At 59.0% G+C, this 54,231-nt stretch carries 53 protein-coding genes; 29 read left to right on the top strand and 24 right to left on the bottom strand.

What is annotated here, in order from left to right:
• Positions 1-56: 56 nt before the first annotated feature.
• The gene (locus KORLAC_RS18590; RefSeq protein ID WP_068301467.1) at positions 57-692 is read right to left on the bottom strand and encodes a hypothetical protein; all 636 of its coding nucleotides are present in this window, start codon (positions 690-692) and stop codon (positions 57-59) included.
• A gap of 308 nt (positions 693-1,000) precedes the next feature.
• On the opposite strand from KORLAC_RS18590, the gene KORLAC_RS18585 reads away from it, so the two are divergent.
• From KORLAC_RS18585 to KORLAC_RS18570, 4 genes are all read left to right on the top strand, one after another.
• Positions 1,001-1,429: an acyl-CoA thioesterase gene (locus tag KORLAC_RS18585; protein ID WP_068309319.1), complete on the top strand. Its 429-nt coding sequence runs from the start codon at positions 1,001-1,003 to the stop codon at positions 1,427-1,429.
• Positions 1,426-1,827 carry a RidA family protein gene (locus KORLAC_RS18580; RefSeq protein WP_068309318.1) on the top strand — a complete coding sequence of 134 codons (402 nt, stop codon included), beginning with the start codon at positions 1,426-1,428 and terminating at the stop codon, positions 1,825-1,827. The genes KORLAC_RS18585 and KORLAC_RS18580 overlap by 4 nt, the downstream gene beginning before the upstream one ends.
• A gap of 3 nt (positions 1,828-1,830) precedes the next feature.
• Positions 1,831-4,170: an oxidoreductase gene (locus KORLAC_RS18575; protein ID WP_068309316.1), complete on the top strand. Its 2,340-nt coding sequence runs from the start codon at positions 1,831-1,833 to the stop codon at positions 4,168-4,170.
• Between the two features lie 98 nt (positions 4,171-4,268).
• Positions 4,269-5,282, top strand: coding sequence for an NAD-dependent epimerase (locus KORLAC_RS18570; protein WP_068309314.1), 1,014 nt, complete (start codon positions 4,269-4,271; stop codon positions 5,280-5,282).
• On the opposite strand, the gene KORLAC_RS18565 is transcribed toward KORLAC_RS18570, so the two are convergent.
• Entirely contained in the window at positions 5,251-6,360 is a 1,110-nt protein-coding gene (locus KORLAC_RS18565; protein WP_068309312.1) for a glycosyltransferase family 4 protein, read from the bottom strand. The genes KORLAC_RS18570 and KORLAC_RS18565 overlap by 32 nt on opposite strands.
• Before the next feature lie 3 nt (positions 6,361-6,363).
• Positions 6,364-7,341, bottom strand: coding sequence for a UDP-2,3-diacylglucosamine diphosphatase (locus tag KORLAC_RS18560; protein WP_068309433.1), 978 nt, complete (start codon positions 7,339-7,341; stop codon positions 6,364-6,366).
• A 205-nt stretch (positions 7,342-7,546) separates the two neighbouring features.
• On the opposite strand from KORLAC_RS18560, the gene KORLAC_RS18555 reads away from it, so the two are divergent.
• Positions 7,547-7,981, top strand: coding sequence for a hypothetical protein (locus tag KORLAC_RS18555; RefSeq protein WP_068309310.1), 435 nt, complete (start codon positions 7,547-7,549; stop codon positions 7,979-7,981).
• 99 nt (positions 7,982-8,080) lie between these two features.
• Here the strand turns inward: KORLAC_RS18555 and aceB are convergent, their stop codons facing one another.
• Positions 8,081-9,727 (bottom strand): malate synthase A, encoded by a 1,647-nt coding sequence (gene aceB / locus KORLAC_RS18550; RefSeq protein WP_068309308.1) that lies wholly within the window; start codon positions 9,725-9,727, stop codon positions 8,081-8,083.
• 181 nt (positions 9,728-9,908) lie between these two features.
• Between aceB and KORLAC_RS18545 the strand changes: the two genes are divergently transcribed.
• Positions 9,909-11,345: a helix-turn-helix domain-containing protein gene (locus KORLAC_RS18545; RefSeq protein WP_068309303.1), complete on the top strand. Its 1,437-nt coding sequence runs from the start codon at positions 9,909-9,911 to the stop codon at positions 11,343-11,345.
• Here KORLAC_RS18545 and KORLAC_RS18540 read toward each other — a convergent pair whose 3' ends face one another.
• On the bottom strand, positions 11,346-12,443 hold the full coding sequence (locus KORLAC_RS18540; RefSeq protein ID WP_068309302.1) for a CoA transferase: 1,098 nt from the start codon (positions 12,441-12,443) through the stop codon (positions 11,346-11,348). It lies immediately after the preceding gene.
• Positions 12,444-12,855: 412 nt separating this feature from the next.
• On the opposite strand from KORLAC_RS18540, the gene KORLAC_RS18535 reads away from it, so the two are divergent.
• The 8 genes from KORLAC_RS18535 (at position 12,856) to KORLAC_RS18500 (ending at position 21,667) form a co-directional block, all read left to right on the top strand.
• Positions 12,856-13,221, top strand: a complete 366-nt coding sequence (locus KORLAC_RS18535; protein WP_068309431.1) for a DUF4870 family protein — start codon at positions 12,856-12,858, stop codon at positions 13,219-13,221.
• 200 nt (positions 13,222-13,421) lie between these two features.
• On the top strand, positions 13,422-14,816 hold the full coding sequence (locus tag KORLAC_RS18530; RefSeq protein ID WP_068309300.1) for an L-serine ammonia-lyase: 1,395 nt from the start codon (positions 13,422-13,424) through the stop codon (positions 14,814-14,816).
• 54 nt (positions 14,817-14,870) lie between these two features.
• Complete coding sequence (locus KORLAC_RS18525; RefSeq protein ID WP_068309299.1) at positions 14,871-16,553, top strand: AMP-binding protein; 1,683 nt, start codon at positions 14,871-14,873, stop codon at positions 16,551-16,553.
• Positions 16,554-16,652: 99 nt separating this feature from the next.
• On the top strand, positions 16,653-19,010 hold the full coding sequence (locus tag KORLAC_RS18520; RefSeq protein ID WP_068309297.1) for a calcium-binding protein: 2,358 nt from the start codon (positions 16,653-16,655) through the stop codon (positions 19,008-19,010).
• A gap of 117 nt (positions 19,011-19,127) precedes the next feature.
• Positions 19,128-19,787 (top strand): hypothetical protein, encoded by a 660-nt coding sequence (locus tag KORLAC_RS18515; protein ID WP_068309295.1) that lies wholly within the window; start codon positions 19,128-19,130, stop codon positions 19,785-19,787.
• Positions 19,788-19,855: 68 nt separating this feature from the next.
• Positions 19,856-20,236, top strand: a complete 381-nt coding sequence (locus tag KORLAC_RS18510; RefSeq protein WP_068309293.1) for an MGMT family protein — start codon at positions 19,856-19,858, stop codon at positions 20,234-20,236.
• A gap of 81 nt (positions 20,237-20,317) precedes the next feature.
• Positions 20,318-20,686, top strand: coding sequence for a hypothetical protein (locus KORLAC_RS18505; protein ID WP_068309291.1), 369 nt, complete (start codon positions 20,318-20,320; stop codon positions 20,684-20,686).
• Between the two features lie 78 nt (positions 20,687-20,764).
• Positions 20,765-21,667: a transporter gene (locus tag KORLAC_RS18500; protein ID WP_068309289.1), complete on the top strand. Its 903-nt coding sequence runs from the start codon at positions 20,765-20,767 to the stop codon at positions 21,665-21,667.
• A 55-nt stretch (positions 21,668-21,722) separates the two neighbouring features.
• Here the strand turns inward: KORLAC_RS18500 and KORLAC_RS18495 are convergent, their stop codons facing one another.
• Positions 21,723-24,953, bottom strand: coding sequence for an efflux RND transporter permease subunit (locus tag KORLAC_RS18495; RefSeq protein ID WP_082714786.1), 3,231 nt, complete (start codon positions 24,951-24,953; stop codon positions 21,723-21,725).
• The gene (locus KORLAC_RS18490) at positions 24,950-26,131 is read right to left on the bottom strand and encodes an efflux RND transporter periplasmic adaptor subunit (protein WP_068309287.1); all 1,182 of its coding nucleotides are present in this window, start codon (positions 26,129-26,131) and stop codon (positions 24,950-24,952) included. Before KORLAC_RS18490 ends, KORLAC_RS18495 begins: the two co-directional genes overlap by 4 nt.
• 324 nt (positions 26,132-26,455) lie before the next feature.
• On the opposite strand from KORLAC_RS18490, the gene KORLAC_RS18485 reads away from it, so the two are divergent.
• The 4 genes from KORLAC_RS18485 to KORLAC_RS18470 all read left to right on the top strand — a co-directional run bounded on the left by KORLAC_RS18485 (position 26,456) and on the right by KORLAC_RS18470 (position 29,507).
• Positions 26,456-26,776, top strand: coding sequence for a 2Fe-2S iron-sulfur cluster-binding protein (locus KORLAC_RS18485; protein WP_068309285.1), 321 nt, complete (start codon positions 26,456-26,458; stop codon positions 26,774-26,776).
• Between the two features lie 58 nt (positions 26,777-26,834).
• Complete coding sequence (locus tag KORLAC_RS18480; RefSeq protein ID WP_068309283.1) at positions 26,835-28,217, top strand: leucyl aminopeptidase family protein; 1,383 nt, start codon at positions 26,835-26,837, stop codon at positions 28,215-28,217.
• Between the two features lie 95 nt (positions 28,218-28,312).
• Positions 28,313-28,654, top strand: a complete 342-nt coding sequence (locus KORLAC_RS18475) for a MarR family transcriptional regulator (RefSeq protein ID WP_068309429.1) — start codon at positions 28,313-28,315, stop codon at positions 28,652-28,654.
• Entirely contained in the window at positions 28,647-29,507 is an 861-nt protein-coding gene (locus tag KORLAC_RS18470; RefSeq protein ID WP_068309282.1) for a C40 family peptidase, read from the top strand. Before KORLAC_RS18475 ends, KORLAC_RS18470 begins: the two co-directional genes overlap by 8 nt.
• Positions 29,508-29,585: 78 nt before the next feature.
• On the opposite strand, the gene KORLAC_RS18465 is transcribed toward KORLAC_RS18470, so the two are convergent.
• Positions 29,586-30,176: a c-type cytochrome gene (locus KORLAC_RS18465; RefSeq protein ID WP_068309280.1), complete on the bottom strand. Its 591-nt coding sequence runs from the start codon at positions 30,174-30,176 to the stop codon at positions 29,586-29,588.
• A 320-nt stretch (positions 30,177-30,496) separates the two neighbouring features.
• On the opposite strand from KORLAC_RS18465, the gene KORLAC_RS18455 reads away from it, so the two are divergent.
• Positions 30,497-31,357, top strand: coding sequence for a prephenate dehydratase (locus tag KORLAC_RS18455; RefSeq protein WP_068309278.1), 861 nt, complete (start codon positions 30,497-30,499; stop codon positions 31,355-31,357).
• 16 nt (positions 31,358-31,373) lie between these two features.
• Here the strand turns inward: KORLAC_RS18455 and KORLAC_RS18450 are convergent, their stop codons facing one another.
• Complete coding sequence (locus tag KORLAC_RS18450; RefSeq protein ID WP_068309276.1) at positions 31,374-32,267, bottom strand: helix-turn-helix domain-containing protein; 894 nt, start codon at positions 32,265-32,267, stop codon at positions 31,374-31,376.
• A 57-nt stretch (positions 32,268-32,324) separates the two neighbouring features.
• Here KORLAC_RS18450 and KORLAC_RS18445 point away from each other — a divergent pair, with 57 nt between their 5' ends.
• Positions 32,325-33,017: an aspartate/glutamate racemase family protein gene (locus KORLAC_RS18445; RefSeq protein ID WP_068309275.1), complete on the top strand. Its 693-nt coding sequence runs from the start codon at positions 32,325-32,327 to the stop codon at positions 33,015-33,017.
• Here the strand turns inward: KORLAC_RS18445 and KORLAC_RS18440 are convergent.
• From KORLAC_RS18440 to ubiE, 14 genes are all read right to left on the bottom strand, one after another.
• Positions 33,014-33,403 (bottom strand): hypothetical protein, encoded by a 390-nt coding sequence (locus KORLAC_RS18440; RefSeq protein WP_068309273.1) that lies wholly within the window; start codon positions 33,401-33,403, stop codon positions 33,014-33,016. The two genes, KORLAC_RS18445 and KORLAC_RS18440, sit on opposite strands and share 4 nt — an antisense overlap.
• Positions 33,400-33,801, bottom strand: coding sequence for a hypothetical protein (locus KORLAC_RS18435; RefSeq protein ID WP_068309272.1), 402 nt, complete (start codon positions 33,799-33,801; stop codon positions 33,400-33,402). Before KORLAC_RS18435 ends, KORLAC_RS18440 begins: the two co-directional genes overlap by 4 nt.
• Positions 33,802-33,846: 45 nt before the next feature.
• On the bottom strand, positions 33,847-34,092 hold the full coding sequence (locus tag KORLAC_RS18430; RefSeq protein ID WP_139167679.1) for a hypothetical protein: 246 nt from the start codon (positions 34,090-34,092) through the stop codon (positions 33,847-33,849).
• 150 nt (positions 34,093-34,242) lie between these two features.
• A complete protein-coding gene (locus tag KORLAC_RS18425) occupies positions 34,243-34,665 on the bottom strand; it encodes a DsrE family protein (protein WP_068309266.1) in 423 nt (140 codons plus the stop codon).
• Positions 34,665-35,432 (bottom strand): HesA/MoeB/ThiF family protein, encoded by a 768-nt coding sequence (locus KORLAC_RS18420; protein ID WP_068309265.1) that lies wholly within the window; start codon positions 35,430-35,432, stop codon positions 34,665-34,667. The genes KORLAC_RS18425 and KORLAC_RS18420 overlap by 1 nt, the downstream gene beginning before the upstream one ends.
• Positions 35,433-35,438: 6 nt before the next feature.
• On the bottom strand, positions 35,439-35,906 hold the full coding sequence (locus tag KORLAC_RS18415) for a cytochrome c (RefSeq protein WP_068309263.1): 468 nt from the start codon (positions 35,904-35,906) through the stop codon (positions 35,439-35,441).
• Between the two features lie 96 nt (positions 35,907-36,002).
• Positions 36,003-36,473 (bottom strand): cytochrome c, encoded by a 471-nt coding sequence (locus tag KORLAC_RS18410; RefSeq protein WP_068309261.1) that lies wholly within the window; start codon positions 36,471-36,473, stop codon positions 36,003-36,005.
• Positions 36,474-36,496: 23 nt separating this feature from the next.
• Complete coding sequence (locus KORLAC_RS18405) at positions 36,497-36,925, bottom strand: phosphatase domain-containing protein (protein ID WP_068309259.1); 429 nt, start codon at positions 36,923-36,925, stop codon at positions 36,497-36,499.
• A 294-nt stretch (positions 36,926-37,219) separates the two neighbouring features.
• Complete coding sequence (gene dut / locus KORLAC_RS18395; RefSeq protein ID WP_068309256.1) at positions 37,220-37,684, bottom strand: dUTP diphosphatase; 465 nt, start codon at positions 37,682-37,684, stop codon at positions 37,220-37,222.
• A gap of 6 nt (positions 37,685-37,690) precedes the next feature.
• Positions 37,691-38,893 (bottom strand): bifunctional phosphopantothenoylcysteine decarboxylase/phosphopantothenate--cysteine ligase CoaBC, encoded by a 1,203-nt coding sequence (coaBC, locus tag KORLAC_RS18390; RefSeq protein ID WP_068309254.1) that lies wholly within the window; start codon positions 38,891-38,893, stop codon positions 37,691-37,693.
• 81 nt (positions 38,894-38,974) lie between these two features.
• Complete coding sequence (locus tag KORLAC_RS18385) at positions 38,975-39,742, bottom strand: substrate-binding periplasmic protein (protein ID WP_068309253.1); 768 nt, start codon at positions 39,740-39,742, stop codon at positions 38,975-38,977.
• Positions 39,743-39,839: 97 nt separating this feature from the next.
• Entirely contained in the window at positions 39,840-40,250 is a 411-nt protein-coding gene (locus tag KORLAC_RS18380) for a DoxX family protein (RefSeq protein WP_068309251.1), read from the bottom strand.
• A 472-nt stretch (positions 40,251-40,722) separates the two neighbouring features.
• Complete coding sequence (ubiB, locus tag KORLAC_RS18370) at positions 40,723-42,258, bottom strand: 2-polyprenylphenol 6-hydroxylase (protein WP_068309247.1); 1,536 nt, start codon at positions 42,256-42,258, stop codon at positions 40,723-40,725.
• Between the two features lie 22 nt (positions 42,259-42,280).
• Positions 42,281-43,078, bottom strand: a complete 798-nt coding sequence (ubiE, locus tag KORLAC_RS18365) for a bifunctional demethylmenaquinone methyltransferase/2-methoxy-6-polyprenyl-1,4-benzoquinol methylase UbiE (RefSeq protein ID WP_241493452.1) — start codon at positions 43,076-43,078, stop codon at positions 42,281-42,283.
• A gap of 145 nt (positions 43,079-43,223) precedes the next feature.
• Here ubiE and KORLAC_RS18360 point away from each other — a divergent pair, with 145 nt between their 5' ends.
• The 9 genes from KORLAC_RS18360 (at position 43,224) to gyrB (ending at position 53,335) form a co-directional block, all read left to right on the top strand.
• On the top strand, positions 43,224-43,619 hold the full coding sequence (locus KORLAC_RS18360) for a hypothetical protein (protein ID WP_068309245.1): 396 nt from the start codon (positions 43,224-43,226) through the stop codon (positions 43,617-43,619).
• A complete protein-coding gene (gene mutM / locus KORLAC_RS18355) occupies positions 43,620-44,456 on the top strand; it encodes a bifunctional DNA-formamidopyrimidine glycosylase/DNA-(apurinic or apyrimidinic site) lyase (RefSeq protein ID WP_068309243.1) in 837 nt (278 codons plus the stop codon). It begins immediately after the preceding gene.
• A gap of 17 nt (positions 44,457-44,473) precedes the next feature.
• Entirely contained in the window at positions 44,474-44,833 is a 360-nt protein-coding gene (locus KORLAC_RS18350) for a hypothetical protein (protein WP_139167680.1), read from the top strand.
• Positions 44,834-44,937: 104 nt separating this feature from the next.
• The gene (locus KORLAC_RS18345) at positions 44,938-45,714 is read left to right on the top strand and encodes an enoyl-CoA hydratase (protein WP_068309239.1); all 777 of its coding nucleotides are present in this window, start codon (positions 44,938-44,940) and stop codon (positions 45,712-45,714) included.
• A 183-nt stretch (positions 45,715-45,897) separates the two neighbouring features.
• Positions 45,898-46,161 carry a 30S ribosomal protein S20 gene (gene rpsT, locus KORLAC_RS18340; protein ID WP_068309238.1) on the top strand — a complete coding sequence of 88 codons (264 nt, stop codon included), beginning with the start codon at positions 45,898-45,900 and terminating at the stop codon, positions 46,159-46,161.
• 589 nt (positions 46,162-46,750) lie between these two features.
• Positions 46,751-48,109, top strand: a complete 1,359-nt coding sequence (gene dnaA, locus KORLAC_RS18335; RefSeq protein ID WP_068309236.1) for a chromosomal replication initiator protein DnaA — start codon at positions 46,751-46,753, stop codon at positions 48,107-48,109.
• Positions 48,110-48,429: 320 nt separating this feature from the next.
• On the top strand, positions 48,430-49,545 hold the full coding sequence (gene dnaN / locus KORLAC_RS18330; protein WP_068309425.1) for a DNA polymerase III subunit beta: 1,116 nt from the start codon (positions 48,430-48,432) through the stop codon (positions 49,543-49,545).
• 107 nt (positions 49,546-49,652) lie between these two features.
• Positions 49,653-50,864, top strand: coding sequence for a DNA replication/repair protein RecF (gene recF, locus KORLAC_RS18325; protein WP_082714782.1), 1,212 nt, complete (start codon positions 49,653-49,655; stop codon positions 50,862-50,864).
• Positions 50,865-50,890: 26 nt separating this feature from the next.
• Entirely contained in the window at positions 50,891-53,335 is a 2,445-nt protein-coding gene (gyrB, locus tag KORLAC_RS18320) for a DNA topoisomerase (ATP-hydrolyzing) subunit B (RefSeq protein WP_068309421.1), read from the top strand.
• A 210-nt stretch (positions 53,336-53,545) separates the two neighbouring features.
• Here the strand turns inward: gyrB and KORLAC_RS18920 are convergent.
• On the bottom strand, positions 53,546-54,231 hold a 686-nt coding region (locus tag KORLAC_RS18920), incomplete at its 5' end, for a calcium-binding protein (RefSeq protein WP_160328662.1).

Genomic DNA, 54,231 nt, shown 5'->3' with positions numbered 1-54,231 from the left:
AACGAAAAAGGCCGGGACATGCCCGGCCTTCTGGAATTCTGTTTGTTAAACCCGTCTTAGGTTGGGCTGCCCGCCTGCGATGGGTTCGGCTCAACAATGACCGGCACGATCGGAGTCGTCGGGATGCGAGGCCGTGGCGGAACAATTGTCCGACGCGTTGTGGTGCGGCGCACGACAGGGGTCTGCGTGGAGCCAGTCTGCTGCCCGCCAGCCTGCTGGCCACCAGTCTGTTGATTATTGCCGCCAAGTTGCGTCACTGTCGTTGGCCCGTTGACATAGCCCATCTGGAAGTCTGCTGACGAGCTCAAGGCTACAGTCACCTGAATATTGGACGCCGCAGATGGGTCCGTGCTTTGAAGGTTGGTAACAACCTGCATCAAACCGGCACCAGTTGCCTGTATGGTCGCTGTTGACAACCCAGGCGTACTGCTCACTTTGGCGGCGACGCGCTTGGCTGCGGCGGCAGGATTGGACGAATTCTGCACAATGGTTGCGATCTGCTGCGTAATTTGATCTGCGGTCAGCGCGGTGTTTGCCAACACTGCATCAATGGCTGCGTCAACGCTTGCCTGCTCTGCCGCAGGCAGCGTAGCAGTCGACTGAGCTTCCGCCTGATTCATAAAACTGGTTGGTACAACGACCGGCGCCCCAAGCACCAGACCGAAAGCTGCGATAGCAATTGCCAGACGCATAATTTTGCTCCTTCAAAGGCAACATCATTCAGTAAAAACTGAATCGATAAATATAATTAGCGCCAATTTTACATAATTTGTTCGGGTGGTCAAACCACTAGCGTTAAAAAACCCTTAATTGGTGCAATCTGTTGCGTAATTGTAACGCTATGTTGTGGCGCCGCGGCTGCCGACGCCCACCTGAAGCGCCCCGTGCCCATTGGACCACACCTCAAATACCGCGAGTCGCCGGGTTCAAGGTCGGACTTGCTGGAAATTTAATTTAGTGCTAAAATAAATTAAATCATTGACCAGCTCAGGGAACAATCATGGCAACCTTTGTCCGCACCAGGAAAATACGCTTCGCGCACACGGACGCGGCGGGCATTGCCTTCTATCCACGCTATTTCGGCATGATGAATGATTTTATTGAAGACTGGTTCGGCGACGGGCTGGGGTTCGATTTCAAGCATCTGCATATTGACGAAAAGCGCGCCGTGCCCACCGTGCATATCGAGGCTGATTTCATCGGCGCCGGCCACATGCACGACGAACTGTCGTTCGCGCTGGCGGTCACCAAGATTGGCCGCAGCAGTGTGCATCTGCGCATCCATGCGACATGTGCGGGCGAGGACCGCTTCCGCATGACATTCGTGATCGCCCATATGGATATGGAAACCGGCAAAAGCCTGCCCTGGCCTGATGACATGCGCGCCGCCATGGAGAAATGGTTGGCACCAACAGGAGACCCATCATGAGAATTTTGCTGCCTGAAGGCTGGCCGCGCCCCAGCGGCTATTCGAACGGCGTGGCGGCCGAGGGCCGCATGGTGTTTGTGGCGGGGCAAGTGGGCTGGACGCCAGACATGGTGTGGGAGGCCGAGGATTTCCTGGGCCAATACCGGCAGACGCTTTTGAACACGCTGGCCGTGCTTAAGGAAGCCGGCGCGGGGCCGGAGCATATTGTGCGCATGACCTGGTATGTCACCAGCCGGGAGGAATATCTGGCGAACCTGCGCGGCATGGGCGCGGTGTGGCGTGAATGCATGGGCAAGAACTATCCCGTCATGGCGTGCGTAGAGGTTTCCGGCCTGATGGAAGAAAAGGCCAAGATCGAGATTGAGACCACGGCAGTGCTGCCGCCAAATGAGGGATAAACCATGAAAATCACGGTAATCGGCGGTGGGCCGGGGGGCCTGTATTTCGCGCTTCTGACCAAGAAGGCCCGCCCGGATTTCGACATTGAGATTTTTGAACAGAACAAGGCCAACGACACCTTCGGCTTTGGCGTGGTGTTCTCCGACGAGACGCTGGACGAATTTTTTGCCGCAGACCCCGAAAGCTATGACCTGATTCGTGACCAGTTCGCCTACTGGCAGGACATCGTGGTGGAAAAAGACGGCGAACGCACCATCATCGGCGGCAACGGCTTTGCCGGTTGTTCGCGCTTCACGCTGCTGGAGATCCTGCAAAAACGCTGCAGCCAGGTGGGCGTGAAACTGAATTTCGAGACGGCTGTCGATATCGATAATCTGGAGGCCCAGTTCAGTGGCAGCGACATGATCATCGCCGCCGACGGCATTGGCAGCCGCATCCGCGAAAAATATGCGGATGGGTTCGAACGAAGCGTAGAGAACCGCCGCAACCATTTCACATGGATGGGCTCCACCAAACCACTCGACGCCTTCACCTTTTTCTTCAAGGAAATACCAGAGGGCCATTTCTGCGCCCACACATACCAGTATGAAGAAGGCCGCTCCACCTGGGTGATCGAATGCACGCCCGAGACGTTCCAGAACTGCGGCTTCGCGGGCATGAGCGAAGAAGAGAGTGCGCGTTTCCTCGAAGGCGTGTTTGCGGACGAACTCGCGGGCCACGGCCTGATCATCAACCGTTCCATCTGGCGGCAGTTCCCGCGCGTGCGCTGCGGCAGGTGGAACGTGGGCAAGATCGCGATCCTCGGCGACGCCAAGGCCAGCGCGCATTGGTCCATCGGCTCCGGCACCAAGCTGGCGATGGAATGCGCCATCGGGCTCAGTGAAGCGGTGCTGGAGAACGCAGGCGATGTGCCTGCGGTGATGGCGGCTTACGAGGACAAGCGCCGCACGCCGGTGGAGATCATCCAGCACGCGGCGGATGTGAGCCTCAGGTGGTTCGAGAATATGCCGCGCCACTGGAAGTTGCGCCGCTATGAATTTGCCTTCTCGCTGATGAGCCGGTCAAAAAGCATTACCTGGGACAATGTGGACCTCAGGGACCCTGAGTTCCTGAGGCGCGTGGAGGATGAATATTACGCATCGCTCCCCACTGACGCCCGCCCGGCGAATGGCAAGCGCCCGACACCCATGTTCACACCCTACAGCCTGCGCGGCATGACGCTCAGTAACCGGGTGGTGGTGGCGCCGATGGCGCAATATTCTGCGGTGGACGGCATGCCCACTGACTGGCACAGGGTGCATCTGGGCGCACGCGGCCTTGGCGGCGCCGGCCTTGTGTTCACGGAAATGACCTGCCCCGCGCCCGACGCCCGAATCACCGACCACTGCCCCGGCCTGTGGAATGACGCACAGGAACGCGCCTGGAAGGATATCGTTGATTTCATTCACGAAAATTCAGGCGCCAAAGTCTGTATGCAACTGGGGCACGCGGGCCGGAAGGGCTCGAGCAAGCACCCGAAGCATGGCTCTGACCTGCCAAAGGATGAGGGCAATTGGCCGCTCGTCAGCGCCTCTGCGATCCCGTTCAAGGAAGGTGTGAACGCAGTGCCCGAGGCACTGGACCGGGACGGCATGGACCGGGTGAAAGCCGAGTTCGTCGACGCCACCGAACGCGCCGGGCGCGCGGGCTTTGACATGATTGAACTCCACGGCGCCCACGGCTATCTGATCGCCAGCTTCCTGTCGCCGCTGACAAACACGCGGGACGACGCCTATGGCGGGTCTGCCGCGAACCGTGCGCGCTATCCGGTTGAGGTGTTTGAAGCCATGCGGGCCGTATGGCCCGCGGATCGTCCCATGTCTGTGCGCCTGTCTGCGTGGGACTGGGCCGAGGGCGGCATGAACTGGGACGATCTGCGCGTTATCTCTGAGGCTTTCAAGAACGCCGGTGCTGACCTGATCGATGTGTCATCGGGCCAGACTGTGCCGCACCAGAAGCCGGTCTATGGCCGCATGTATCAGGTGCCCTTCTCCGAATTCATCCGGCATGAAGTGGGCACACCCACCATGACCGTGGGCGCCATCACCAAGCCAGAGCAGATCAATATGATCCTGGCTGCGGGCCGCGCAGACCTTGTGGCGCTGGCGCGTCCGCATCTGAACGACCCGGCCTTCACCCGCATGGCTGCGGCTCATTACGGTGTCACAGACCCGCACTGGCCAATCCAATATTCCACAGGTGTCGGGCAGATGCTGCGGGAAGCCGAGAAAGAGAATGACAAGGCGCGTGAGACAGCGCTGAAGCTGCGCCCCGCCAGGCGGCATTATGTGAAGGCCAAGTAAAGGCTTGTAAGGACTGTCAAATCTCCTACACAATAGGGCGCTAACCGTGAGGCCTGACTGTTGCCGGCCCGATTGTAGCCTGAAGGAATGACGCAGCCATGAAACTTCTTGTCACCGGCGCCGCCGGCTTTATCGGCAGCCATGTGTGCCTCCATCTTCTGGCACGCGGAGATGAGGTCGTCGGGCTTGATAACCTCAATGATTATTATGATGTCAGCCTCAAGGAAGCCCGGCTGGCGCGCGTTGTAGAAGCCGGTGGTGACAGGTTCACTTTTGTGAAGATGAACCTCGAGGACCGCGAGGGCATGGCCAAATTGTTCGCGGATGAGAAGTTTGATGGCGTAATCAACCTGGCGGCGCAAGCCGGCGTGCGGCATTCGCTTGACGCGCCGTTTGACTATATCGACAGCAACATCACTGGCTTCCTGACGGTTCTGGAAGGCTGCCGCCACACGAACGTGAAGCATCTGGTTTATGCCTCCACCAGTTCGGTCTACGGCGCCAACACCAACATGCCCTTTTCCGTCGAGAATCCGGCAGACCACCAAGTGGCGCTTTATGGCGCCACCAAGCGCGCCAACGAACTGATGGCCCACAGCTACAGCCATTTGTTCGGCATTCCCACGACGGGTCTCAGGTTTTTCACCGTCTATGGCCCCTGGGGGCGGCCTGACATGGCGCTGTTTCTGTTTACCAAAGCCATTCTGGCCGGCGAACCGATTGACGTGTTCAACGGCGGCAATCACAGGCGCGACTTCACCTATATCGATGATATCGTGCGCGGTGTTGTGAGCACGCTCGACACCCCGGCGAAGCCCGACCCGGATTGGGATAGCGCCAACCCATCGCCCCGGTCCTCGAACGCGCCCTGGCGCATTCATAATATCGGCGGCGGCCAGCCAGTGGAACTGATGCGTTTCATCGAGCTTCTCGAAGAAGCTCTGGGCATTGAAGCCAAGAAGAATTTCCTGCCGATGCAGCCAGGCGACGTACCTGAAACCAGTGCCTCGGTTGAAACCCTTGTCGCAGCGACCGGCTACAAGCCGGACACACCGGTTGAAGTGGGCGTTCGGAATTTCGTCACCTGGTACCGTGATTTTTATGGGGTGTAGGCGCGGCCTGCATTTCTGACGCCTCCACCAGTTCATTTCGCCACTGCAGGGCCGCCACAAACTGGCCCGCCACCTCGTCCCAGTCATACTTACGGGCAAAGGCCGCGCATGATGCGCGGTCCCGCGTAAGCGCTTCCTCAATTGCCGCTGTCAGATCTTCTGACAAAGCCGCGACGGGCTGGTGCCAGCCCTCAAACGGGCCAGTGCCGTCGGCGCCCAGCACATCCAGCGGCCCCTGAACCGGGTAAGCCGCCACCGGCGTGCCGCATGCCAGTGCTTCGATCATCACAAGCCCGAAGGTGTCGGTCTTGCTGGGAAACACAAACACATCGGCGGACGCATAAACCTGCGCCAGGTCTTGGCCGAACTTGGGCCCCAGGAATTTGACGGCTGGGTAAGCCGCCTTGAGCTTCGCCATCGCCGGGCCGTCCCCGACCACCACTTTGGTGCCAGCGGCTTTTGTTTCGAGGAAGGCTTCGATGTTCTTTTCCACGGCCACGCGGCCCACATAAAGCTGTACCGGACCTTCGAAGTCCCATTCCGCCTTGCCGACACCGTCGTGGAATTGGGATGCGTCCACGCCGCGAGTCCAATTGACGATGTTCTTGAAGCCTTTGGCCTTCAGCTGCTCCCTGACCGTGGGCGTCGCCACCAGAACCCCGCTCCCGGCTGCGTGAAAGCGCCGGAAAATGGGATACAGCAGGTCCGCGTTCAGGGGCGTGCGCGCCGCGACATATTCCGGGAAGGCTGTGTGATAGGCAGTGGTGAAAGGCACCTTATGCTTGATACACCAGTGCCGGGCTGTCCATCCGATTGGGCCCTCCGTGGCGATATGCACGGCATCAGCGTCAATACGCGCCATCAGTTTGGGCAGCTTCCAGCAGGCATCCAGCGCCAGCGGTATTTCAGGGTAGGTCGGGCACGGCATGGTTCGAAACCACTTGGGTGTCACCATATAGACCCGGTAGTCCTGCGCCTTCAGCTTTGACCGGAGTGTCTCAAGCGTACGCACAACCCCGTTCACTTGGGGCGCCCAGGCGTCGGTGACGATGCAGATTTTGCGACTGGGCCTTGCCACGCGCTATTCCGCCGCCACAGGCAGGGGCGCGTCGGGCTTGCCGCGGCCTTTCCTAGTCCTGCGTCCACCTGCCTTATCCGCCCGGGCCCGTACTTCATCGGCCCAGTGCAAAATCTCGAAGGCGCCGTCCATGCGCTCCACCAGCGCGGTGCAGCTTTCAACCCAGTCACCGTCGTTCATATATTCGGTTTTGCCGAAGAAGCGCCGCTCGGCATGGTGGATATGGCCACAGATCACGCCGTCCACGCCCATGCGCTCGGCCTCCGCCGCCACGGCCTCTTCATACTTGCCGATATATTCAACCGCGTTCTTGACCTTGTGCTTCAGGTAGGACGACAGCGACCAGTAGGGATACCCAAATTTGTGGCGCGCCCAGTTGACCATGGTGTTGAGGCGGAGCAGCATCACATAGGCATGGTCGCCCAGATGCGCGAGCCATTTGGCATATTTCACCACACCGTCGAATTTGTCGCCGTGCAGGACCCAGTAGCGCTTGCCGTTCTGGGCTTGGTAAATTGTTTCCTCCGCGATCTCGACCCCCGCCATATTGTAGCCCTCAAACCCCCTGAGGCCTTCGTCGTGGTTGCCGGGAATATAGATCACTTGCGTGCCGTGCTTGGCCATCTTCAAGACCCGGCGGATCACGTCATTGTGGGTCGTGTCCCAGTACCAGCGAGATTTGAGCTGCCAACCGTCAATAATATCGCCCACCAGGAACAGCTTGTCGCAGGTCATGGACTTGAGGAAATCAAGCAGCAGGTCGGCCCGTGCAGCTTTGGTGCCCAGATGCGTGTCGGAAACGAACACCGCCCGGTAATGCGGTTTTTTCGGATAGCGGGGTTGAGGACCTCCGGCGGATGGATCGGGTTGGGAGGAAGGGAAACCGCCGGAGGGCTCAAAGTGCTTGGGGTTCGGCTCCGAAAGCTTTTCAAGAGCTTCGGACACGAGAGGAAAAAGAAGTGTTTCATCAGTCTTTTTCATGGCCGCTTTATGCGTGCCAACCATGACACTCATGTTGCAGCCATGTGACTGTTTTATTGTATTTACACTCCGGCCTTATGATCAGACTCTGAGCCGACTCAGCGAGTCGGCGCCCGATAGGCTTTTGGTTTATCGGAGCCGCTTAGCGCATGACACCGAAGTATAGCGGTGCGATAACTGTCGCGACTTCAAAAAGGGGGATCTAATGAAGCCATTTTTCACCAAACTGTTCTTGATGGTCTGTCTACTCGCGCCCGCGGCTTACGCGGAGGACGGCGCTGGTCCGGAGCAGGCCAAGACGCTGGCGCTGGAATATAACAAGCGCATGAACAAGATGCTGAGCGCCGGGTCCACGCCCGCGGACGTGGATAACCTGTTCGCGCTCTATTCAGACGATTTTGTCTATAATCACCCAGGTCAGGGTGACGTGTATGACACCCAGTATCTTTACAATAACTCGGTGAAATATGTGAAAGCCGGTCACTTCGACGGCAGCTACCAACAGCAGATCACCCGCATGATTGTCGGCAAGAACGGCGTAGTGCTTGAGTGGGTCGTACCCGGCAGCGACGGCAGCACCCGCATGACGCTGATTGAGACGCGCGCGGACAAGATCATCCACATCAAGGAATTCTGGTAAGCCTCACGCTTCCTTCCAAAGAAAAAGAGGCCGGCCCCGATTGGGACCGGCCAAGAAACACCTGCGGATAAGGCAGATGTGAGGGACAAACTGTAAGGCTTACTCAGCAGCCTTGAATTGGGGCGACCCGGTGCCTGGTTGGGTCATCAGCTCGTAAGCCGGGGTTGTCAGGAACTCGGCCAACTCATCCTTGAAGACAAGGTCGAGGAACAGTCGACCGGCCTCAGCCAGCCGACCGTCCTCAAAGTTGGTAGGGCCTAAGAACTCTCTGAGTTTCACCATCTCGTCTGCATAGAGATCGCGAACCAAATCTTCGGTAACGGTGCGGCCATCATCCAGCGTTGCACTAAGCTTCAGCTGCTGCCAGATCTGCGTGCGGCTGATCTCGGCGGTGGCGGCATCTTCCATCAGGTTATAAAGCGGCACGGCACCACGGCCCGTCAGCCACGCACCCAGATACTGGATACCAACCCGGATGTTTTCGCGCACCCCGTGTTCGGTGATTGTGCCGGTGTGCGGTGCCAGAAGCTCTTTCTGGCCGATCTCGATATCAAGCCGCGTGCGGTGAAGCTGGTTGGCCTGCGGCATCAGCCGGTCGAATACATCCCTTGCAACCGGCACCAGCGCCGGGTGCGCCACCCAGGTGCCGTCGTGGCCAAAAGCGGCTTCGCGGTCCTTGTCGGCGCGGACTTTCTCGAACGCGGCGGCGTTTGCGGCTTCATCGCCCTTGACGGGGATTTGCGCGGCCATGCCGCCCATGGCGTGAGCCCCTCGCCGGTGGCAGGTTTTGATAAGTAAAAGCGAGTAGGCTTTCAGGAAGGCCTCACCCATCGTCACCTGCGACCGGTCTGGCAAGAGATAGTCAGCATGCTTGCCGATTCTCTTGATGTAGCTGAAAATATAGTCCCAGCGGCCACAATTTAGGCCGACAATATGATCCTTCAAGGCGTGGAGGATTTCGTCCATCTCGAAGGCGGCGGGAAGCGTTTCGATCAGAACCGTTGTCTTGATCGTGCCGTGCTCCAGCCCCAGGACTTCTTCTGTATAGGTAAACACATCGTCCCACAGCTTGGCCTCGAAGTGGCTTTCCATCTTGGGCAGATAGAAATAGGGGCCGGTGCCGCGGGCAAGCAGCGCCGAAGCATTGTGGAAAATATACAGGCCGAAATCGAACAGGCTGGCTGAGATGGGCTGGCCATTCAGTTCAGCATGCACCTCTGTCATGTGCAGCCCACGCGGGCGCACCTTCAGGGTCGCAGTCTGCTCATTCATACGGTATTCTTTGCCGGATTTCGGGTCCGTAAATTCAAGCCTGCCGCGGGCGTAATCCATCAGGTTGATCTGGCCGTCGATCATATTCTCCCAGGTGGGAGAGGACGCATCTTCGAAATCGGTCATGAACACGTTGGCGCCGGAGTTAAAGGCGTTGATCATCATCTTGCGATCAACCGGGCCGGTGATCTCGACACGGCGGTCCTTCAGGTCCTCGGGCGTGCCCAGGATTTTCCAGTCGCTCTCGCGAATGTCTTTTGTCTCAGGAAGAAAGTCAGGCAGCTCGCCGGCATCAAACCTTTTCTGGCGCTCTGCGCGTGCTTCCATCAGGTCCTTGCGGCGGCCGCCGAAACGGATTTCAAGGTCAGCAACGAACGCCAGCGCGTCGCCGGTGAGGACACGGGCATACAGGTCCTTCACAGGCGCGATGATATCGAGCGTGGGCTCAGTTGTGCGTTCCAGTGCTGCTGACATTTGATTTCCTCTCATCCGGCTGTCGGCTACCCTTTCGAGCAACTTTCTTGCGCTCAGCAGCATTCATATTTCATATTATTTCACTCATTCAAACAACAATTGATACAAAAAGTGTTCCAATGTATGATTTTGTAAATGTCAAAATGTATATATGTAAACTTTGTAAAATTCAGGATTGACCATGGTTGAGAACGCCACCAAGAAGATTTTCGCGGGTCCGCGCATCCGACGTTTGCGCCGCGAACGCGGCCTGAGCCAGGGCCAGATGGCCGCCGAACTGGGCTTCTCGACAAGCTATCTCAACCTGGTGGAACGCAACCAACGCCCTGTTTCCGCGCAGTTTTTGCTGCGGCTTGCTGAAGTGTACGACGTTGAACTGACAGCGTTCGCGGGCACGGACGAGGCTAGGGCTTTCGCGGACCTCAGTGAGATCCTCGCCGACCCCATGTTCAAGGGCATTGGCCTGTCGCGCGGCGAAATGCAGGACATGGCTGATGCCGCCCCGAAGGCCGTGGAAGCCTTTACACTGATTTACAAGTCGTTCCAACAGGCCCGGCAGAACGCCACAGAGCTTTCAAGCCAGGTGGTCGAACGCGAGGGCGCGACGCCTGAATCAATCTTCCCCGTCGATGAAGTCAGGGACTTTATCCACGACCATAAAAACTACTTTCCCGAACTGGATGAGGCGGCTGAGGCCACACACGAGGAACTGGGCCTGCAGCGCGACGACGCCTTCATGGTGCTCTCTGGCCGGCTCGATGAAGAGCACGGCATTCGGGTGCGCATCATGCCGCACGAGGTGATGCCCGAAACCCTGAGGCATTTCGATTTCCACCGCCGCCAGTTGCTGATTTCAGAAATGCTGGACCAGAGCGCGCGTGTTTTCCAGCTGGCGTTCCAGCTGGCGATGCTGGAGTTCAAGCCGATGATCCAGCGGATCAGCGACACCCACACCTGGCAAACGGAAGAAGCCCGGCGGCTGGTGCGCATTTCGCTCGCCAACTATTTCGCCGGCGCCCTTCTGATGCCCTACACGCGCTTCCTCGGCGACGCCAAGATACTGAAATATGACATTGAGCATCTGGGTCGGCGCTATAACACCAGTTTCGAGCAGGTCTGCCACCGGCTGACGACCCTGCAGCGCCCGGGTGAACGCGGCGTGCCCTTTTTCTTCATTCGGGTGGACAAAGCCGGGAATGTCTCCAAGCGTTTCTCAGCCGGGCGCTTCCACTTCTCGCGCTTCGGCGGCACCTGCCCCTTGTGGAACGTGCATGACACCTTCGCCTACCCCGGCCGCATCGCCACCCAGATCATCCAGATGCCCGATGAGACCACCTATTTCTCGGTCGCCCGTACCGTCCGGCGCGTGGGTGCCGTTTACGGCCAGGTGGACCAGCAATTGGCGATCGGGCTCGGCTGCGACATCGCCTATGCCCGAGAACTGATCTACGCCAAGGGCCGCGACCTTGAAAATCTGGACACCACCCCTGTCGGCCCCAACTGCCGCCTGTGCGAACGCCCCGCCTGCCCGCAGCGCGCCAACCCACCGCTGACCAAAGCGCTGGTGCTCGACGAACGCTCCCGCGGTATCTCCGCCTACCGCTTCGCCCAAGAGTAATCATTCCATCCATGCCGCAGGGCTGGAGCCAAAGCAGCAGACAGGCGTGTTCCATCCGAGTGTTGCGTCGCCCACCTTGAGGGGGGACCCGAGCCGGTAGGCTGAGCCCCAGACGGTGGCCTCCACATTCGCGGCATAGTCATCCGCCTCGACGCCCGCAATCGGCATGTCCGCCTCCACTGCCGGACTGTCCACCAGCAGCTTCGCCGTGCGGGCCAGTGACAGGCGGGCATCGCGGACGGCCTCACCTCTGGCCACGTTCGCCAGCGACCGGATCGCCGCCGCCGCCATCAGATAACCGGTCGCGTGGTCAAGCGCCTGTACCGGCAAGTGTAACGGCTTCTCGCTTCCAGCCCAGGTCATGCAGGCGTCCGATATGCCCGAGCTCATCTGCACCAGACTGTCGAAGCCCCGCCGCCCGGCCCACGGGCCGGTCCAGCCATAAGCGCACAGTGATACCTCAATCAGATGCGGCGCAACCGCGCGCCGCCAGTCTGCGCCCAATCCAAGGCCCTCAAGCGCCCCAGGGCGGTAGCCGTGAACAAGGATGTCAGCGCCGCGCAAGAGCTGTTCGAAGCTAGCCCTGTCATCCGCATCTTTTAGGTTAAGCCGAGCGCAGCGTTTGCCCAGCGTCACTTCGGGCTCGACATTGTCTTCCTGCCATCTGGGCGGATCAATCCGCAGCACCTCGGCACCGAATCCAGCGAGCGTGCGGGTAGCTACCGGCCCCGCAAGCACCCGCGTGAGATCGAGCACCTTCAGCCCCGCCAGCGGCCGTGCGGCTGTCCCAGCCCGGCTTTTCGCCTGTGGCGCCCGAGCCTGCCCCCAATGAATGAGAGATTCATCTGCAATCACCTGCCCCTGCGGATGCGCGTTCCATTCATCCGCCGTACGCATTGCTGCTCCGACACCGCCCGCCGCCACGATGGCAGCCTCGAGCTCATCCTTTCGCCACGCTCTAGCGGCGCGGTCAACGTCGACGCGGGTTTCGGCGACGCCAAGAACGCCGCAGGCTGCCGTCCGGTGATGCGGCAGGTTTGTGTGCAGCTTGATCCAACCATCCGATGTTCGGTAATCGCCAGCAATGGCATTCCACACGGGCGCCTGCCCTCAATGCCGCTAGCATTCATCAGGTCAGCAAGTGCCACACCGACCGCGCCAACTGTGGCCTCAGCAAGGGTTGATACCGGAAAGCAGGAGGCATAGCGACCCCAGCCAATCACCTCTGGTTCGCCCGTCAAATCCAGCGCGTTATAGATGTCCTTCATGGAACCTCTGTAGCAGCCGCTGAGATGCCTCACAATATCCTGCCCGCTTTCCTGCGGCCGAAGCAAAGCACCATCTGAAGTTTTTATAGCTGCGCGTGGACATGCTTGTCGTCATGATCAACGAAACGCACGCGTCCGTAGCGGCATGCAACCGGCGGCCCGCACCTTAAAAGCGCATTGCTCTTGTCGCTAAACGGGCATTATGCAATTATTGCGAAAAATCAGGCAGAATGGAGACGGATATGACAGACACGACACCCCGCCACCAACCGCGCCAGGACGCAGACCGGCGCTCTGTCGTTCTTGTCTACATCCTGTTTCTGATCGGGCTCTGTACCGGCGGCCTCGTTTCGATCGCCGGCGCGATCATTGCCCATACCAAAAGCAATGAGGTCGCCAGGGTGTATCAAAGCCACCTGGACTATCAGATCCGCACCTTCTGGATGGGGCTTGTGATTGGTATTGTCGGCTCGCTCCTGCTGGTGGTCCTGATCGGTATTCCGATCCTGCTTGGCCTCTTTATCTGGACCCTCGTGCGCTGCATCAAAGGCCTGATGGCCGCCAACGACGGGCAGCCCATCGACAACCCCCAGACCATGCTGTGGTAAAGGGCACCTTTTCTGCCCTTCTGAACGAATATTTCAATACCTTGAAATAAAATTACCCTACCTCACATGTTGGAAAAGCTGGGCTTTTTCCACATGCGTAATTTTATGTCGCGTGTCGCTTTTTGGAAAAATCCGTTTGCAAGCGGGTGCGTCTATGCGTAGCGTGTGCCCGATTTTATACAATTGGCAGTCATATAAATATGAGCATCAGCGTACTCGACCTTTTCAATATCGGCATTGGCCCGTCTTCAAGCCACACTGTGGGCCCGATGAAGGCGGCAACGGAATTTGTCGAGGAGCTTGAAGCTGCCGACAAGCTGAAGCATGTCACGCGGCTTGCGGTAAAGCTTTATGGCTCCCTCGGCGCCACGGGGCGCGGCCACGGGTCGGACACTGCGGTGATGCTGGGGCTGATGGGCGAATGCCCGCGCGGCGTTGATGTGGAAGCAATCCCGGCCATGGTTGAGGCGGTGCGTAAGTACCAGAAGATCAAGCTGATGGGCCACCATACCATCGACTTCCATGAAGATGACGACCTGCAACTTCTGCCGCGCGAACAGCTGGAATTCCACCCGAACGGCATGGAATTCTGGGCCTACGACAAAGACGGCAATGAGCTGAACCGGTCAATCTATTATTCCATCGGTGGCGGTTTCATCGTGCATGAAAACGAGGCTGAAAAAGACAAGTTTGTTGAAGACAAGATCAAGCAGCCCTATCCGTTCAAGTCTGCGGAAGAGTTGCTGGCGCACTGCGAACGTACCGGTAAGCCCATCAGTGCCGTCATGATGGCGAACGAGAAAGTGCTGCGCTCGAGCCAGCAGATCAGGGCTGAACTCCTGGAAATCTGGTCCGTCATGCAGGAATGCGTCGAGCGCGGCTGTTCCCGTGGCGGCGATATGCCGGGCCTCAAGATCAAGCGGCGCGCCCAAAAGCTCTATGACCAGCTGAAATCGCGACCGGAAACTGGCCTGACCGACCCGCTGACAATCCTGGATTGGGTGAACCTTTATGCCCTCGCGGTCAATGAAGAGAACGCAGTGGGCGGCCGGGTTGTCACCGCGCCTACGAACGGGGCCGCCGGCATCGTGCCGGCTGTGCTGCATTATTATATGCGTTTCATCCCCCATGCGAACGAAGAAGGCGTGATCAAGTTCCTGCTGACCGCTGGCGCCGTGGGCCTCCTGTTCAAGATGAACGCCTCCATCTCTGGCGCCGAAGTCGGCTGCCAGGGCGAGGTGGGCAGCGCCTGCTCGATGGCGGCTGCGGGCCTCACGGAAGCCTTGGGCGGCACACCAGCGCAGGTGGAAAACGCAGCCGAGATCGGCATGGAACACAATTTGGGGCTGACATGCGACCCCATCGGCGGGCTGGTGCAGGTGCCCTGCATTGAACGGAACGCCATGGCAGCCATCAAGGCCATCAATGCCACGCGGCTCGCGATGCGCGGCGACGGCACCCATTTTGTCACGCTCGACAAGGTAATTCGCACCATGCGCATAACAGGGCGTGACATGCAGTCCAAATATAAGGAAACTGCAGAAGGCGGTCTGGCGGTCACCGTGCCGATCGCCGCCAATGTGGTAGATTGTTAAACCGGGCAGGCCTTGCGACTTCCCCGGTTCTGGGCCGGTTCTTGGGGAGGAATTATGGAAAGTCACGTTATCGGGCCTGTGGATGAGCCGCTGCTGGAGAAAACCATCGGCGACATGCTGAATGAGACAGCGGCCCGTTTCCCGGACAATGAATTCCTGGTATTTGCTGAGGACGGCATCCGCCTTTCTTACGAAGAATTCCTCCATGACGTGGAAGCCTTCGCCGCCGGGTTCCTGGCGCTGGGGCTTGAGCCCGGTGACCGCGTCGGCGTGTGGGCGCCGAACCGCATCGAGTGGGTCATCACCCAATTCGCCACCGCCAAAGCCGGTCTCATCCAGGTGAACATCAACCCGGCCTACAGGACCCATGAGCTTGAATATGCGCTGAATAAAGTCGGCTGCAAGGCGCTGGTGCTGGCCGACAAGTTCAAGACGTCCGATTACGAGGCCATGCTGCAGGAACTGGCGCCGGAACTGGCGACATGCCCCCACGGCAAGCTTGACGCCGCACACCTGCCGCACCTCAGGGCCGCCATCACCATGGGGGAAGAAGCGCCCGCGGGTTTCTTCCAGTTCGCCGATATCGTCGAGCTGGCCGAAGAAGAACATTATGAGCGGCTTTATGAGATCGAGCGGTCACTGAAGCCCACGGATGACATCAATATCCAGTTCACCAGCGGCACCACGGGCAATCCAAAGGGCGCGACGCTGAGCCACCATAATATCCTGAATAACGCCAAGTTTGTTGGCGCCGCCATGAACTTGACGAGCGAGGACCGCCTGTGCGTGCCCGTGCCGCTCTATCACTGCTTTGGCATGGTCATGTCTGTGCTGGCTTGTGCGCTGGTGGGCGCGACACTGGTGTTCCCTGCAGAAGCCTTTGAGCCGAAAAGCGTGCTGCAGGCTGTTGAGGACGAGCGCTGCACTGGCCTGCAGGGTGTGCCCACCATGTTTATCGCAGAACTGAATGAACCCAATTTCAAACGCTATGACCTTTCGTCCCTGCGCACCGGTATCATGGCCGGCTCGCCGTGCCCGGTGGAGGTGATGAAGCGGGTAATTTCAGACATGCATATGAGCGAATGCACCATCGCCTACGGCATGACGGAGACAAGCCCCGTCAGCTTCCAGACCGCGCGCGGCGATAGCGTTGAGCGCCGCACATCTACCGTTGGCCGCATCCACCCGCATGCGGAAGTGAAGGTCATCGATGAGGATGGCAAAACCGTGCCGCGCGGCACCCAAGGCCAGCTGTGCACGCGCGGCTATCTTGTGATGCGCGGCTATTGGGATGACGCCGACCGCACCGCTGAGGCGATCGACGCGGACGGCTGGATGCACACAGGCGATCTGGCGGTGATTGACGCGGAAGGATACTGCCGCATCACAGGCCGCGTAAAAGACATGGTCATCCGCGGCGGCGAAAACATCTATCCGCGCGAGGTGGAAGAATTCCTCTACACCCACCCGGATATCCGCGACGCGCAAGTGTTCGGCATCCCGGATGAGAAATACGGTGAAGAACTCTGCGCCTGGCTTCAATTGAAGGAGGGCGCAGAGCTGGACGCTGGCGCCATCAAGGCCTTCTGCAATGGGCAAATCGCCCACTATAAAATCCCACGCCACGTCCGTTTCGTCGACGAGTACCCGATGACGGTAACAGGCAAGATCCAGAAATTCAAAATGCGCGAAGCCATGATGAAAGACCTGGGTCTTGCCGAAATTGAAACCGCCTGACCCAAGTGGCCTCTGGAAAAACGGCGATATTTAGATTGACTTTGTGTGCGCCTCACAAGATTAATGGCCATACTTCAGCCTTAGCTTGTGGGGAAGCTTGTGACCGAAATAATCATTTCCGACGATTCATCAGACGCCATCAATCTGGACGAAGATCAGTCCGACACCATCACCATCAATGCGGTTCTCTCCAACTATATTGATGCAGGTGGCGGTGAACGGGATACGCTGACCAACAATGGCACCATCGACTTCCAGGCCACTCACGCGAATAGTAGTGCCGCATTCTACAGCGACGCGTCATTTGTTGATGTAACAAATGCCGGAAGCATTTCTGCACTGGTCTATCCCGACCCCGAAGGCGAGCCGGAGTGGTCGCGAGGAAACGGCGTCCAAGTCTCAACCGGCACGCTTACGCTGACAAACCTGTCGTCTGGTGAGATAAAGAGCGGCAAACACGGCGTCTATGTTTCAGGTGACGGCATAACAGCTTCTGCTGATACCGATATTACCAACCAAGGCCTGATCCAGAGTATCGGCTACTCTGTCCTGATCTACGGCGGGACTGTGACCAATAGTGGAACCCTCAAGGCCACAGGAGGCGCCGCGCTTGCTGGCGACCCTATATATTTTTCAACTGGCATCTATTCCGGCTATCTAAGCGCCCAGGACAGCCCGGGCTTTCAAACCGAACACACCTCAATCACCAACACGGCGTCTGGCAGCATTTATGGGCAGCACACGGGCATCTACCTGAAACATGGTGGCGGCAGTGTGACAAATGCAGGTTCAGTGTCTGGCGGCACGATTGGCGTGCGACTCAAAGGCAGCAACCTCACGCTCGACCTTACCAGCAGCGGTACCATTTCCACAGATGGCAGCGAATCTGCCACCTTCTACGACCAACCTGCCTACGGCATCCTGGTAGACAGACAAAGCAGCCTGGACCTTACGCTATCTGGAACCGTTTCAAGCAGCGACACAGGCATCTATGCCGGTCAGGCTGACATAACGGTGTCCAGCAACGGCAGCATCCTTGCCAACACGGCTGCGGGCAACAGCGGCTTTGCCATCGATACAGCAGATGAGGAAGACTTCACGGCCTACGCCAACCGGGTATACACCAGCAACCAGTCAACCCAGATGCTGCCTGACGACTTCTGGTCCTACGCGCCAAACGCCCAGCTTGAAGCATATGTGGTGCGCCTGGGGCTGATCGATGGCACCGATTCCAACTATGCCTTCTATTTCCATTATGAGTATGAAAAGGGCGAATCTGGATATTATGCGTCGACCGGCGTTCTGCAGTCCTATGAGAACGAGTTCGGCATTTTCACGCTTGAACTGGTGAACGGTGGGTACGCCTTGCACCTGAATGGCGAGCTTGTCACCGAGATTCCAGACGACTTCTCTTTTGCCGACACAATCACCAACGCCGGCTTCATTGACGGCAACATATCGCTGGGCCTCGGGGACGATACCCTGACAAACACCGGCGAGATTGGTGGTCGGGTTTACCTGGGTGATGGCGCAGACGTTTTTGTATCGACTTCCGATGGCGCCAATGTATTTGGCGGCAGCGGCCATGACAGCATTACTGGCAGCAGTGAAGCCGATATCTTGCGCGGCGATGCCGGTGCAGACACCATCAACGGCGGGGCAGGCAACGACCAGATATGGGCCGGCTCTGGTGATGTTGGAGGCGATCGATTCTTTGGTGGCGACGGTGCAGACATCCTTGGTGGCGGCGGCGGAAACGATCTGCTGGTCGGCGGCAACGGAGCCGACGCGCTCTTTGGCGGCAACGGCCAGGATACATTGGTTGGTGGCCTGTGGAATGGCGGGACCGTCATTGCCGGCACAAATACTGAACAGCTTTGGGCAGGCGGCGGCAACGACATGCTATATGGGTCAGACGTCGCCGACCAGCTGGGCGGCGGCATAGGCGACGACACCGTCTACGGCAATGGTGGTGCAGACACGATATATGCTGGCAAGGGCGGTGATGACGTTCTGTTTGGCGGCAGTGGCCGCGACATCGTTTTTGCTGGGTCGGATAATGACCAGATCGACGGCGGAGATGGAAACGACGAGCTCTATGGCGGTACGGGCGATGATGCCGTCACTGGTGGCAGCGGGGCTGATACCCTGTACGGCGGCAGCGGCGCCGACACCCTGGACGGCGGTATCGGTGCCGATATCCTGCGCCCCGGTGCGGGCACAGACCTGCTAATCTTCCAATCCGGGCACGGCGCAGACACTGTCGAAGGATTTGACCTGAGTGAGGACATACTGGACCTTTCGGACCTTTCCGTAGACTTCAGTGACCTTGACGGTGTCCGCGACGCCGCCACTGAACTGTCAGATGGCATACTGATCGACACAGGCGGTGGAGACAGTATTTTCCTGACAAGCGTCTCCCTGAGCGACATCGACAGCCTTCAGGTTGCCTTCTAAGCTCACCGGCAATACTCAGGCGTGGCTGAAATAGCCACACAAATAATTATTGTTTCACAATAATGCCGCAATTGGATTCGATGGTGCTTCCAACGATAACGGGGAACGAGAAGACCAATGCTTAAGAAAGCAACTGTATCTGTCCTGTGCCTGGCTGCGTGCCTGACCGCTAGCGCAAAAGCAGAAGAAAAGAATGCCAGCCTGCCTCTGGCAAAATTGTTCCACAAATATGATACCTATCTGAAGATGGCTTCGAAGGAAGAGCCCGCTTTCAAGCCGTTATACCGCGTCTTTCCCCGTGAAGGAGAAGCCGGAGTTCTGGAAATGTCCTTCACCCATAACGGCAAATCCGTGACTTTCAGTACGGACGAAAAGGGCTATATCGACTATCGCCCCAGCCAGGAGCTGCTGGAGGCCAACCCCGTCGTGACGGTTGACCGGCCCCAGAACAGCATGAGCCTGGCCTTGACCCTTGGCGTCCTGGAGCCCGCCAGCACCAGCTATGACATGCGTGCGCTGCACGACAAAGTCCACACCGCCTGGGGGCAGGCCAAGGGACTTGGCGGATTCATGAGTATCCTTGCGCCCAAGCATAGCAACATCACGGCCAATTTTGGTGAAAGCTGTCCAACCGTGACCTGGTCGATCAAAGCCCAGGGCAAACAGATCGCTGGGGGCAGCGCAACCGGCAGCGTTCTGATTGAATTCAAGGACAAGGTCATCCGCAAAGCTGACACGCTGACATTCTCCTGTACGCCGGAGCAGTTGATGCTCTAGCACATTTTCTACTTGAGCGACCTCCCCGGCTCGGTAATGGTAAGCCCCCAGCTTGACCCGGAGATTTCATGACCCGTACTTACGCAAGTTTCCCTGCCGTCTATGACCTCGTTCGGGAGATCCCGAAGGGCCAGGTGGCCAGCTACGGCATGGTGGCCTCCCTGCTGCCGGGCTTAACCCCGCGTATTGTCGGCTTTGCCATGGCGGCAACACCGACGGGCCAGGGCATTCCGTGGCAGCGGGTAATCAACAGCGCAGGCAAAATCAGCGACCGCGACGGCGCAATGCGTCAACGCAAGCGCCTGGCGGACGAAGGCATAACCTTCAAGAAGAATGGCGCTGTTGACTGGTCTGCCCACCGCTGGCAAGGGCCATCAGAAGCCTGGCTTGAAGCGGCAGGTGTTGATTTCATGGATTTCCTGACCATCCAGGCGAGCTGGCCTGGTTGAACGGCGATACCACTGGCGGCGTATTGTCGCGCCCGGTAAGGTCCGGTTTGCAGCCTGGAAAAGGCGTGCTATCCCCGCAGCATGACCCGTCACTTCAAATGCATGACCGACAGGCTTGACCGGTTTTTGCCGGTGCTGGCACTTTCGGTCGCCCTGTTCCTGCAGGGCCTTCTGGCAAGCGGGGCCGCCGCCAGCATGGTGGTGCCTGGCCTGGTGGCGCCCGACGGCACGTCCCTGACGCTCAGCGACATCTGCAACAACACAGAAGACGGCCGCACGGGCCATTGTCATGCCTGTGTGCACGCCCCTGTTGCCACGCTGACCGCAGTTGACCTCCTGCCCGACATGCAAAGGCCCGTGCCCGGTGAGGCTTTCACGGCATATGCGGCTCCACAGGTGTCCCGCCCGGAAGCCAGCTTCCGCTTCCATACGGGTCCGCCAAAAGCCTGATCTCATCATCGTTTGCATTGATCTGCCATGCGTGCCCGGTGCACGCGCGGCCCTTTTTGATGACATCAGGAAATTTTCATGAAAACCACATTTGTATATGCGGCCCTTGCCGCAAGTTTTCTCACGCCCGCAGCCCTTGCGCACGGCGGCACCAAACCCCGCATCGATGACCATGCGCCTATTGGCGTGATGGGCGACCATTATCACAAGAAAGGCGAATGGATGGCCGCCTTGCGCGTGATGACAATGGGCATGAATGACCCCACAAATACCATGACGGGACCGCAGGAAATGGACAGCACCATGGTGATGATGGGCGGCATGTATGCACCAAGCGACAGGCTGACCTTTTCCGCCGGCATCGCCTACCGCGAAAAAGACATGACCATGCGCATGATGAGCACGGACATGACACGGTCAGCAAGCGGGGTCGGGGACCTGAAGCTGAACGCCATCACGCCGCTATTCAACGATGGCCATCGTCGCCTTCTCCTCACATTGGGGGTCAATATTCCCGTCGGGGAAACCGGCGACACAGACACTATGGGCAATCTGTTGCCTCTCAAGATGCAGGCTGGCACGGGATCGTGGGGGCTGCTGCCGAAGGTGACTTTCAGCCAGTTCGAGGACGGCTGGTCGTTTGGTTTTCAGGCAAGCGCCAGTGTCTGGCTGGATGAAACCGCCACAGGCGAAAAGGCTGGCGACAGCTGGACCATAAGCGGCTGGTCATCTGTCACCGTCACAGACCGCGTAAGCCTGTCGGCCCGGCTTGCCTATGAAGACTATAGCGCCTGGCGGGCTACATCGCCGCTGTCGGGTGGTGCCCGCAACCGCCTGCGCGGCTTCATCGGCACCAACCTCTATGTGGTGGGTACCCACCGGCTGGGGATCGAGCTGGGTTTCCCCATCACAGAAGACCGGGGCACAAACAACCTGGGCACCGGCACATCACTGATGCTTGGCTGGCAGAAAGCCTTCTAGAACAAAAAAGGGCGGGGATTGCCCGCCCTTTTTCCTGTTCGGCTGTCTCTGGGCCTTATTCGACGGCATCCGGGGACGGCTTGTCGGGCCCGGCGCCATTCTGGTCCGGCACGCCGTCGTGCCCCAGGGCCGCCATGCGGTGTTCATGCGAGAAGAAGCCGCGGATGTCCTCAATCACCAGAATGAGCGCCGGTAGCGCAAACAGCATCACGAAGCTTGAGAACACGAGGCCCGTCGCCAGGCTGACCGCCATCGGAATCAGAAACTGCGCTTGTGGGCTGGTTTCCGAAATGATCGGCAATAGCCCCAGTGCTGTGGTGATGGTCGTCAGCGCAATCGGGCGAAAGCGCCTGAGGGTGGCGCGCACAGCCGCGTCAATCGCGGTCGCGCCCGGCTCTCTCAGTTCCGTGTTATAGCGGTCGATCAGCACAACGGAGGCATTCACCACCACGCCCGCCAGCGCCACCACACCAAAGAGCGACACAAACGACAGGTCATGCCCCAACGTCATATGGCCATAGATGGCCCCGGCAATCCCGAGCGGGATCGACACCAGGATGATCGCCGGCTGCAGGTAACTTTTCAGCTGCGTTGCCACCAACGCATAAATCACGATTACGGCCAGGATGAAGCCCCGGAAAAGCGACTGGAAATCCTCACTCTGTTCGCGCGAGGCCCCTTCCAGCTGCCAGCGGAGGCCCAAGTGCTTTTCCATCAGGCCCGGCAGGATTTCCCCCTGGATCAATTCATTGACCACATTGGGGGTGGTGATGGCTTCATCCACATCAGCGGTCACTGTCAGCACCCGACGGCCATTGACCCGTTCGATTGAGGTCGGGCTGCGACCTTCCTTGAGGTCCGCCACAAGGGCAAGAGGCACACCACTACCGTCCGGCAGGCGAATACGCACGTCTTCAAGCCTTTCAAGGCTGTGGCGCATTTCCGCAGGATAGCGCACATAGACCTTCACTTCCTCACGCCCGCGCTGGATACGCTGCACTTCTTCACCGAAATAGGCCTGCCTGAGCTGGCGAGCCAGGTCTGTTGGCTTGATGCCGGAGGCGAGCCCAAGGTCTGTCAGCGTAAATTCGAACTGACGCTTGCCAAGGTCCAGTCCAGCATCGATCTGGCCGACGCCGCCGATAAGGGCTATCTGGTCCGCCAGGTCTGCGGCCGCCGCCTCCAGTTCATGCTGGTCGTCGTGTGCAAGCTCATACCCCACATCGACACTTTGCGGGCCGATGGTAGAGGCGAACGTCAGCGTTTCGGCGCCCGGAATCTGGCCAACGGCCTGCTCCCAACGCCGGCCAATGTCGCGCGCGCTGTAGCTGCGGTCGTCCGTGGGCACCAGCTCAACTGACATCTGCCCCAGGTGGCTGGCTGTCAAAGCACTTGAAACCGCGCCTGGGCCGGTGACCTGATTATAGCGAGCCCCGATCGTGACCGATGTGGCGTTGATGACCGTCTCACCGGATTCGGCTTTGATCTCGGCAGCCACTTTATCCAGCGCCGTCTGCAACTGGTCCATCGCTTCTACCGTGGCTTCAAACGGCGCCCCGTTCGGCAGCGCCAGTTTGGCCGAAATTTCCGTGCCCTCAATATTGGGGAAGAACACCACCCGCACGATGCCGACACCCACCAGCGAGAAGCTGATCATCACCAGACCGACGGTGGCCGCCACAGTGGCGTAGCGGTAGCGGCTTGTGCGCACAATCATCCGCTGCAGGGGGCCGATGGCAAAGGCGTCCAGCCCCCGTGCCACCTTCTGCTGAATGGTGCGCAGGAGCCCCTTGGACCAACGATTTTCATGCCGAAGGTGCATCGGCAGGATGAAGAAAGCCTCAATCAGCGATACAGCCAGGATCGCGATCACGGCCACCGGGATCGGCCGGGTGATCTTGGCGAAGGTGCCGGTCTGGAACAGAAGTGGTGCGAAGGCCGCCATGGTCGTCAGCACACCCACCAGCACCGGTGCATAGATATTTTTCACACCCTCGAACGCCGCCCGGCTTTCATGGAAGCCGTGCTGCTGTTCGGCATAGATGTTTTCGCCCACCACGATGGCGTCATCCACCACGATGCCGATCACCACAATCAGGGCAAACAGCGTGACCATATTGAGCGTGATGCCCATGCTGCCGAAAATCAGGAAGCCGCCCAAAAAGCTGATGGGGATGCCCATGGCCACCCAGAAAGCCAGCTTGAAATCAAGCGTGGCAACCAACAGCAGGAATACCAGCGCAAAACCAAGCAGTGCATTGCTGGTCAGCAGGCTGATGCGGTCGGCCAGGATTTCTGTCTGGTCCCGGAAGACCAGCACCGCGATACCTTCCTGCAGCGGCACGGTGTTCACATAGTCGACCACCTTGCGCTTCACATCCAGGATGTCGGCGCTTTCGTTCCTTAGGATATCGAGGAAGATGGCGGGGGAGCCATTATATTCGTTGATCAGCGGCTCATCGGCGAAACCGTCAGTGACCGTCGCCACATCGCTCAGGCGTACAATATCACCCGTGCTGGTGGAACGGATCATGATACGCTCGAATTCATCGCCCACCCGCGCCTTGGCATCGGTCCTGAGCAGGATCTCGCCGTCGCCGGACTTGATCGCCCCGCCCGAAAGCTCAATGGAAGAATTGCGAATAGCGTCTGCCACCTGCTTGAACGTCAGGTCGTATTTCCTCAGCGTATCTTCGGAAAGCTCAATCGAGATTTCCTTGGCCCGCGCCCCGCGGATGGTAATGGCCGACACAGCATCAAGCGCCAGCAGGTCGCGCTCCAACAGTTCCGCGGTTTCGCGCATCTCGCCTTCGCCCACCTGGCCCACCAGCACCAGCGTCAGCACGTTCGACAGCGACTGGGTCACGGTCACAATAGGCTTTTCGGCATTGCCGGGCGGAAAATCCACAAGGCTGTCAATCGCGGCTTCAACCTCATCCTTCACCCGGTAGGCGTCGACGAAGTCTTCAAGCTCCAGCGTCAGGGCACCCCTATTTTCATAGGCGTAGGACCGCACGCGCTCAACGCCGTTGACGCCCAGTACGGCCTCTTCGATCCGGCGGGTAATGCTGTCTTCCACCTCAAGGGGGGTCGCGCCTGGATACTGCACCGACACCGAAATGGTGCCCACGTCCACCGTGGGGAAGACTTCAGAGCGCATGGTGATGGCCGTCATCAGGCCACCGACGATAAAAAACACCATCAGAAGATTGGTCATCACCGGGTTTTCAAGAAAACGGGCCACGAGGCCCATCACGCCGCCTGCCTCAATGCGCTCGTCGCTCATGACGCGTCCCCGGATGCGCCTTCAGCGCGGATGGCTTTACGGATGGTGACTGACCGAGCGACGAAGCTGGTCGGCACCTCGGAAATCACCACACCGTCCGCCACATCGAACGCGCGGACATAGACATGGTCGTTATCGATATCGACAACATCGACCGCTATGTCTTCAAGCTTGGTATTCTTGACACGCCACACGCTGGTTGCAGTCGCCAGGGCGCTGATTGGCAACTTATAGATATTGTCCTGCGCATGGCCCGACAGCTCCACGGTCGCAAAGGTACCCGGCACCAGCGTGTGTCCCTCTGGCAAGGCAATGATTACATCCTGCAGGCGGGTGCGGCTGTCCAGCACGCCGCCCAGCTGGGTGATCGACGCCACGGCGTCCTCACTCGCACCGAACTCGTCGCTGATACGGACCTTGTCACCCACGTCAAGCTGCAGCCGCGCAAGGTCTTTTGGTGCAATACCCGCAGTGATGCGCAGGCTGTCTGTGGCATAGAGGCTGCCGTAGCTGACGCCCGCGGCCGCAAGCTGGCCACGCTCGACACTGGAGGCAACAATACGTGCTGGATAGTCCACGCTGAAGCGCGTCCGCGCCAGGTTCAGCTTTGCCCTTTCAGCGGCCGCTTTGGCCGCCTTCAGCCGGGCTTCCAGGGCCTGCACCTGCGGTTCCTTGGCAACCAGTGCAGGGGCGGGCTTGTCTGGGAAAACCCGCTTCCAGTCACGGATGAAGTTATCGGCGTTGGCGCGGGTCTGCAGCAGGTCGGATTCCGCCGCTGCCACTTCTGCTTCAGCCTGTTCAAGCGCCAACTCGTAATCGCGGGGTTCGATGGTGAACAGCACTTCACCTGCCTCCACCAGCGCGCCAGGTTCCAGCTTCGGGCTCACGCTGACAACCCTGCCGCCCACCTGCGGAGTGAGGGCCACGCCAGCGCGGGCGGACACTTCGCCAGTGATCTCCAGCCTCGGGGTGTGGCTTGCTGCCTTGGGCAGGAAAACATCCACCACCAGCCCTGCCTGTGTGGATGAATAACCCGGACCATTATCGCCGGTCAGGCGGATGATCTTGGTAATGGCAATGGTGCCTACCACCACGGCAATCACTAGGGCAACCTGGACCAGACCTATGGCCTTTTCACTGCCCTTGGCGACATGGAAAGCCTCAACAACCCGCTTCATAAAAACCTCTCTGTCGCGCCCGACACGCCCGTGCCGTAACGGAATCGAATTATTAGACGCATGCGTCCACCAATTGATGGGATACCACACCAAGGATGCTGCTGCGTCAAGCGAAAGGATTTCCCCCGACGTGGTATCACCAGTGATACGCGTGAAATTTACGTTCCCTGCGCAAGTCCAGATCAAATGCCGTATCTTCCATTGGGAAGACCACGAGAGATCATCTCTTTTATCCGCTCAGGAAAATGCTATATGAAGGCGAACGCTTTGCCTGCGCCCTGCGCTCAGGCACCGGAGCAAACCGGAACAATATAGGAAGATCTGATGGTAAAAGTTTCTGTGACCAACCTGGCTGGCCAAACCCGCGATATCGATGCCGAAGAAGGCCTGTCGCTGATGGAAAACATCCGCAACAACGATTTCGACGATCTGGCCGCCATTTGCGGCGGCTGCTGCAGCTGCTGCACCTGTCACGTATATGTAGACGGCGGCGACTTTGGCAAACTGCCCGCGATGGAAGATGATGAGCATTATCTTCTCGAGGACAGCGAGCATTTCAAGGAAGGCGCGTCCCGCCTGTCCTGCCAGATCGAAGTCGATGGCTCCATGGACGGCCTGCAGGTCACCATCGCGCCTGAAGCTTAATAGTCGGTAGCTTTAGTCCCAAAATTCACACAGCTGAAAGCCCAAAAAGGACGCCCCAATGACCACCGCATTCCTGACCGCCAAAACAAGCCCAGACGCCATACCGCTACGCCTCGTGTGCACGGATGATTGGCCAGTTGGCCTCACGAAGGGCCAACTGGCCTGGGCCGAAAAGGTGGAGTTTTCAGGCGAGGCGGGCACCAGCGTGCTGCTGCCCGGCGAAGACGGTGGTTTGGCGCTGACGGGCGTAGCTGACGGTAACGCTGACGTCTGGTCGCTGGCCTCGGCCGCGACCCTGTTGCCCAAAGGCACATACCGGCTGGACGGTGTGGAACCGGAAGACGCCGCCAAGGTGGCTCTGGGTTGGGCGCTGGCGCAATATAAGTTCGATCGTTACCTGAGCGAAAAGCCTGAGGGCGGCCGCATTCTTGCGCTGCCGGCGGGCACTGACCTCGAAGCGGTGGAAAAACAAGTCGACGCCGTCTGCCTGGCGCGTGACCTTGTGAACACCCCCACCGAAGACATGGGCCCGGCCCACCTGCAGGATGTGGCCGAAGCGCTGGCGGAAGAATTCGGCGGCACCTGCGCGACCATCGTGGGTGAAGACCTGCTGGACGAAAACTTCCCCGTAATCCATGCGGTTGGCCGCGCAGCAGGCGAAGGCCGGGAGCCCCGCCTGATTGACCTCAATTGGGGCGAAAGTGGCCCGAAGGTCACGCTGGTGGGCAAGGGCGTCTGTTTCGATACCGGCGGGCTGGACCTCAAGCCCGCAGCCGGCATGCTTTTGATGAAAAAAGACATGGGCGGCGCGGCCCACGTGCTGGCGCTGGCGCGGCTGATCATGTCCATGGAAACCAAAGTACAGCTGCGTGTGCTGATCCCGGCGGTCGAGAACGCGGTGGACGGCAATGCCTTCCGCCCCGGTGACGTGCTGGCAACCCGCAAGGGCATTTCAGTTGAGGTGGGCAACACGGACGCTGAAGGCCGCCTGGTCCTGTGTGACGCGCTGACGCTTGCCTGCGAGGACACACCCGACCTGTTGGTTGATTTCGCGACCCTCACGGGTGCGGCGCGCGTGGCGCTGGGCCCGGACCTGCCAGCCACCTACGCCAATGATGAAACCCTCTGGGCGGCGATCGACAAGGCCGCGACGGCAGAGACCGATCCGGTTTGGCGCATGCCCTTGTGGGCGCCCTATGATGAGACGCTCAAAAGCGATGTGGCAGACATGAGCAATATCTCCGACAGTGGCGGATTCGCGGGCTCCATCACGGCGGCTCTCTATCTGCAGCGCTTCGTTGAAGAGGGCACACCGTGGGTCCATCTGGATGTTTTCGCCTGGGTACCAAAACCCAAGCCGGGCCGCCCGAAAGGTGGGGATGCACAGGCCATCCGTGCCATGCATACGGCCATGAAAGACTTCTTGTCGCTTGACGGCTAGCACAAAATCGGGTCACCTTAGGGGCTGAAGTTCTGTGTCACCTTTGATCATTCCGGCTGAGGAACGAGCCTGTGACCGAAAAAACAAATCCCCGGATGCTGAAGATCTGGCACACCGCCAATCTGGATGTTGTGCGCGCGGACGTCCCTGACCTGACCCTCAGGCAGATGACCGTCCTGCTGACCGTCTATATGACATCAGACCCGCACACCGTCCGGGGCCTTGCCGCCAAGATGAATGTGACCAAGCCGGTGATCACCCGCGCGCTTGATACCCTAGGGCAGCTTGGCTACCTCAAGCGCAAGCGCGATGAGAAAGACCGCCGCAACGTCCTGGTGCAACGCACCGTCAAGGGCGCCGTTTACCTGAGCGAATTGTCGGACCGCATCGTGGCGGCAGAAAGGCTCGTGGATGCAGGGGAAGGCGGCTATGAGTGACCTGCTGCACGGCTTTGGCCTGCCGCCGCTCTATGACCCCAACAGCCTTCTGAAAAGCAGCAAGAGCCTCCTTGGGGGTAGCACCATTGACGGGCTGGGCGCCCGCCCCATCGCTGCCGTCAAGGCCGAGCCCGAGCCCGACGCCGAGACCGTCACCGAGCTTCTCTACAGCGAACCCGTGCAGATTCTGGCCGAAGTGCCCGGCTGGTGGTTCATCATCAGCCTGATCGACGGCTATATGGGCTGGGTGACCGACAGTGCTGTCGACGAATATGACGTGCTCCCCAGCCACCGCATCTCCGCGCCGCTCTCTCATGTCTACCGCGAGCCGGACCTCAAGTCCGCGCCCGAAGTGGTGTTGCCCATGGGCGCCTTCATCACCCTGCCCGGCGTGTCGGAAAACGGCTTTTCGGAACTGCATGTCGGCGGCTGGATTTATGAAAAACACGTCACTCCTGTGGGCTGCGGCAAGGCCGACCCCGTGGATACCGCCGAAAGCTTTATCGGCTCGCCCTACCTGTGGGGCGGCAGGTCCAAACTGGGCATCGACTGCAGCGGCCTGGTGCAGATGGCACTTGCGGCAGCCGGTCACCGGGTGCACCGGGACAGTGGCGCGCAATATGACAGCCTCGGTCGCGCGCTGGAGATGGGCGAGACGCCCGTGCGCGGTGACCTGGCGTTCTTCCCCGGCCACGTGGGCTTCATGATCGACGGCGTGCACCTCCTCCACGCCAACGCCACCCACATGATGGTCACGATTGATCCGCTAGAGGACGTCAAGGGCTGGGTGGCGAAGGAAATGGCTGACAAGGGCCGCACCGGCCCCGCCTTCTTGGGCTTCAGAAGGCTTTAAAAGACTTCATCCTGCATAATCAAAAACGGCGACCCGGATGGATCGCCGCTTTCAGAAATCTCTTCAGTAAACCCTGACTTATTCGCCAGCGGCTTCTTCAGTCGCTTCTGGCGCAACTTCTTCAGCTGCTTCTTCAGCTGCTTCTGCGGCTGGCAGCTCGAGCGGGCTGTCAGAGAAGCTGTTGAGGTACGCCATCAGGTCAGCGCGCTGCTCTTCCTTGCGGATGCCGGCGAATGCCATGCTGGTACCGTCGAACGTGTTTTTCGGGCTCTTGAGCCACTGGTCCATGATTTCCCATGTCCAGTTGCCGTCCTGGCCAGACAGTGCACCAGAATAGTTGAAGCCGCCGTGGCTTCCGATCTGACGGCCCATTACACCATAGAGGTTCGGCCCGGTACGATTACCTTCGTCCTTGCCAATGGTGTGGCAGGCTTTACATTTCGCGAACTGACGCTCGCCCTTACCGGCGTCTGCAGAAGCCAGAAGCTCAGCAAGCGATGGACCTTCTTCAACAACGGCATCGGTTGCTTCTTCGGATGCCACTTCAATCGTGAAGGCTGGCTTGGCTTCTTCTTCGTGGAACACGCTTTCAGAAACAGTCGTGATCACCATGATCAGCAGCGCCGCAGACAGGACAGCCGCAAAGACTTTGTTTGATTCTAATGACACAGGCTCTTCTCCTTGCAGGCGAGCAAGCTAAATTCTCTCCCAGCCGATCCCTTACCCCTGACAGATATATGACCGGCTAATTCGCGCGCGACAATAGCCGCTGATGGGCCCTTTATTCAAGTCGTCATTTGCACGATTTTGCCACCTTAGGCCAAAAAATCGGGTTTTTTGGCGCCTTTTTTATGCGACAAAGCAGCGCACCGCCAAAATCACCCTGCAGAATCGGCAGGACCGTGCGCTTCCTGCATTGACTTGGCCGGGTGGCCTTGGCACTAATCTCAACCGCGATTTTTTCAACAGTCCAGAAAGAAACCTCCGTCATGGCAAGCCCGACCACCCAGGAAACAGACAAGCTGATCGCCTTCCAGGGCGAGCTTGGTGCCTATTCCCACATGGCGTGCCAGGCCAAGTTTCCGGATATGGAGCCGCTGTCGACCCCGAGCTTCGAGGACGCGCTGGCCGCTGTCCAACAGGGACGCGCACGCCTTGCCATGATTCCGATCGAGAATTCGACTGCGGGCCGTGTGGCGGATATCCATATCCTGCTGCCGGGCAGCGGGCTTTACATTATCGGTGAGCATTTCGAAACCATCCGCCACTGCCTTCTGGGCGTCAAAGGTGCGAATGAGAGCACGCTCAAGACTGTGAAGAGCCATGTCCAGGCACTGGGGCAATGCCGCAAGAACCTGCGTGCGCTCGGGATTGAGCGCCTGCCGTTTGCCGATACCGCCGGCTCTGCCAAGCATGTCGCTGAGCTGGGCGACCCTTCCGTTGGCGCCATCGCCAGCGAGCTGGCCGCGGACGTGTATGGCCTTGATATCATCCGCAAGGATTTCCAGGACGAAGGCCACAACACCACCCGGTTCGTGGTGCTGTCACGCGAACCTGTCGCGGCGGCGGACCTGGCCGGCCCGGTGATGACCAGCTTCACCTTCGAGGTGCGCAATATTCCGGCAGCGCTTTATAAGGCACTCGGCGGTTTCGCCACCAACAGCGTCAACATGACCAAGCTTGAAAGCTATTACGAATCGGACAGCTTCACCGCGACCGAATTTTACGCCGATATCGAAGGTCATGAGGGCATGGAAAATGTCCACCGCGCGATGGAAGAACTTCGCTTCCACACCAAGCATGTGAATGTGCTGGGAACCTATGAACAGGAACGCCAGCGCGGGCGCTGACCTTCAGGCCTGAGCCCTAAGCCACACGTGTCCGGTAAGCCGCAGGCGCGATCCCGAATTGACTTCTGAAGCTGCTGGTCAGGTGCGCCTGGCTGGCAAACCCGCAAGCGTGGGCGATGTCTGCGATGGATGCTTCCGGCCGTGTCAGGCTCCGACGGGCTTCGCTGAGCCTGCGTTCCAGCAGGTAGGCGTGCGGCGTGGTGCCCGTGGCCGCGGCAAACGCACGAATGAAGAAGCCAACGGACAAGCCCACTTCCATTGCCATCTCAAGAACTGTCAACTTGTCTCCGAAGCGGGCCTCGATCAGGTCATGCAGGCGCCGCATGCGGGTACGTGTCAGGCTGCTGGCGGGCTTGGCTGTGGCGGGCTTGGCTTTGAGGGCAGCCTCAAAGAGGACCGCCGCAAGGCCTTCGGCCACCGTTTCTTCCTCGGGGTTCAGGATCAAAAGCTGCCTGAGCGCCCTGGCGGCAGTGCCCGCGCCTTTGAACGCGGCATTGCTATATTGGTAGATGGCCGCCCCATCAAAGGCGTCAGCATAGTGCTGCTCGTGCCCCGGTGTGATGGTAACCGTGAGATATTCGCCCCCGACATCCGACCGTGACCGAATATCACAGCCGGCGGGTGTCAGCGCCATGCTGTCCGGCATGGTCAGGAAAGGCGATGCCCGGTCGGTTGCAAAGGCGTGCAGGCCGGTCTGGATATCGAACGCGAAACCGGCAACCACCCGGTCCGGCGTGTAGGCCACATCGTAGGGCGCGCGCGGCAACAGCTCGGCGCTGATGGCGCCCGCCGTCACTTTCCTATGTGTCGCCTTGCAAGTCATGGCGGCAGGATAGCCGCCACCGCCCAGCCTTGTCGACGAAACAAAAAGCCGCAGGCGATTTGGGGTCACTTTTTTGAAAGCCTTCACTGTTGCGCCCCCTCTAACCTGCTGCCAATGTTGTTTGGATGAAGAAGGGATGACCCCATGAAGACGATTGGCCTGCTTGGCGGCATGAGCTGGGAATCGACAGCCACCTATTACCGGCTCTTGAATGAAAGCATCAAGGACGCGCTTGGCGGCCTGCACAGCGCCAAAATTCTGCTGCACAGCGTGAACTTTGATGAGATCGCACAGATGCAGCGCGAGGGCGCATGGGACGCGGCTGGTGAGATGCTGGGTAATGCTGCCGCGGGGCTTGAGGCCGCGGGCGCCGACATGACGCTGATCTGCACCAACACCATGCATCTGGTCGAAGACGCCATCCGCACACGCACATCCGTGCCCCTTCTGCACATCGCCGACGCCACAGCTGAAGCAGCCCTTGAGCACGGCTACAAGACGCTGGCGCTTCTGGGTTCAAGCTTCACCATGGAACAGGATTTCTACAAAGGCCGAATCGTCGAGAAGTTCGGCATTGAAGTTGTCATCCCTGATGAGGCCGACCGCACCATTATCCATGACGTGATTTTTGATGAACTGTGCAAAGGCGTGATTTCCGAGGCCTCGCGGGCAGAATATGTTCGAATCATTGAAGCCCTGCACAAAGGCGGCGCCGATGCTGTCATCCTTGGCTGTACGGAGATCGGCCTTCTGGTGAAACCCGGGCATACGGCTGTACCGCTTATCGACACCACTGAGGTGCACTGCGCCGCAGCGGTGAAGGCTGCGCTGGCCTAACGCCCCACATCCGGCAGCAGGAAGTTCTTGCGCGCCAACTCGCTTTCGAGCGTCGCATCCTTGTAATAGCCCGCCAGAAAAGGCGGGCTTTTGCGCATCAGGTCGGGGTTGGTTTCCAGGAACGCGTCGAAGGTTTTGGCGCCGCACGCCAGCTGCTTCTCATGAATGATGAACATGAAGGCCCAGGTGACTGTCTCGTGATAGCGGTCCCCAAGCCCAAAGGCGACATCCCACGCCAGCAGCTCCCGCGCCATAGTATCGCACGCTTCGCCAAGCGGCAGGCGCTGCAGGTAAATCCACCCAACGCGCAGATGGGCTTCGTGGGTGAAAGCTTCGCGCGTCAGCCGGTGGCTTTCAAAGGCTTCGATCAGCTCATCGTCGGTCATGCGGCCTCCTGGCGTGTCCCCTGGTCCGGCAGGATATAATGCTGGCGGGCGCGGGCACTCGCAAGAGTATCCTGGGAATAATAGCGCATCAGGATGGACGGCGTTGCCACCAGGTCAGGATTAGCACCGAGAAATACATCGAAGCTCGTTGCTTGTGTTTCCGCCTGCCGCTCCGCGATCAGCAGCATATAAAACCAGGTAATGGTTTCATGATATTTGTCGACGCAACCCAACGCCCGGGTGTAGGCTTTCAGGGCCCGCGCGAATCGGTCTATGGCGTCCGCGAGCGGAAAGCGTGTCGCATATATCCAGCCCATGCGGATGTGCGCTTCATGGTTAAACAGGTTTGCGTTCAGGCTCGTGTCCTCGAACGCAGCCATAAAATCTTGGTCGGTCATGATGTCGTCCTTTCTGTCGGGGCTCAGGTCTGTCGGGGCTCAGGCTTATTCCGTCAGCCTATGGCTGTGGCTGGCATTCAGGTCACAGTCATAGACCTTCATAAGGGTGGCAATCTTGGCGCGTGTTTCTTCGGAAAACGGTGGCGTCTTGCCGTCAAAGGCATGCAGCACGATGCCCTCGAGAAGATCCCCCAGCGACAGATCCAGATATTCCGCAGTGCCTTTCAGCACCTTGACCAGCCGCTTTTCCATGCGAACGCCTGTTTGGACGCGCTCAATTTTTGTTGTCATTGCCATTTCCTCGCTTGAATATGTTATCTATGTACCATGGTAACATGCCAATTACAAATCAAACATGTCATTCGCCGACTGGATCGGCGAACCCACTTTTCTTCAATAGACTCGCCGGTCCTGCCGGCGAGTGACGGTATACAAAGAGAATCAGAAAGTCAGCCAGTCGCCGCCATGGCCTTTTTCGATGATTTCGGCGAGGCCTGCGATCTCAACCGCAGGGCGGGTGATAAGCGACGTCACATCAAGGTCGTGTTCGCGCAAGGCGGCCTCACACACCAGGAAGCGGGCATCAAGTGCCGCGAGGCCGTCCATCAAGATGCAGCTGTCGGCCACGCCCTTGTCTTCAAGTGCTGTGTCCATTGCCGGCCCCGTTACACCAGCCTGTGTCTTTAGTTGCGCCCAGCCACCTTCGGTCAGGAAGGGCGTCGCGGATTTGGAGAAAAAGAAGGTCACTGGCCGCCCCATGGCACTGGCTGTCGCGCCCGTCATCAACGCCATATGGATGCGCTCAGGGTCAGGGCTGATCACCATCAGTGTCATGGGTTTCCGTGTTGCCTGCGCCTTTGCCATCAGCTTTTTCCCTTTGCGCATGCCGGGCAGTTCGGGTCCTGCGGCAGGTTGATCTTGCGCACAGCCATATCGCGTGCGTCCATCATCAGCATCTTGCCTGCCAGGCTTTCACCCACACCGGTGATTTCCTTCAACACCTCAAGCGCCTGCATGGTGCCCACCATACCCGCGACCGCGCCCAGAATGCCAAAATCCGCACAGGTGCGCGCTTCGTTCGCGGGCGGTGTGTGGGGCAGGAAACAGCGATAGCAGGGCAGACCCGCGCCCGCGTGCGGCTTGAAAGTGGCGATCTGCCCTTCATAGGAAGACAGCGCGCCCGACACCAGGGTCTTCTCCAGCGCCACGCAGGTGTCGCTGATCAGGTGCCGTGTCTTGAAGTTGTCTGTGCCGTCGGCGACGATGTCATAGTCCGCGATGATTTTGGCCGCGTTGGCCATGGTCAGTCGTTCAGGGATCACATTCACCGTCACGTCCGGGTTAAGCGCCGCGATCTTCTCGGCCGCGCTTTCCACCTTGGCCTTGCCCACATCGGGGGTGGTGTGGATCACCTGGCGTTGCAGGTTCGAAAGCTCAACAGCGTCGTCATCCACGATACCGATCGTGCCAACGCCCGCCGCCGCGAGATACAGGAGCACCGGCGCACCAAGGCCGCCCGCACCCACCACAAGCACCTTGGCGTTCAATAGCGCAATCTGCCCGGCGCCGCCGACATCCTGCAGAATGATATGGCGCGCATAGCGCTCCAGCTGGTCGTCTGTGAAATCCATAAAGGTCTACTCTAACACCGGCGCTTCGGGGGCATAATCCTGGTGGCAGGCGGCGCAGGCGCGCAGCATGTCACCGAAAATCTTGCGCTCCCCCACAATATCCTCGGCCTTGGCCGCTGCCTCAAGGGCGCGGGCCATGGCGTGAAATTCCTTGTCGCGTTCGACGAATTCCTTGCCCAGCACCAGCTCAAGCTCGCGCAGGTCCATGGTGGTGACTTCCTGCTGCATAATGAAGGCCTTGTCCATGTGGGACGCAAATTCCTGCACGCTGGCATGGTCTTCAGCGGCCAAGGCCTCCTCGATGCCTCGTCCAGCGACCGCCAGCTGCAGCATTTCATCCTTCAGGAACCCGCGCATGTGGTCAGACAGTTCAAGCGCCGGCGCGTCCTCTGGCCCACTATTTGACAAGACGGCCCCGCCGGTAACTGCCAGGCCCGTCCCCAGGAAAATCAGTGCCGCAATTTTGCGTTTCATAGAGTGCCTCATTTCCGCTTCAACTTGATTGCCATCCTGCTATAGCACCAGATCGTGCCGCAACGATGGCAAAAATTGCTTTTTCCGCGCGCTGCGTCAGGGTGTCACAAGTTCTGCGACGCTCGCTGGCGCGTAGCGCTCATGACAGCTTACACATGCCGCCTTCAAGGACTGAAATATCTGTGTCTGGCGCTCGGCTTCGCCTGCTTGTGCGGCCTGGGAAAGCTCAAGCGCTGTGCCGTGGAACGCCTTGTCGGTCAGGACAAAATCTGCCCCCAGCACAAATTTCAGCCGCCGGATATCGTCGGGTGTCAGCTTTTGCCTGAGGATGAAACTGTCGTGCATCTGTCTGGCGACAGAGGCCACCGTCGCCTCATCACCCGCTTTGAGGGCTGCGTCGATCGACTGCACCCCCGCATTCAGCAGGCGCATCTCTTCCTGCAGCAAGCTGCGCAGATTGTCAGGCAGGCGTTCGGACGCCGCCGGTTCCTGCTGGTTCGTCACAGTGTAGATGCCCACGCCGATCAGCGCAGCGAGCACAATCAGAATAATCACACCTGCTTTCATGAAGACCCCCTCTTGAGACCGGCCTAAAAATCGCCCGGCGCCACCTGGAAACACGGAATGCCTTCCGCACGCCACATGTCCACCACCTTGTTGCGGTCATCATACACCGCATCCGGGCGCGCGTCACATGCCATGAGCCAATTGCGCTTCAGGATATGATCCGGGGTGAAATCCCGCGCGTCGCGCATGCGGGTCAGAAGGCTGGGGTCGATGCCGTGCTCCTCCAACCAATCGTGGGTGTGGGCCCGCACCTCATCAGACCGGCCGGACCATATCTCGACCCGGTGCCCTGCTTTCAGGTGCGCCTTCAAGGCGCCGATCACCTCATGCTTCGGGGAGTCAGACACGCACGACCGGTAAAAGGACGGCCAGTCCGGCCTCGGCCCATTCACCAGATGGCGGCGGTGATCCACATCCGCCAGCGTGCCGTCCAGATCAAAGATCACGAACATGGAATCCTAGTTCCTCACGATGGTTCACAAACACCTCCCGTAAATAGCGCACGTCGCATAAAACGAGATGTATGCTTGAATTGGGAGGATCACAAACAAGCTGCTGAAAGCTGCAGCTTGATTCTTCAACCCAACCGCTACAACCGCCACCGCTGGAGGTAAGAACATGATAACAACCGTGCCCCACTCGCGGCTCGCTGGACCAAGCAATTTAGCGACTGCCATCAAGGCAATAGCGACAATTACATTTAGTACAACAGCTGTGGTGAACCATTTGGCAAAGTTTGCCACCAGTTACTTCACGCCAGTGGAGCCAAAACCGCCGGCGCCGCGTGCGGTCTCATTGAGTTCTTCAACCTCGGCCCAGGTGCCCTGGGTGACGGGACTGATGATCATCTGGGCGATGCGCATGCCGCGCTCGATGGTGAAAGGTTCGTTCGAGAGGTTCACCAGGATCACCTTCACCTCGCCGCGATAGTCCGCGTCGATGGTGCCAGGTGTGTTGAGGACCGTCACGCCGTTCTTGGCGGCCAGGCCAGAGCGCGGACGCACCTGCGCTTCAAAACCCGCGGGCAGCGCCATGGCAAGGCCGGTCGGGATCATGGCGCGGTCCAGCGCGCCCAGGGTGATGCTTTCGCCCTCGCCAAGGGCTGCATACAGGTCCATCCCGGCGGATTGTTCGGTCTCATACTTCGGCAGGTTGAGGCCTGCGCCGTGCTCAAGCCGTTTGACCTCAATCACCACTTTATTGTCGCGCATCACGCTTTATCCCTTCAATACTTCTGCAATCTTGAGCGCGAGCTTGTCCGCCACCGCGCTTTTTTCCATTTTCGGCCAGCTCTCCGCGCCCGCGGCGCTGATCAGATGAATTTCGTTATACTCGCCGCCCATGATGCCGGTCTGGGCCGACACGTCATTGGCCACGATCAGGTCGCAGCCCTTGCGCACGCGCTTCTCTGTTGCGTGCTCAACCACATTTTCGGTTTCTGCCGCAAAGCCCACCACCAGCGCCGGGCGGCCCTTTTTCAGGCCGGAAAGCCCCTTCAGGATGTCCGGGTTTTCGCCGAACTCGAACGATGGCGTGCCGTCTTTGGATTTCTTCAATTTCTGGGCACCGCCATTTTTCACATGCCAGTCCGCGACTGCGGCCACACATACGGCGATGTCTGCGGGCAGCGCGGCGTCCACCGCGGCCTGCATTTCACGCGCGGTCTCCACATCCACCCGGGTCACGCCGGCCGGTGTTTCCTGCGCACACGGCCCGGCCACCAGCGTCACATCCGCACCCAGGCGCGAAAGCGCCGCCGCCACTTCAAAGCCCTGTCGGCCCGAGGACCGGTTGGCAATATAGCGCACGGGGTCGATGGGCTCATGGGTCGGCCCGGCGGTGACCACCGCGCGCTTGCCCGACAGCAGCAGGTTGTCACCACCGAAGAAGTCCTCGACCGCAGCCACCATATCCATGACTTCCGCCAGACGCCCAGGCCCCACTTCGCCGCAGGCCAGCATGCCGTCGCCCGGCTGCACGATATGGACTCCGTCGCCCCGCAGGGTCTCCAGGTTCCGTTTGGTGGCTGGGTGGTCCCACATCTGGGCATTCATCGCAGGTGCGATCATCACCGGCTTGTCGGTCGCGAGTAAGATGGTCGACGCCAGGTCATTGGCGATGCCGTTGGCCATCTTGCTCATCAGGTCTGCGGTCGCAGGCGCGATTAAAATCAGGTCGGCCTCGCGGCTCAAGCGGATATGCCCCATCTCGGCTTCGTCCTTGAGGGAGAAGAGGTCCGTATAGCATTCGTCGCCGGTGAGGCTCGCGACACTGAGCGGCGTGATAAACTCCTGCCCGCCGGATGTCAGCACCCCGCGCACGGAGGCGCCGCGTTCCATCAGGCGGCGCGCCAGATCAAGCGCCTTGTAGGCCGCGACCCCGCCGCCGATGATCAGAAGTATGCGTTTGCCCTTGAGCATGCAGGACCCTTTCAAAAAACCGGTCCCCGACATATAGGCGGGAACAGGGCGGGCCTCAAGGAGAGAGTGTAAAACCGGTGGTCAGGGCAGGATGTCTGCATGGAGGTAACGCGACATAATTCCGGTATAGGTGCCATCTGCTTTCATGCTGTCCAGAGCAGCCTGCAAATCATGGATCACCTGATTGTCGCTTTCTGGATGAAAGGCATAATAGAGGCTGTCTTTCAGCAGAACATGTACGATCTCGAACTTGGACGCCGCGAGTTTCAGTTTACGGATTTCCCACCGGGCCATCGTCGCATCAGCGACCCAAAGATGAATTCTGCCGCGCGACAGCAACAATGCCCCCCTGCTTTCTTGTACGATCGACATCATGGAACTGGGGGAGACACCCTTTTCCTTAAGCCATTCATGGCCAACCGTGTCCTGGGAAACACCAATGTGGTACCGGTTCAGGTCTGATGGGTTGTCTATCGTAATATTATCTTCCCGGCGCGCCCATATAACGGTTTGTGTGGCCGCAATGGGCCCAACCCAAAGAAAATGCTTTTCCCGTTCCGGTGTCCTGACAGTCGAAAAAAGGACGGTGTTGGGGCGGGCCTGGGCCTGGGCATATCCCCGTGCCCAAGGCACAATAGCGATGTCGCGTCGCCTGTAGGGCATGTCTGCACGCGCAAACATTTCCACCAGAATGTCAACCGAGATGCCTCTGATCTCCGGGCCATCCCGAAAAGAATAGGGCGCCAATGCTTCCGCCAGAAACTGGAACTCTCCGTCAGAACTGAGAGCAGCTTTTGATGGCAACGCCAGAATGAAGAAACAAATGGCGAAAAGCCGTGCGAAAATCATGCAATCAACTATCCCTTACCCCTTCTGAGGAATGATAGACCGAAAGCGTTAAAGAATTTATAGGGCAACCCAAAAGGGTGAGTTGCCCTACACTTAATTAGCTGTCGCCGGATGCTGCGCGGTTGTCGAGCGCGAATTCCCCGCCACCGAAGCGCATGAGGATAAGGAACGCGCCCGCCATGGCCAGATTCTTCAGGAACATGGTCTGCTGCATCTGGTCAGCGAAATCGGCGTGGAACAACACCGCGGTCACAAGACAGAAGCCCGCCAGCAGGAACGCAACCAGCCGCGTCTTGAAGCCGATGAGGATCGCAATCCCCGCCAGCAGCTCAAAGATGGCCGCAGGCCAGAACAGGAAACCCGGCACACCGGCCGCTTCCATATATTCCACCATGCCCGCGCCGCCACTTGCGACCTTTGCAAAACCGGCACCAATAAAAATGATAGACAGGAACAGGCGGCCCAAGGGGGCCGCGAACGGGTCAAACTTCGAAAGCAGGTTATCCATAAATCCCTCCCCTGTTATGGAAGGGACAGTGTCCGCCAATTCAGGCGATGGCGCAAGCGTCGCATGATCTCCGTTGATCTCGACGGAAAGTTCGGGCCTATTTCATACACCAAACAGCAAAACAACTTCTCGGTAGGAAGGCCGCTTCATGGCTAGTGAAACAAACAAAAACCATTGGATCAGGCTGGGAGCCGTTGTCTGCATGCTTTTAGCAGGCGGGCTTATACTCATTTCTCTAGGGTATATATTTGACCTGAGCGACGAGACCCAAACCTATCTGATTTTCGGGCTGCTCATAGTCGAGGCAAGCCTGTTCATCTGGTCGCTCACATTGTTCAGGTGCCCGTTCTGCAGCAAGAACCTGATCATCAGAACTATAGTCCTGTTCGAAAAAAATATACCCTACTCCAACATGTTTTGGGCACCTAAAGAGTGTCCGAAATGTGAGAAGGGCCTGCCCTGAAATTAGTATTTATAGCATCAAAATTTTGATAATGGCGGCGCCGGTGATGAGGCCGAGCGCGAAGGGCCACAGGCCGATCTTGGGTGCAGGCGCAGGTGCGGCTTCCCAGTCATCGTCCTCAGTTTGTTCATCATCCTCTTCCGACAGCCATTTCTCAATGCGGTAAGGCAGGCGCTCAAGGAAGCGCGGCAGGTTGGCCACCATATCCGCGAGGCGGGCCTCGGGCGACAGGTTGGCCCGTATCCAGGCCTCGATCACGGGCTCGGATATCTGCCACATGTTGGCGGATGGGTAGAGATGCAGCGCCATGCCTTCAGCCATCACCATGGTGCGCTGCAGCAACAAAAGCTGCGGCTGTGTCTGCATGGCGAAACGCTCGGTGGTGGCGAACAGCTGCGCGAGGAGCTGGCCCGCGGAGATTTCCTCCACCGGCAGGTCCATGATCGGGTCGGCGATGGCCCTGAGGGCCTGTGCGAATTCTTCAAGGCTCTGGTTCTTTGGCACATAGCCCGCGTCAAAATGCACCTGCGCCACGCGGATATAATCGCGCCGGATGAAACCATAGAGGATTTCCGCGAGGAACTGGCGCTCGCGCTTCGACAGACGCCCCATGATGCCGAAATCGATGGCAGCGATGGTGCCGTCGGGTTCCACGATCAGGTTGCCCTGGTGCAGGTCAGCGTGGAAGAAGCCGTCACGAAGCGCTTGCGTTAGGAACACCTGCACCACCTTCTGGCCCAGGGCTTCAAGGTCATGGCCCGCGGCTTCAAGTGCTGCGCGGTCGGCAAGGCGAATGCCGTCCACCCATTCCAGCGTCATCACGCGGCGGGCCGTGTGGTCCCATTCGATATGGGGCAGACGGTAGCCGCTTTCACCGCGCATGTTTTCTGCGAGCTCTGCCGCGGCCGCGGCCTCAAGCCTGAGGTCCATCTCGCGCAGGGACGTTTCCTTGACCTTGTCGACGATCTTCGAAAGCCGCAGGCGCCGGGCTTCCTTGACATTGCGTTCCGCGAGCACGGCCAGCCAGTCAAACAGCTTCAGGTCACGCACGAATCGCGCTTCGATATCGGGCCGCAGCACCTTCACGGCCACCGGCACACCCTTTTCCGTGACAGCCTTATGGACCTGCGCGATGGATGCCGCCGCGACAGGCACTTCCTCAAACGCGGTAAAATGATCTTCGAGTTTGCCGCCCAGCTCGGCCTCAATGGTGGCGCGGGCCTTGGCGAACTTGAAAGGCGGCAGGCGGTCCTGCAATGTGGTCAGGCCTTCGGCGAGAGGTCGACCTACAAGGTCAGGCCGGGTTGCCAGTGTCTGGCCAAGCTTGATATAGGCCGGGCCCATACTGGCAAGCGCAAGCGCAAGCCGTTCGCCGTCAGACGCTGGCAGGCCAAATTTGTGCGGCACATAAAAGGTGAACAGACGCAGCAGACGCGGCGCCCACGCAGGCACAAGGTCAATGTTCGCCAGCGCCCGGATGGCCCCGAAGCGGCGAAGCCCCACGGCCAACATATAAAGCTGGAAAAGATATCCGATTGTGCGCACGCGCCTGCCCTTTGTTTGCCGCTTAAATCCGGGTGCCCTGGTGGATCGCCACGATGCCCGCCGACATGGTGCGATATTTCACGCGCGCAAAGCCTGCTTCCCTGATCATTCCCTCAAACTTCTGGGGCGTGGGGAACCGGCGAATGGATTCCACAAAATATTGGTAGCTGTCCCGGTCTTTGGTGATGAACTCACCCATCGTCGGGATGACATTGAAGCTGTATGTGTCGTAGGCCTCTTGCAGCACGGGCACGACCTCGGGACTGAACTCAAGGCAATAGAAGGTGCCGCCGGGCTTCAGCACGCGGTAGGCTTCCTCAAGCGCTTCATGGATGCGTGTGACATTCCGGATACCGAAGGAGATGGTGTAGGCATCGACCGACCGGCTGGCGAACGGCAGCTTCATGGCGTCACCGCAGACGAATTCCGCGCGGCCCGCGTATCCCGCCTTTTCAGCGCGTTCCTTGCCCACCGCCAGCATTTCGGCATTGATATCGCACACGGTTACGGTGCCGCCCCTGGACGTCTCAAGGAATCGGAAAGCGATATCGCCGGTGCCGCCCGCAAGGTCCAGAAGGTGCATGCCGGGCCGTGGATTGACGGTATTGATAAGCGAATCTTTCCACAGCCGGTGGATGCCCATGCTCATCACGTCATTCATGATGTCATAGCGCTTGGCCACGGAATTGAACACGCCCTTGACCATATCGGCCTTCTTGTCTTCCGCCACGGTCTGGAAGCCGAAATGGGTGGTGGCCTCGCTCTCGGTCGGCGCCTGGGTGTGTGTTTCGCTCATCTTATCGTCTTTGCTGCTTGACATTATGGTGGCTTGCCCTGTCATTTTGGCGGACCATAGCCCACGCGGCGGCCATGCGCCAGCCTCGTTTAGAGTATAAGGACAAACGCGACAATATGCCCTGCGATAGTAAAAGAGAGCTCCATTAGAAATTTAAAGGAGGCCCCGAATGACCGCATACGAACTGTTGGACATTCGAAACCAGACAAGTGACGCCTATATGTCGACCATGAAATTTTGGCTGACGGTAACTTTCGCTGTTTTCGGTGCAGTGAACTTCATCAGAGACGATATTTCGCTTTTGGGCGCTGGCCTTCTTGTCGTGTTCTATGGTGGCCTGTCCTTAGCTACGGGCTTTTATTGCACTCAGTTAAAGAACGAGATTCATGCGATCGAGGATGATCTGTGTGCTACCGCAGAAAAAGAAGCTGCCAACCTTCATATTATGAATCCTGCGATCATCCGCAGTCGGGTTATGTCAATGGCCTTCCAGTGGGCCTGTGTCATTGGTGCACCCATCGTATATGCCGGGTTTCTTTATCAGATTTTGCCTGTAGGAAAATAAATGCCCGAACTTCCCGAAGTTGAAACCGTCAGGCGCGGCCTTGTGCCGGTTCTGGAAGGTGCCGTCATCAAAAGTGCTGTGGCCAACAGGCCGGACCTCCGCCTGCCGATCCCGGTTGATTTCGCAGTGCGTCTTACGGGCAACCGGATCGAGCGACTCACACGACGGTCCAAATATATCCTGATGGAATGCGCCGACGGCCTTGTGGTGATCCTGCACCTGGGGATGTCCGGTCGCGTGACCATCACGCCTGCAGGCGCGCCTGCGCCCACGGTGGGCAAGCACGACCATGTGGTGATTGTCACCGACCGCGGCGACCATATTATATATAACGACACCCGGCGCTTCGGCATTATCACCTTCACCAGCCTTGACGATATGGACGACCACCCGCTTCTGAAATCCATTGGACCGGAGCCCTTGGGGAACCAGTTCAACCTGGATGTGCTGAATGCGGGCCTCAAGGGCCGGAAAAGCAGCATCAAGGCCGCACTGCTGGATCAGAAGCTGGTGGCGGGGCTGGGGAATATCTATGTGTGTGAGGCGCTTTGGCGCGCGGGCATCAGCCCCAAGCGCACCGCCGACAGTGTCGCGGGCAAGCGCGCCGATCGCCTGTTCCCAATCATCCGCGAGGTGCTGACGGCGGCGATTGAAGCCGGGGGATCAACCCTGAAGGACTATGCCCAGGTAGACGGCGAGCTTGGCTATTTCCAGCACAGCTTCCAGGCCTATGGCCGGGAAGGAGAAGAGTGTTCAAAGCCCGGATGTGGTGGTACGGTCGCCCGGATCGTGCAATCGAATCGTTCCACATTCTATTGCCCGAGTTGCCAGCGATGAAGGGAAACCGCCAGACCATGCGTTTATTGCTTCCGATTATGATCCTGTTTGTGGGCCTTGGCGCGCGTGCCGAAGAAAACTTCATCGACGGCTTCCCGGATGTGCCGTTTCTTTCGGTGATTCGCGCCCTTGAGGGCGAACCGGTGGTGTTTGACACCCCGGGCGGCACTGTTGCGGAAGCCACGTTCCTTTTGAACGACACCGCCGCCAAAGCCATGGATTCCTATAGGGAATCGCTGATGGCCCTTGGCTGGGCCTGCGACAGCCCAACCACCGCAATGCACTGTTGGCGCGAGGAGAATCGGCTCACCTTCAAAGGAACTGACGGCGAAGACGATACCCCCCGTCTGGTGCTGCGCCTGGAGCCACAAAGCTGACGCAAACCGGGGCGCCCCGGCCTGCTCGCCACAAAGGGCTTTTCAAATGAAGCTCAGGGCATTAGGAGTCTCAGCCACAGATCAGAGCAATAGAAGGCTGAAAGATGACTTTCGAAACCATTCTGCTGGACAAGCAAGAAGGCGTGGGACTGATTACACTCAATCGTCCTGATGCCCTCAATGCACTGAACAGCAAACTGCTTGAGGAACTGGGTGAGGCACTGCTCGCGCTGGACGCGGACGCCGACATAGGCGCCATTGTTGTCACCGGCAGTGAAAAAGCGTTCGCGGCAGGCGCCGACATCAAAGAGATGTCCGGCCTCTCGTTCGCTGACGTTCTCAAGAAAGATATGTTCGCTGAGATCAACAGCGTGTTTGCCCGGGTACGCAAACCTGTGATCGCAGCGGTAAGCGGCTATGCCCTTGGCGGTGGCTGTGAAATTGCCATGGCATGCGATTTCATCATTGCCGCCGAAAGCGCCAAGTTCGGCCAGCCCGAGATCAAGCTGGGCGTTATTCCGGGAATCGGTGGTTCCCAGCGCCTGACGCGTCTTGTTGGCAAATCCAAGGCCATGGACATGATGCTGACGGGCCGCATGATGGATTCGGCTGAAGCGGAGCGTTCCGGCCTCGTGAGCCGCGTGCTGCCAACCGAAGACATGCTGGACGGCGCCATGGAAGTGGCATCCAGCATTGCCGACCTGTCCGCGCCAAGCGTGGCACTGGCCAAGGAAGCCACCAACCGGGCGCTGGAGACAACGCTTGCGGAAGGGCTTCTGTTTGAACGCCGGGCCTTCCATTCGCTGTTTGCGACGGAAGACCAGAAAGAGGGCATGAGTGCCTTCATCGAGAAACGCCAGCCGCAGTTTAAAAACTGCTAAGGCGGAAATCAGCGAGAAAACTGGGCCTAGCCTATTGACTGGGGCCAATATCGGGTATATAGACCCGACCTCGAATTAACTGGTGGACGCAGCCATGAAGGCGGGCGGCCCCGATTGAACAAAGAAAGCAAGGACTGAAGCGCTGGACGGTTATTGAAGCGCGGTCCGATAAAGGTAGAAGAAATGGCAAATTCTGCACAAGCCAAGAAACGCATTCGTCAGAACGAGCGTCGTCGCTTGATCAACAAATCCCGCGTAAGCCGTATCCGTACGTTCGTACGTAAGGTTGAAGAAGCAATTGCTTCCGGCGACAAGTCTGCTGCTGGTGAGGCCCTGAAGGCCGCTCAGCCAGAAATCATGCGCGGTGTGACGAAAGGCGTTATCCACAAGAAAACGGCTTCCCGCAAAGTTTCCCGTCTGTCCGCTCGCGTTAAAGCACTCGCGTAAGCAAGACGCCGCTGGCGCGAACCCGATTCGCTGCCTGCCGGGACAAGATACCGATCTAAGCCATGCCATTCCGGCGTGGCTTTTTTCATTTTTGCAGAGCCGAGCGGGAACAAAAAGGGCACACCATTCAGCCCATTTTTACCGGAATCAAGATATTGTATGCGGCTCTGATTCACGCCATAGGGCTGTGAAGAATCTTTGTGTCAAGCGATAGATTCAGTTGCTGGGGCTACCCCCCAGATGTATCTTCCAATCTTACGCGGCGGGCCAGCCGGGCGACCAACCATCCCATTTTTGGGAACCGCCCGAATGTGGTTCAGGCCCTATAACCGGAGAGACCTGCCAGGGATCTCAACGGGGGCTGGGATCACGTCGTCGCATTTGAAAATAACAGATCGGGACCATGGACCTGACTGGCGCTTTGCTGGAGAGGCAGGAGCAGTTGTGTCAGCAACAGGTTTATTGTGAGAATTATCACTAAGAAGGTCCAGGCGTTGGGCATAGTGCCGAAGTTTGTAAGGGGTTAGGTCGCCCAATGGCTGAAAGGGAGAGTAATAAAATGGGGGCTTCAAGGGGGGCTGCATCCGCTATGGACGCAAACTTTGACGCGTCGCCATGGCCAAAGGTTTGCGACAAATTCAAGCATGAGTTCGGTCAACACGCCTACACCACCTGGCTGGGCCAGCTGGGCTATCAGGGTGTCGACAGCGGCACTGTTGAGCTGACAGCGCCGACCAAATTCGTCCGCGACTGGATCACACGTCACTATGCGCCGCGGCTGAAGGATTTCTTCCTCGCCGAGGACCCGCGCATCAAGGGGCTGTCGATCCGTCTGGCCGCACGCCAGGCCGCCGCGAACGCCAAACCTGTTGAGCGAGCGCCGGCAAGTCCTATTGAGGTGGACCCGTCCACTGGCGCCGACGAGAGCGCGGCTCTTGATCCGAAATATACTTTCGACAGCTTCGTTGTCGGCAAATCGAACGAGCTGGCGTACGCCGCCGCCAAACGCATTGCCGAAACCGATGAGGTTACCTTCAACCCCCTCTTTCTGCATGGCGGCGTGGGCCTGGGTAAAACCCACCTGATGCATGCCATCGCCTGGGAAATGAAGCGCCAGAAACCGACAAAGCGTGTGGCCTATATTTCGGCCGAGAAATTCATGTTCGAATTTATCGCTGCGCTCCGCTTCAAGGACACCCACGCCTTCAAGCAGAAATTCCGCGCCCTGGACCTTCTGATGGTGGACGACGTACAGTTCATCGCCAACAAGGAAAGCACCCAGGAAGAATTCTTCCATACCTTCAACGCGCTCGTCGACAATCGCTGTCAGGTGGTGATCACCGCCGACCGGTCCCCGACCGACCTTGAAGGCATCCAGGAACGCATTATCAGCCGGCTGGGATGGGGCCTGGTGGCCGACATCCACCCAACCGACTATGAACTGCGACTGGGCATCCTGCAGTCGAAGGCCGAGCAGGCAGAGAGTGTTATCGTGCCTGCCGAGGTTCTCGAATTCCTCGCCCGCCGCATCACATCCAACGTGCGCGAGCTTGAGGGCGCACTGAACCGCGTGATGGCTTATGCCACCCTTGTGGGCCGCCCCATCACCATGGACATGACCCGCGACGTGCTGCAGGACCTGATCCGCGCCAACGACCGCAAGCTGACGATCGACGAGATCCAGCGTGCCGTGGCTGACTATTTCAACCTCAGGCTGGCTGAGATGCTGTCCGAGCGCCGCGCCCGCAACATTGCGCGCCCGCGTCAGGTGGCCATGTATCTGTCGAAACAGCTGACCAGCCGCAGCTTGCCGGAGATCGGCCGTCGCTTCGGCGGGCGCGACCACACAACGGTGATGCACGCTGTAAGGAAGATCGAAGACCTGCGCCGCGACGACAGCCAGCTGGACGACGATATTTCGCGCCTGACCCGGCTTCTCGAAGGCTGATTCCGGGGCCTGTTTCAGGCGCTCAAATCAGATCCGATTCTGGTGGCTGCGACTCGGCAGTTTTCCTTAGATTCCAAACCACAAAAAAAAGCGCCTTTTTGGCGCTTTTTCGTTTGGTTTAAGGGCGAAAATCGCTATTGTTCCCTTAGACACAAATCCTCATCCAGCAGGGTGTTGAAATCACCCGTCCCTGACCCGGATTTTAATCGCTAAATTCCGGCACGGGGGCACCGACTCGATTTCACCAGCCAGACCCGGATGAGAGGGGGCGCCCCAGCCGCGAGGTGGGGCTAATAATGTTAGGCAAGAAGAATATTTCCATGAAAGTCACCATCGAACGGAATTCACTTTTGAAAACGCTGGGGCACGTACAGTCGGTGGTAGAGCGCCGCAACACGATCCCTATCCTGTCGAACGTGATGGTCGAAGCTGAAGGCGACATGGTCTCGATGACAGCGACCGACCTGGATATCGCGATCATTGAGCGCGTATCTGCGAGCGTTCAGCAACCTGGCTCCACCACGATCCCGGCCCATACGCTGTTCGACATCGTGCGCAAGCTGCCGGACGGCAGTGAGGTTGAGCTGACACTGGAAGAAGGCGAGCGCCTGGTGGTCAAGGCCGGTCGGTCCCGCTTCACGCTGGCATGCCTCGACAAGGAAGATTTCCCGGTCATGAACGACGGTGACATGCCGCACCGCTTCGATCTGGCTGCCGAAGAGCTGAAGCGCCTGATTGACAAGGCCCGCTTCGCCATCTCGACCGAGGAAACCCGCTATTACCTCAACGGTATTTACCTGCATGTTGCCAACAGTGAAGACGGCCAGCGCCTGCGTGCAGTCGCCACAGACGGTCACCGCCTGGCACAGGTTGAGCAGGACGTGCCAGAGGGCGCAGCCGGCATGCCGGGCATCATCATCCCGCGCAAGACGGTTGGTGAAGTCCGCAAGCTGATCGACGAATTCGAGGGCAACGTGAATGTGTCCCTGTCGGACACCAAGATCCGCTTCGCCTTTGATGGCGCCGTGATCACCTCGAAGCTGATCGATGGCACCTTCCCGGACTACAGCCGCGTGATTCCCGAAGGCAACGACAAGATGCTCGAGATGGATTGCCGCCTGTTCGCGGAAGCGACTGACCGGGTATCCACCATCAGCTCCGACAAGACGCGCTCGGTGAAGCTATCGATCGCGCCAGACCAGCTGACGCTGTCGGTCAACAGCCCGGACAGCGGCACAGCGACGGAAGAGCTGGCGGCCTCCTACGGTTCCGACGCGCTGGAGATCGGCTTCAACAGCCGCTACCTCTTGGACATCCTGGCACAGATCGAAGGCGATACCGTGCAGGTGTTCCTGGCGGACCCATCGGCGCCAACGGTGCTCAAGGACATGATCGACGAAGGCGCGCTTTATGTCCTGATGCCGATGCGGGTCTAGGCCCGGTTGGCAAGGCGGCTTGCGGCCGGATTGGTGCCGGGAAAGCTTGGGATTGGTTGAAGACATGATAGCCATTAGGGCACACTATAAATCGGCGGGGTTCAGCCATGGCTGAACCAGCCCAGGCAGCGGGCGCAGGCGGCATGAGCCCCGCGCCCCAAAGCCATGGTGTCTATGTCTCCTCCCTGACGCTGACGGACTTCCGGTCCTATAGCCGCACCAAGATCACGCCCACGGGGGACCATCCCCTGGTGGTGCTGGCGGGCCCCAACGGGGCCGGCAAAACAAATGTGCTGGAGGCCCTGAGCTATCTGGCGCCTGGTCGGGGCCTCAGGCGTGCGCCGCTTGAAGAGGTCGCCAGACAGGAAGCCACAGGCCCCTGGGCAGTGGCTGCGACCCTGATGCTGGACGGCGAGGATATCCGCGTCGGCACGGGGCTTGAAGGCACAAAGGGCGAAGGGGCGACCCGCCGCCTGGTGAAGATTGACGGGGAAGCGATCTCCAGCACCAACACGCTGGGCGACCGCTGGTCGGTCACCTGGCTGACGCCACAGATGGACCGCCTTTTCATTGAAGGCCCATCGGCGCGGCGCCGGTTTCTCGACCGTATGGTCCTGGGGCTGTACCCGGACCACAGCCGTCAGGTCGGCGCCTATGAGCGGGTGATGCGCGAGCGCAACCGCCTGTTCGCGGAAAAGGGCATGGGCGCAGACATGGCCTGGATCTCGGCGCTGGAGACCAGAATGGCCGAACACGCAGTTGCGGTGGCCATTGCAAGGCTGGATTTCGCCGGGCAGCTGGCAGGCCAGCTGGAGGCGGCAGACGAAAGCCCCTTCCCCAAGGCGCTTCTCGCCATCGATGGATGGCTGGAGGAGCAGATCGCTGACGGGATGGCTGCGGTAGAGGCAGAGAGCGCCTACCGCGACAAATTGGTGAGCCTGAGGGCACGCGACGCCAGAAGCGGCCGCGCGTCGGAAGGGGTACACAAGACGGACCTGATCGTCACCCATGCGCCCAAGGGCATGCGCGGCGAACTGTGTTCCACCGGCGAGCAGAAGGCGCTCCTGATTGCGCTCGTGCTGGCCAACGCAAGACTGCAGGCGGCCCAGAAGGGCCAGGCGCCGTTGATGCTGCTCGATGAAGTGGCTGCGCACCTGGACGAGGACCGCCGAGAAGCGCTTTTTAGTGCGCTTTCAAGCCTTGGCAGCCAATGCTGGCTGACAGGCACCGACCGGGAGCTCTTCATCGGGCTTGAAGGACGGGCAGAATTTTTCGATGTGCGGGACGGTAAGATCCAGCCGCTGCACACACAAGGATAACCGGATCTGAGGGTATGAGTGAAGACATGACCGATACACCAGAAGCAATGGCTGAAAACGCTGCAGCAGCTGAATATGGCGCGGATTCCATTAAGGTCCTGAAGGGCTTGGATGCCGTGCGGAAGCGCCCGGGCATGTATATCGGCGACACCGAGGACGGCTCCGGCCTCCACCACATGGTGTTCGAGGTTTCCGATAACGCCATCGATGAGGCGCTCGCGGGCCACTGTGACCTGGTGACCATGACGCTCAACCCGGACGGCAGCTGCACCGTCACCGACAACGGCCGCGGCATCCCCACTGACATCCACGAGGAAGAAGGTGTGTCGGCCGCCCAGGTGATCATGACCCAGCTGCACGCGGGCGGAAAGTTCGACCAGAACAGCTACAAGGTATCGGGCGGCCTGCACGGTGTAGGCGTGTCGGTAGTGAACGCGCTGTCCGACTGGCTTGAGCTGAGGATCTGGCGCAACGGCAAGGAACATTCCATGCGCTTTGAAAAAGGCGAGCCGATCGGCGACCTGGTGGTTGTGGGCGATGCCGGCGGCAAGAAAGGCACCAGCGTGACCTTCATGCCGTCGCTGGACACCTTCAAATTCATTGAGTTCGATTTCGAGCGCCTTGAGCACCGATACCGCGAGCTGGCGTTCCTGAACTCGGGCGTGCATATCCTCATTCGCGACAACCGCCATGCGGACGTCAAGGAAGTGGATCTGTTCTATGAAGGCGGCATCACAGCCTTCGTGAAATATCTGGACCGCAACAAATCCAGCCAGATTGGCGAGCCCATCACCATCATGGGTGAAAAAGACGGCATCACGGCGGAGATTTCGCTGCAGTGGAACGACAGCTATCATGAAAATGTGCTGTGCTTCACCAACAACATCCCGCAGCGCGATGGCGGTACCCACCTGGCGGCCTTCCGTGCGTCGCTGACCCGCACGATCAACAACTATGTCAACGACAGCGGCCTGGCCAAGAAAGCCAAGGTCTCCCTCGCGGGCGACGACAGCCGCGAAGGCCTGACGGCCGTGGTGTCGGTAAAAGTTCCGGACCCGAAATTTTCCAGCCAAACCAAGGATAAACTAGTGTCATCCGAGGTTCGCCCTGCCGTTGAGGGCCTGGTGAACGACAAGCTGACCGAATGGTTCGGCGAGCACCCCAATGAAGCGCGTGCCGTTGTCCAGAAGATCATCGACGCCGCCACCGCGCGCGAAGCGGCACGGAAGGCGCGCGAGCTGACACGCCGCAAGGGCGCGCTCGATATCGCCAGTCTGCCCGGCAAGCTGGCCGACTGTCAGGAACGCGACCCGGCCCTTTCCGAACTCTTCATCGTGGAGGGCGATTCGGCAGGTGGTTCGGCGAAGCAGGGACGGAATCGGAAGAATCAGGCGATTCTCCCCTTGCGCGGTAAAATCCTCAATGTGGAGCGTGCGCGGTTTGACCGCATGCTGGCGTCGAACGAGATCGGCACGCTGATCACCGCGCTTGGCACCGGTATCGGCCGCGAGGACTTCAACGCCGACAAGCTTCGGTACCATAAAATCATCATCATGACCGATGCCGACGTCGACGGCGCCCACATCCGGACACTGCTCCTGACCTTCTTCTACCGTCAGATGCCGGAAGTGGTGGAACGCGGGCACCTCTATATCGCGCAGCCACCGCTCTATAAAGTTGGCCGCGGCAGGTCAGAGGTCTATCTGAAGGATGACCGGGCGCTGGATGACTATCTGATCGGCCAAGGCAAATCGGATGTGATGATCATTGATTCCAATGGCACCCAGCATGCTGGTGGCGAGATCGAGCATCTGGCCAATGAGGCACGCGCCATCAAGACCATCATGTCCAACGTGCCGCAGCGCTATAACGCGACGCTGATTGAAACCATGGGCCTTCTGGGCGGTTTTGATGAGAAACTGCTGGAAGACCAGCCCGCGCGGCAAGCCATGGCCGACCGGATCGCTGAGCGCCTGAATGTGCTGGCGACCACCGAAGAGGAAAACGGCTGGTCCGGCATGGCAGCCGACGATGGCGGCTACAGCTTTGCCCACGAGGTGCGCGGCGTGATCGACATGCACAAGATCGACGCCCACTTTATCGAAAGCCAGGAAGCGCGCAGCCTTCACAAGCGCATGGGCGAGGTGCGGGACCTGTTCCAGCAGCCGATCACAGTCACGCGCAAGGAAGAAAGCCAGAGCGTGGGCACGCCGCTTGAGATGCTGGCCATGATCATCGCCTATGGCCGTAAGGGCCTGTCGATCCAGCGCTATAAGGGCCTCGGGGAGATGAACCCAGAACAGCTGTGGGAAACCACGCTCGACCCGGACGTGCGCTCGCTATTGCAGGTGAAGGTCAGCCAGGCCGACACGGCAGACGAGATCTTCTCCAAGCTGATGGGCGACGTGGTCGAGGAACGCCGCAACTTCATCCAGGACAACGCCCTCTCCGTCGCAAACCTGGATATCTAGCGCGCTGTAGGTGTTGTAGGGTGACACATAAAGTGAGATTTTGGGCGCATAAACTGCGATTCTGTGACACATAAAGTGAGATTCAGAATCGCAGTTTTCTGCCAAACTTCAGTGAATAGAGGCCCGAAGGTAATGATGTCTTCGGGCTTTTTAGCGCCTTATAGGTTCAAGCAATTCTATTCTGACAATGCTCCCGTAATGATTGGTGAATTAGAACGAGAAGTCTGTATTGTCGATAGTAGAAACATCAATCCCCAGCAGCACAATACTATTTCCATTCACGTCAGAAATTAGAACATCGCTGCCGCTTTGAACGATGTTAATGTCGTCATAGCTAATGCCTAGAGACGACAAATCCAAGACATCAGCGTCGGTAAAGTCTGCGATAGTGTCGTTGCCCCAATCAACATCGAAGACAAAGGCATCCCCGTGCGCACCGCCCGTTAGCATGTCATCGCCTTCACCTCCATTGAGAACGTCATACCCGTCCCCACCAATGATGGTGTCGTCAGCAGCCGATCCAATGATGGTATCGTTACCGCCGCCACCGTCGATGGCCGTGATGCCGACCAGTGTCGTGTTGCTAAAGTCCATGAGGTCCCAATAGGCGCTGTTGCCGCTGCCGCTGCCGACGATGGTGACTCCGGTGTAACCACCGGCGTCGATAATCTCGATGCCCTCAAAGTTGCTGGCAACTTTGTTGGTCTGGATGCCAATCGCAACATTGTCCGCAGCCGCCAGGATCGTATCCGTGCCCGCCCCGCCATGGAAGAAATCGGTGCCGTCGCCGGGGTTGACCAGGAAGGTATCATTCCCCGCATCACCGGACAGGTTGTCAGTGCCAGCGCCGCCAATGATGGTGTCGTCAGCAGCCGATCCAATGATGGTATCGTTAC

Source organism: Kordiimonas lacus (assembly GCF_001550055.1).
Lineage (GTDB): Bacteria > Pseudomonadota > Alphaproteobacteria > Sphingomonadales > Kordiimonadaceae > Kordiimonas > Kordiimonas lacus.
The sequence above is the reverse complement of the archived record's forward strand: the minus strand, read 5'-3'. Positions and strand labels throughout refer to the sequence as shown.

What these genes read in the sequence shown, in the direction of transcription:
- KORLAC_RS18455 (WP_068309278.1), top strand. Translation starts at nt 30,497, where the DNA reads ATGGCAAGCCCGACCACCCAGGAAACAGACAAGCTGATCGCCTTCCAG.
- KORLAC_RS18580 (WP_068309318.1), top strand. Translation starts at nt 1,426, where the DNA reads ATGAGAATTTTGCTGCCTGAAGGCTGGCCGCGCCCCAGCGGCTATTCG.
- dnaA (WP_068309236.1), top strand. Translation starts at nt 46,751, where the DNA reads ATGGACGCAAACTTTGACGCGTCGCCATGGCCAAAGGTTTGCGACAAA.
- KORLAC_RS18430 (WP_139167679.1), bottom strand. Translation starts at nt 34,092, where the DNA reads ATGACAACAAAAATTGAGCGCGTCCAAACAGGCGTTCGCATGGAAAAG.
- KORLAC_RS18410 (WP_068309261.1), bottom strand. Translation starts at nt 36,473, where the DNA reads ATGAAAGCAGGTGTGATTATTCTGATTGTGCTCGCTGCGCTGATCGGC.
- aceB (WP_068309308.1), bottom strand. Translation starts at nt 9,727, where the DNA reads ATGTCAGCAGCACTGGAACGCACAACTGAGCCCACGCTCGATATCATC.
- KORLAC_RS18425 (WP_068309266.1), bottom strand. Translation starts at nt 34,665, where the DNA reads ATGGCAAAGGCGCAGGCAACACGGAAACCCATGACACTGATGGTGATC.
- KORLAC_RS18510 (WP_068309293.1), top strand. Translation starts at nt 19,856, where the DNA reads ATGACCCGTACTTACGCAAGTTTCCCTGCCGTCTATGACCTCGTTCGG.
- KORLAC_RS18350 (WP_139167680.1), top strand. Translation starts at nt 44,474, where the DNA reads ATGCGTTTATTGCTTCCGATTATGATCCTGTTTGTGGGCCTTGGCGCG.
- KORLAC_RS18525 (WP_068309299.1), top strand. Translation starts at nt 14,871, where the DNA reads ATGGAAAGTCACGTTATCGGGCCTGTGGATGAGCCGCTGCTGGAGAAA.
- KORLAC_RS18405 (WP_068309259.1), bottom strand. Translation starts at nt 36,925, where the DNA reads ATGTTCGTGATCTTTGATCTGGACGGCACGCTGGCGGATGTGGATCAC.
- KORLAC_RS18575 (WP_068309316.1), top strand. Translation starts at nt 1,831, where the DNA reads ATGAAAATCACGGTAATCGGCGGTGGGCCGGGGGGCCTGTATTTCGCG.
- KORLAC_RS18515 (WP_068309295.1), top strand. Translation starts at nt 19,128, where the DNA reads ATGCTTAAGAAAGCAACTGTATCTGTCCTGTGCCTGGCTGCGTGCCTG.
- gyrB (WP_068309421.1), top strand. Translation starts at nt 50,891, where the DNA reads ATGACCGATACACCAGAAGCAATGGCTGAAAACGCTGCAGCAGCTGAA.
- recF (WP_082714782.1), top strand. Translation starts at nt 49,653, where the DNA reads ATGGCTGAACCAGCCCAGGCAGCGGGCGCAGGCGGCATGAGCCCCGCG.
- dnaN (WP_068309425.1), top strand. Translation starts at nt 48,430, where the DNA reads ATGAAAGTCACCATCGAACGGAATTCACTTTTGAAAACGCTGGGGCAC.
- KORLAC_RS18475 (WP_068309429.1), top strand. Translation starts at nt 28,313, where the DNA reads ATGCTGAAGATCTGGCACACCGCCAATCTGGATGTTGTGCGCGCGGAC.
- KORLAC_RS18555 (WP_068309310.1), top strand. Translation starts at nt 7,547, where the DNA reads ATGAAGCCATTTTTCACCAAACTGTTCTTGATGGTCTGTCTACTCGCG.
- mutM (WP_068309243.1), top strand. Translation starts at nt 43,620, where the DNA reads ATGCCCGAACTTCCCGAAGTTGAAACCGTCAGGCGCGGCCTTGTGCCG.
- KORLAC_RS18590 (WP_068301467.1), bottom strand. Translation starts at nt 692, where the DNA reads ATGCGTCTGGCAATTGCTATCGCAGCTTTCGGTCTGGTGCTTGGGGCG.
- KORLAC_RS18380 (WP_068309251.1), bottom strand. Translation starts at nt 40,250, where the DNA reads ATGGATAACCTGCTTTCGAAGTTTGACCCGTTCGCGGCCCCCTTGGGC.
- KORLAC_RS18480 (WP_068309283.1), top strand. Translation starts at nt 26,835, where the DNA reads ATGACCACCGCATTCCTGACCGCCAAAACAAGCCCAGACGCCATACCG.
- KORLAC_RS18385 (WP_068309253.1), bottom strand. Translation starts at nt 39,742, where the DNA reads ATGATTTTCGCACGGCTTTTCGCCATTTGTTTCTTCATTCTGGCGTTG.
- KORLAC_RS18585 (WP_068309319.1), top strand. Translation starts at nt 1,001, where the DNA reads ATGGCAACCTTTGTCCGCACCAGGAAAATACGCTTCGCGCACACGGAC.
- KORLAC_RS18490 (WP_068309287.1), bottom strand. Translation starts at nt 26,131, where the DNA reads ATGAAGCGGGTTGTTGAGGCTTTCCATGTCGCCAAGGGCAGTGAAAAG.
- ubiE (WP_241493452.1), bottom strand. Translation starts at nt 43,078, where the DNA reads ATGTCAAGCAGCAAAGACGATAAGATGAGCGAAACACACACCCAGGCG.
- KORLAC_RS18445 (WP_068309275.1), top strand. Translation starts at nt 32,325, where the DNA reads ATGAAGACGATTGGCCTGCTTGGCGGCATGAGCTGGGAATCGACAGCC.
- KORLAC_RS18495 (WP_082714786.1), bottom strand. Translation starts at nt 24,953, where the DNA reads ATGAGCGACGAGCGCATTGAGGCAGGCGGCGTGATGGGCCTCGTGGCC.
- KORLAC_RS18570 (WP_068309314.1), top strand. Translation starts at nt 4,269, where the DNA reads ATGAAACTTCTTGTCACCGGCGCCGCCGGCTTTATCGGCAGCCATGTG.
- KORLAC_RS18415 (WP_068309263.1), bottom strand. Translation starts at nt 35,906, where the DNA reads ATGAAACGCAAAATTGCGGCACTGATTTTCCTGGGGACGGGCCTGGCA.
- KORLAC_RS18470 (WP_068309282.1), top strand. Translation starts at nt 28,647, where the DNA reads ATGAGTGACCTGCTGCACGGCTTTGGCCTGCCGCCGCTCTATGACCCC.
- KORLAC_RS18420 (WP_068309265.1), bottom strand. Translation starts at nt 35,432, where the DNA reads ATGGATTTCACAGACGACCAGCTGGAGCGCTATGCGCGCCATATCATT.
- coaBC (WP_068309254.1), bottom strand. Translation starts at nt 38,893, where the DNA reads ATGCTCAAGGGCAAACGCATACTTCTGATCATCGGCGGCGGGGTCGCG.
- KORLAC_RS18500 (WP_068309289.1), top strand. Translation starts at nt 20,765, where the DNA reads ATGAAAACCACATTTGTATATGCGGCCCTTGCCGCAAGTTTTCTCACG.
- KORLAC_RS18535 (WP_068309431.1), top strand. Translation starts at nt 12,856, where the DNA reads ATGACAGACACGACACCCCGCCACCAACCGCGCCAGGACGCAGACCGG.
- KORLAC_RS18440 (WP_068309273.1), bottom strand. Translation starts at nt 33,403, where the DNA reads ATGACCGACGATGAGCTGATCGAAGCCTTTGAAAGCCACCGGCTGACG.
- KORLAC_RS18360 (WP_068309245.1), top strand. Translation starts at nt 43,224, where the DNA reads ATGACCGCATACGAACTGTTGGACATTCGAAACCAGACAAGTGACGCC.
- KORLAC_RS18485 (WP_068309285.1), top strand. Translation starts at nt 26,456, where the DNA reads ATGGTAAAAGTTTCTGTGACCAACCTGGCTGGCCAAACCCGCGATATC.
- dut (WP_068309256.1), bottom strand. Translation starts at nt 37,684, where the DNA reads ATGCGCGACAATAAAGTGGTGATTGAGGTCAAACGGCTTGAGCACGGC.
- KORLAC_RS18530 (WP_068309300.1), top strand. Translation starts at nt 13,422, where the DNA reads ATGAGCATCAGCGTACTCGACCTTTTCAATATCGGCATTGGCCCGTCT.
- KORLAC_RS18435 (WP_068309272.1), bottom strand. Translation starts at nt 33,801, where the DNA reads ATGACCGACCAAGATTTTATGGCTGCGTTCGAGGACACGAGCCTGAAC.
- KORLAC_RS18345 (WP_068309239.1), top strand. Translation starts at nt 44,938, where the DNA reads ATGACTTTCGAAACCATTCTGCTGGACAAGCAAGAAGGCGTGGGACTG.
- rpsT (WP_068309238.1), top strand. Translation starts at nt 45,898, where the DNA reads ATGGCAAATTCTGCACAAGCCAAGAAACGCATTCGTCAGAACGAGCGT.
- KORLAC_RS18560 (WP_068309433.1), bottom strand. Translation starts at nt 7,341, where the DNA reads ATGAAAAAGACTGATGAAACACTTCTTTTTCCTCTCGTGTCCGAAGCT.
- KORLAC_RS18505 (WP_068309291.1), top strand. Translation starts at nt 20,318, where the DNA reads ATGACCCGTCACTTCAAATGCATGACCGACAGGCTTGACCGGTTTTTG.
- KORLAC_RS18545 (WP_068309303.1), top strand. Translation starts at nt 9,909, where the DNA reads ATGGTTGAGAACGCCACCAAGAAGATTTTCGCGGGTCCGCGCATCCGA.